Raw genomic sequence first — 57,671 nt, 5'->3', positions numbered from 1 at the left:
ACTGCTATAAAAGTAGAGCATTAGGGATAATACCGATAAAGGATAAAAAAAGTATTGCTGTCAGTATAAAATCCTATCATAAATTACTTATCCCTGTTAGAGCGGGAGCAAGATGCTCCCACTGGCTATACCATTACAATGCACTAATACCAAACATTGTAGGGTGGACAGATATGAAAGATATCCAGCCATAAATCCCTACAGCTACAAATTTTAGTTAACTTGCGGTTCCGAACCCTTCAATTCACAAACCATTCCAGAACAAGCGGGATCTTGAGGTCCTATCTCTGGTAACTCACTCGCTAACACATAACCATTCATCAACTCGGAAAAATTATCAGACTTACGCCGTTGCAACACATCCCCTTGCATTTTTTCATATTCCTCCTGAGAGATACGTTCAAATGGCAACCGAGGGAACGGTGCATCAAACCGCGCTAACAATGCTGACGAAATATAACCCTCGTCATCACGAATTGCTTCATAAATGCGTGTTCCCAAAGGTTCAATTTCTGCTTCCGTTAATAAAATGGTGCTACTGCTATTATGAGTCGTCCAATGTTTTTGTACTCCCATGTAAAAATCAAACATAGAAGTAGCGCTAAACTTCTCAATAGCAATCTCTTCAACCCCAGGTAAATCTATCCAAGATACCTGTACTGGAATTTCTACTAACCATTCTTTAGCCCGATCGTCAAAAGGATCGTTCAGTAAATTTCCATTTTCATCTTTGCTTGACTGCCCTGGAATTACAGAATAACCATAGTCAAGACAAGCTAATGCTACGGGGTCATTTTTGGCAAAAGTAATGCGTCGCACCCACCGCAACCCAAAAGGTGGATGCCAACCGGGAGCAGCGTTTGTTAACAGAGACTTAGTGCCACTAGGTTGAACTGTTGTACAACGGTTTGGACGTTTAAGGTTGTGGCGATCGCAATAATCCCACACTACCTGATGTACTATTTCGCGCCAACGGGTCAAATATTCTGCTTCCTTTTGTTTAAACTCTAGACCTTGAATAGTTGCGGGACGACCTGCTTGCCACCAATGCAACCATTCAATGCCAAAAGCTTTTACAAAAAAGTCAAATAAACCAGTAAAAGAAACACCTACAATAGGGTCTAATTCTCGACTAGAATTATAGCGAGGTTCGAGGAATTTATGGTTTAGTAAAGTTGCCACAGAAAGGGCGCCAGCAGTAAAAGCTTCCTCCTGTTCTTTATGGTTATTTGGGTCAATTTGATTCAGATGAATTTCTGACAAGTTGCAGTGGAAGTTAGAGCCAATTATTTCTCCACAATTGTGAGTTAAACAACCATTAGCAATGAAAGAATTAGTTAAAGGAACGTGCAAATCATAAACAACTTCTTCTCCAAATTCTTCAACTTTTTTCACCTTTGAAGTAAACTTAGAATTAATAGTTGACTCACAATAATTAGGCAATGGTTTTTTTAACCATTTTTCAGCTTTAATATTCTTACTTGGCGATTGTGGAAAGCCGATTAATTCTTGAAATAAATTGAAGTTAAAAGTAGAGATAAATAATCCATAACTGCCTCGATCTAAGCTAATTTTCTCAGTCCCATCAACAGTGGTATAAGGTACACCTCTGTAACCTTCTTTCCTAATTAATCGAACTGTACTAATAATTCCTAAATTAGATAGAATTAATTGAATTTGTTGGAGTAGTTTTTCCGAAACCATGGCTAATTTAATTCTTCTGGAATCTTTATCTACTGTGCCATCTGCACTAAAAATTCCTTGTAAAAAGCCAATTAAAACTTCCTGAGATTGACTCAGAAAATTATTAGGAAGTTCTTCTTTTCCGACTATATCTAAATCGGCAAAAAACTTTTCTAATTTAGGAGATTGAGTTCGGAATTCATAGACTCCTTTATGCAGTGTAGTTACATATTCTCTTCCTGTAATTGATGCAACCGCTTTGCCTACAATATTGTTGGCAGTTTCATACTCATCTTGGTTAAAAACAAACCCTTTAGCAAAGTGGTCTTGCTTCCTTCCATGACCATTACTACGAGCTTTTATCCTAACATTATATCCATCTCCATACCACCAACCAAGCATTTGAGCTTGAGCAACAGAAATAGTACCTTTGCCAAAATAACCTGCTCCTCTCTGAACATAAATATTGTCATCATTAGTTAAATCTTGAGTGCTAACCCAACCTCGACTCGTAAAATGTTGATGGTCTGCTGTACATCGCATTTGCATTCCATTAGTCAGCATAATTTTGTAGGTAGTTTTAACTCCCGTCGCAAAAGCGATCGCATCCGTTAACTTCACACCAGATAAACCGACAGAACGCAAATCCACCAATGCTTTAAATTGTTTACCTACCAAATCCTGAATCGGAATTAACCCTTGGTCTGTAGAAACTAAAGTATCCCCAGAATGGCAAGGATTTAACCCTAATCTTGCTAACCGATGTTCCAGTTCATCATTACTAATATTTGGATAGTGTTCTTGAAACCATTTTTTGGCATTATCTTCTCCATAAGCTTTCAAGAAATCTCTCTTTATTTCTGTGGTTGAAAGTAAATCCCGATTAGCACGAGCAACTGCTTCACCAGCCCACTGAATCGCACCTTCACCAGAATAAAACTGTTTTCTCACTGCCTCAACACATTCTTCTAATGTTGGTTTGTGATGGAAAACATGAGTATGATTTGCCATTCGCAAAGCATCTCTATTCGGATCGATACCCCAGTTACCATCTTCATCTTGTCGCCAGAGATTATCCTTCGCTACAGCAAAGAGGCGATCGCTACTATTGCCCTGCCTCATTCCGGCACTGTTCGCTACTAAAATTCCCTGACAAACAAATTCATGGATACTGGCAACTTCAATATCATAAGTTGATGCTTCTCTCACATCCATCTCAACTTTTTTCACTTTTACCGGAATCAAATCTGTAGCATCGGCGATCAAGTTCTTGACAATGCGAACCATCATCTGCTTGCGCTTATTCCAATCAAAAGTATTCACTAAAGGTTGAGCCATTTCCCTGGGAAACCCGTGATCGTGGAAAAATTTAGGTCGCTTACGTTTTTGCTCTGGAAACTGAGTAGAGTAAGTCATCATTACTTTTTCTACTGCTTCAAAAGCACTCTCACCTACAGTTACTAACTCACCTTCCCATTTTCCTGTTCGCTTGCGCACCGAACCACACAATCTCGTGGTGATTCCTAAAGATGCGTATAATGCTTGCACCTGTTGCAGAAAATCTTGGTAAACTGAAGCTACCAGTACACCCTGAGAATGACAACCATCTGCGTCTGCTAAACCAGCTAAATAAGCTTGACGAATTTCTGTTGTTCCCATCAGAATACAGTCAGGAATCGTAATAGAAGTAAATGACTGTTTAAACTGTGAAAGATATTTATTCAGAATGCTGCTATTTAACTGAAGTTCATAAGCTTTGGTTTTACATTGTTCTGGGGTTCTCAGTGTATGTGTTTCCAAACCAAATTCTTGAGCAACATTAATCAGTCGTTCCAGAATTTCCGGACTATCCTGGGGAACCCAAAACCTGACTTGCCATCCATCTGAAGCAACCGATCCATCTCCATGCAAATATCCCAGAAAATAAGCAACCTCATTGGTAAGAGCAGGTACTGTTATTGCTTTAGCACCATGGGAGGTTACACCTTTTAACTCAGGGAGTTCGGTGGGAGTACCAGGTATTGCTTGAGGCACAAAAATCAAGCGATCGCCCTCTTGCAAGTCTTTAGCTTTTATCATTTTATAGTTACCATACAAATCTTGCAGCACGGCAACTTTATGATCGGCAGTACATTCAAAATATCCGTCTTCTGTTTGAATGCGACATAAAGACTGAGTACCCTGAACGAAGAAATTTGTCACAGGGTAAAATCCTTTGCTGGTTAAGACGCGATCGCCTATCCGAATTTTTTCAATGGGTACTAACCCTGATGCTGTATGTACTAAAGCACCTTCAGGTAAACAGCGGCGAATATTTCCGGCGACAATTGTGACTGCTGCTTCGTCAATTAGCAGGCAACACTCCACAGAATTTAATTGCCGCCCAATTGCTTGATTTAAAATATTCCCACAACGTTGATACAAGTCTGGCAATTTCACCGGGTTGGCAACACCACCAAATCCTTTTAACTGTTCTCCCGCAGGTCTAACATCGCTCAAATCAATAATGACTTTGACTTCACCGGAAAATCGTTCATCGGTTGACAATTCTAACAAAGCTTGATATGAACCTACCCAACCTTGACGACTGTCTCCAACATAAATTTCTACCTGGTCTCCATCAAATTTTAGTTCTGTCAACTCCCGACGTAATTCAGCAGGAGTAGAACCAATTTCACCCCGCAATATCAGATTTAAGTGATTTCTAATTGGTGGCAGTTGATTTATATAATCTCCTTCTAATACTGCTCCAGTACCGCAACCCATCATTGCTAAGTCCATTAATAGACCAAAGGCACGCCAGTCCATTATATTTGTGGACGAACAATTGTAGGCCCCCGAAAAATTTTGTGGTTGTGTAATCCATTCTGTGCCACCGACCCACAACCAACGGCCAGAGGACATGGCTTTTAGTTGACTTTGCATCCGATACAGTAAGTCCGTTTCTTCCGGGGTAAGTTGACCTAATTTTCTCAGGCCATTAATTGTGCGATCGCATACTTCGACCCAAGTCTCACGGCCATTTTCTGTTTTACGGCTATAAGTTCGATAAAATACTGGATTAGCAGTGGGAGCTGTTTCTGGGAACTCCCTATGATCTACTTTTTCTAGTTCTCGTACCATAGTTAAATAGAAAATAGAATTTTTTGGAAATAAGCAACAAATTACGAGTGTAGCGATTTTTTATATATAGCGTCAAATTTTTGACAAATTTACCAAATTACTCTATATTTTGCGTTTTTTGTTTTTAGAGGTGGAATTAGAATTGAACTAGAGTTTAACTAGAGTTAAAAGTACGAGTAAAACACTATAAAAAAACTGTTTGCCTGGCATGACCCAGGAAATACTTACCTGTAATAACTGAATCCTTACCAAGATATTAAACAAGGTACTGTATATGTTTGAGAAAATCTTTTCTTTTAAGAATAAGTATAAAGTCAGTATGACAATTTTTATATTTATTCTTTCCCTGATTATTATTCTCACTTTTAATTCAGAAAAAACTGTCTCTCAAGACATAAATCTAACTGTCTCAGAGAAAGTGATGAAAATGGAAGAAAGGCTAAAAAAATAATTTGAGGCTTATTTTGATCGAGATTTTTCTAAAGTTTCAAAAACTGGTGATGATATTGCTAAAAAATTGTTAGAAATTAGCCAAACAAGTAATATAAAACCAGCCGTATTTTGGGCGATACCCGAACCAGAATATTTACATTTAGTCTTTATTTATCCTGGAAAAAAACCTCTAGTTAAAGACCTTGATTTTATCAAATACGAAACCCTGATTCAAGCAGTTAAATTATTTCAAAATGAAATCACTAATCCTCAGCTGCTTTTTGCAGACTTTTACTTAAATCAGGCTCAACAACTCTATGAATGGATTATTAAACCCTTTGCAGCAAATCTCCAAGCAGAAAAAATAGACACAATATTGTTTTGTTTAGGAAAAGGTTTGCGTACTCTACCAATAGCCGCATTACACGATGGAAAAAAATTTTTAGTAGAAAAATATAGTCTGGCAATTATTCCTGCATTTAATTTAATTGATTCTAATTATACTCCCATTCAAAAAGCTAGAATTTTAGCCATGGGGGCATCAGAATTTCAGACACAAAAGTCTTTACCAGCAGTTCCAGTTGAACTCTCAACAATTGTTGATGAAAACCTGACAGAAAGTATCTCACCTCAAAATATTTCTCAAGGTTGGCCTGGAAAATTATTTCTCAATCAGGAATTCACTTTAGAAAACTTAAAAAATCAACTTTCCTCTCAATTTTTTAATATTATTCACTTAGCAACTCATGCAAAATTTCAGCCTGGAAAACCTGAAAATTCTTACATTCAATTTTGGGATACTCAACTCCATTTAGACAAAGTAAAAGAGATTGCTTGGAACACTCCTCCGGCTGAATTATTAGTCTTAAGTGCTTGTAAAACTGCCGTTGGAGATCGAGATGTGGAGTTAGGTTTTGCTGGATTAGCTTTAGAAGCAGGAGTTCAGTCTGTATTAGCAAGTTTGTGGTACGTTAATGATATTGGAACTTTAGCCTTAATGAGTGAATTTTATGAACAGTTAAAAACAGCACCAAGTAAAGCTGAAGCAATTAGACAAACTCAAATTAAAATGATTCAAGGAGATGTGTTGCTCAGGAATGAAAGATTGAAGCTTTCTAGAGGTGAAATATCTTTACCTGAGAGTTTACAAGGATTGGGAGAAATTAACTTTTCTCATCCTTTCTATTGGTCAGGATTTACTCTTGTTAGCAGTCCTTGGTAATAATTAATAGGGAATAGGGAGGTAATAGGGAGAATATAAATAAAGATATGTGTACCTCATTAGTCTGAGAAGCGCTATATTGATTTTAGGTGTTGTGAATCAAGCTATTAAATCTAAATTTTTCAAATATAAAATGCTTTTAAATTAGGAGTTAGGCAAGGGTCATTTCCATAAAAATTCTAGGCAAAATCACCAACGCCTGATTTTAATACTAATACTAAATATCCCTCATTACAAAAATTGGTATGGTAAAAATTCTCTTAACTAACTATTAGAAACTCTATATTTGGCAACAATGGGTCTTGAATTATTCCTACTCCTTGGAAACCCCATCTTTTTAGTATTGTTTTTAACTGAGTAGCTGAAATAGATTCAATGGCAAAGCGATCGCTCACATCTGGAGCGTGGGTATTTAGGTAGCTGTGAGCATCAAAATCTTCTCGAAATAATAATAAAAATTTTACTGCCTCATCTGGATTTGGATTGGCACTAATATAACTACCATCAACTTGAGAACGAAGTAGATAATAAATTTGGGATAACATGAGAAAATTGTTATTTGAAATACTAAAGTTTTTTACTACTTATGTTGATGTTTTTCAAGGCAGGGTTGTTTGATTTTTCACCATTTGAATACGCAGTACGACCTATGTTCGTCATTTTGATATATCGATTAGGAACAATATCAAGAATAAGCTATGAAATTAAAAGATTTATAACTGCAACTGTTGGCATTAACTCCAGCACAAAAAGCTCAAGCTATTCAAGTATAATAAAAGTTATACATAAATATAGTCATATATAGTCAAACAATGTCAAATATCTTTGTTAATTTGTACTCACCAGCTACTAAATATTTGACAAAATTTAATAACTCAAAGGGCTTATGTTTAATGGTATAATCAAATTTGCTGAGAATTCCAGGCTACATCACCATAATAAAGATTAATAAATGCTCGAATCCTAATGTAATTTTAACCCCTTGATTTATGAGATTAGTTGAGAGAAATATTAGCTCAAAGTTTAACTAATCCTTGGTCTGGCATCGAAAAGATAGACGGTGTTTGTGGGGGAAATGCTTGTATTGCTGGTACTCACATTCCTGTGTGGGTTTTAGTTAATGCTCGTCGTTTAGGAGTAAGTGAATCAGAATTGCTGCAAGACTATCCTAGTCTCCAGGCATCCTCCTTAGTTAATGCTTGGGCCTATGCTGAAGTATATTCTCAGGAGATTGAGTTGGCGATTCGAGAAAATGAGGAGATTTAACCTGTGGCACGTCTAATGGTTGATGAACAATTTCCTAGCGGTGCGTTACATTTCATTAACGCACCCTACTGGACTGACTTGCCAATTAAACAAATTTTGCTCCTGACTCCTGAGGACTGACTCCTTAAATCACTTCAGATTTTCCAACTTAATCCTAGGATCTACAGCTTTCAACAATAAATCTGCCAATAAATTACCAATAATTAACATCAAAGCACCCATCATTAAACTTGCCATAACTAAATATAAATCCTGATTTCTTACTGCCTCTAAAATTAAAGTTCCTAAACCAGGCCAATTAAAGAAATATTCAGCAATAAACGAACCACCTAATAAACTGGCAAATTCAAATCCCAATAATGTGATTAAAGGGTTAATGGCATTTCTCAAGGCATGAACATAAATTACTCGATTCTCCGGAAGACCTTTAGCTCTTGCCGTTTGAATATAATTTTGTCGCAAAACATCTAATAATTGCCCCCGCATTAACCTCTGTAAACCAGCAAAACTGGTAATGCTTAAAGCAACAGTTGGCAAAATTATATGCCAACCCATATCTAAAATTTTACCCACAAAAGATAGCTCATCATAATCGATACTTTGCATTCCTCCCACTGGTAATAAAGGAGAAAGATTTTGAGCTAAAAATAATAATAATAGAGCAGTAATAAAACTAGGAAAACCTTGACCAGTGTAACTAATTAATTGGAGAAAACGGTCTAAAAAACGGTTTTGATTAACTCCAGCAATAATACCAAGAGGAATAGCGATCGCCCAGGTCATTATTAAGGAAGAAATTGACAAAACTAAAGTAGCTGGTATTCGCTCCCATAATAGATCGGCCACTGGTTGTTGAAAGACAAAACTCCTACCAAAATTGCCACTGGTAATAATTTGTGTTAGCCAACGTAAATATTGTTCTAAAGGCGACTTATCTAAACCAAACTGTTGCTCAAGTTGTTTAATAGTATCTTGAGAAATTTGAGGATTTTGACTTAAAGTATCTATATAACTACCTGGAGCTAACTGAATTATGGCAAAACACAGAGCAGATGCGAGAAATAAAGTCAAAATTGCTTGTAATAATCTCTTTAAAACATAAGCAAAAGTTTCACTGGCAATTAATTGTTTTAGTTTGCTATACTTCAATTTTTTATCCATTAACTTGCGGAAGAAAGAAGGAAGAAGGAAGAAGGAAGAAAGCTTTAGTTATCTGAGGAAAAAGGGGTTTATATTCGGATAATTACTGATAATAAAGTTTTTGTTTGTAGTTGGGCTTTAGCCCTTACAATAGTTATAGTAGACTCCCTCCACTAAGTGTGAGGTACACCCCGAAGCTGGCAAGATGCCTACTGTTAAAGGCAAAATCTAACGTTGCCTGAATTTTACAGCGCTTTTGCTAAATAACTAAAACCTCACTGCCAATGCTATATTGCTTGTATTTTATAGTCAATTAACGGAAATTATACTTAGCTTCTGACTTCTAATTTTCAATTAATATTCGATCAAACTAACAATTGGCACTTCAGGCAACTTCTGACGCCCACCCAAGTCTTTTAACTCAATCACAAAGCCAAACCCTACTAAATTACAACTTGCTTTTTCAATTAATTGAGCTGTAGCTGCTGCCGTACCACCTGTAGCTAATAAATCATCAATTACTAAAACCCTACTGCCTGCTGCCATGGCATCTTGGTGCATTTCCAACGTATCTTGGCCATACTCTAAATCGTAAGTAACTGAATATACTGCTGCTGGTAATTTTCCCGGTTTGCGGACTGGTACAAAACCTACATTCAACTTATAAGCTAAGGGGACACCAAAAATAAAACCCCGGGATTCTATACCCACTATATAGTTTGGTTGAAATTCTAAGCATTTTTCTGCCAAAATGTCAATAGTATAATGTAAACTTTCTGGGTCACTGAGAAGGGTCGTAATATCTCGGAATAAAATTCCTGATTTGGGAAAATTAGGAATTTCGCGAATTAAATTTTTTAGGTCCATAGATTTTAGTCAAAAATTATAAGATTTAGATAAATTCAAAAAAATTCCTCAGTGGGAAAAGTATATCTTTAAATGTAGACCGGAGTTTCTATTGACATTAATGATGCTGTTTAGACTGATTACAAAATCTATAATTGGGTGTTATTCTTGATAGTAATTAATATTATTTAGTTATATTGACATTTTTACCAAAATATTATAACGAAGTATTGAATATTGGCAATAAATAAAGTAATGGAATTGAAAACTGCCCCCAGTCCGTCCACACCATTAATATTGAAGAATTTACCAGATATACCTCTCCCCGATAATGGGTGTCCTCGTAGAACTAAAACCCAAATTGATTTAATTCTTTTGGCAGTTGAAGCTTTGCAACTTGGAGGAGCAGAAGTTATGCTGAAAGTTGTCAAAGACCTAGATCTACAAGGGATTATTCCAAATCGGGTTTCTTTGTGGCGACTGCGTAGTACAAATCCCCTACGTCTGAATAGTCAACGTCGTCCCTTGACATTGAATGAGGCCAAAGCTTTAGTGATTATTACTGGTCATTTGGCTAAACGTTTAACTGTTCCGATTCGGAAACTATTGTTTGACTACCAGCAGTTAAATCAAAAACAGTTACCAATAGAAAATCATTTACAATTATCTTTTTATTTAGAACAGTTTAGAGCACATTTTCGCAGTCGTATGAACCCCAGGCGGTCTGGTGTAATGGCCTACAATTCAGAGGAAAAGTTAAATCAACTAGGATTAGAGTTATTGGGTAAATTATTATTCTGTACTGGTACAACAGGTATGCAAAGGTTTTGGATTAGTCTGTTTGATGGAGAAGTAAGTTAAAAGGGAGAACAGGCAACAGGCAACAGGCAAAAGGGAGAAATATAAGAATTGATTTGATTTTTGATTTTTGGAGATGTCTATTAACTTGAGAAAGTGAGTTAGTAGTTCTGGAGAGACCTCAAAATGTCAGGCACAATTGATTAAATGTGGTAAGGTCTACCGTTAACACTTGTGGACAATATACTGCCGATGGCTTTGGATAAAGCAGTAGGGAAGTTAATTAAAATATCTGTATAGCAGATCAAAGAAGGAAGAAAGAAGAAGGAAAAGGCTTGCGTTGTCTGAGCTTTGAACTTTTTATATGTCCTAACCTTTCCTTCGACTGCCATACAACAAAAATGTCACTTTTTGTGAGCTATAGCTTTTTCAAATGAGATGTCGAACAAGAGTTGGTTATTAACTAACAGTAAAAAATCCGGTAAACCTTCTTAACCTGTTGCCAGATGAGCTGTTGCCTGTTACCTAAAAGCGACCAAGTTTTTTTTACGCAACTCAAATGAAATTACTATATTGTATTAGTTTTAATTTTATGGAGCAGAAGTGCAATGACGATTCAACGTCAGTACAGCTTGCCTAACTGTAAGTTGATTTTGCAAGGTTTGAGTGAAACTGGAAGTCCTAATTTAAGTCAAGGGCAGGTATTATCTATTTTGACCAATGCTGAATGTCATATTCAAGGCCAAGAGCCATCATTAACTGGGGGACGAGATTTTTTTGAAAGCTTGGTAAGACAGGTGAGTAGTTATGCCCAAGAATTTCTCAGTGGAATATCTTTGCCTAGACACCAAAGTGAAAGTCAAGAGTTGGTGCATTTACAGAAAATAGATACTAATCTACACAGATTGACAGTTTTTGAGGGCAATGTTCAAGATCAAAAACCTGGAATAATTGTTGATTTAAACACAGTCCAACTATTTGATTTGGTTGAGGCGGTGGACCAGTTTTTTGCTGATTCTTTGACTTTACCTGGTTTCTCTCTGGCAGTAAGACCCGTGTCTCGAAAAGATGCAAAATTAGGAGAACCTGTAGCTCAGAAAGTTATACCTGCTGCTGTGGGAATGTCTGGTTTGGCATTAGCTAGTCTGGCCTTATTCTTTGTCCCTATTCCAGAAGTACAACGTCCTAAAGATCCTCAACCACAGTCAAATGAAAGTATTAATAATTTAGAGGCATCTCCTAACAGTACTTCAGAACCTGGTTTTAATCCTACCCCCACACCGGAAGGTTTGGACTCATCACCGAATGCTACTATTAATTCATCAGATGAAGTGGATGGGGTAGATACTTCTGAAGAGACGCTGACTGAAGAAAATTCAGAGACATCTTTGACTACCAGTTCCAAAATTACTGACCAAGCAGAGATTGAACGATTAGAGAATTTACTCTCTGAAAAAATTAATAATGCTTGGACAATAGGAGTCAACGAAGCTTTGATTTATCGTGTCACAGTAGCTTCAGATGGTTCTATAATTGGCTATAAGCCCATAAATCCAGCAGCTGCTGATGAGGTAGATAAAATTCCTCTGCCAGATTTGCTAAATAAGCAAGCATTAGGTGAGGAGAATAATCAATCTATAGTTGAGTTTAAGGTATTGTTTCAAGAAAATGGTTTATTGGAAGTAGAGCCTTGGTAACTGAAGAAGGCAGAAGGCAGAAGGTAGAAGGCAGAAGGTATCTACTCTACCCCCTTTAATGAAGTCAGAATTCAGAAGTCAGAAGTCAGAAGTTATTTTTGTAACGGGGATTTGAGCAACCCTCCAAAAATATTTCGCCATTTCCCGGCGGGGTTGCGCGACCCATATTATTTTAATAAGAAACTTCTGAAAATTTTGTGGGGAGCAGGGGAGCAGGGAGCAGGGGAGAAGGGAGCAGGGGAGAAGGGAGCAGGGGAGAAGAGAGAAAGAAAAAATTTGGCTAAGTAAAACTACTTAAGTTTTCAAAAAAATTTACTTTTCAATACATGATTTTTGAGGAAAAAGCCTCTCAAACATGAACACATAACTTGTTTATTTTGTCAAGCAAGTTATGTGTGAAGAAAGATGTTTATAAAGCATAGGACTTTCCTACGGAATGCTGCGCAAACAGGCACAGGTACTGATAACTGATAACTGAAATGATAGTGAGGTATTCAACCCACAAAAGACAAAGATAAAGTTATACTCCGGTATTATGTCTTATGTCTCAAATTCAGTTTTTGAGGTAGTATCAAATCAGAATAATCAACGAATGGGAAAACCGTGAGTAAATCTTCTCCCGACCGGACTCCTAATACTAGGTCTCCGGGAATGGTTTTGTTAATACTATCCTTAATATTTCGATTTTTGCTGCTGATGGTAACTAGCGGTTTTTCCTGGGTTTTGGGAATGGCGATCGCTTTTCAATATCCTTCTACTTCCCAAGATATACCCATCTCAGAAAAATTACTCCGTGGTGTTAGAGGTATAGTATCTCAGAAAAAGTTACCTCCATCCTCAAGGTCTACTCCCGCATCTACCCCAGAAATTATTACGCCTCAAGTTGAACTGACTGAGGTACAAAAACAGGAACTACAAACAGAGCTTCAAAAGTTACAAACACAGTTAAATAGTTTAATTAGTCGTACCAGGAATTTAGAAAATAAACTGGGTGTGAGAAAATCGGATGGAAATTTAGAGGCAAGATTGGACCTAATAGCTCAACAGTTAGCTTTGCCTATATCTGCTCGTCAGAATAAAGAAGTAATAAGTAAGCCTTCTCTGCCAGTTTTTAGTGAAAATACAATGATGGTTACTCTTCCTAGTGATGTTTTGTTTGAGTCTGGTAGTAATACAATTCGTTCTGAGGGAAGGTCAATTTTAGATAATTTAATTGGTGAATTGAAAAATTATCCAGAAATGACAATTAGTGTTTCTGGTCATACTGATAATCGAGGTAAAGTCAAGGTCAATCAGGAAAAATCATTTTTGCAAGCAGAAAGAGTAGCAGAATATTTCTCAAAAAATATGGGCGATCGCTACCGTTTTTTGGTTATTGGTTATGGAGAATCTAGTCCTATAGTAGAAAATAATTCTAAAACTAATCGGCAACGTAATCGTCGGATTGAGGTTAAGATTCATAAAAAATAAGGAAGAAGGAAGAGGGAAGAAGGAAGAAGGCAGAAGGCAGAAGGCAGAGGGAGGAGGATTAACGAAGTCAGAAGTCAGAAGTCAGAAGTCAGAAGTCAGAAGTTATTTTTTTAACGGGGATTTAACAAAAATATTTCGTCTTAAAAGGCGAGTTTTTAGACCCAATTATTTTGATAAAGAATTGATAATTTGGCGTTGGTGATTTTGGCTATGATTGTGCTTTAATGGCAGTTGCCTAACTATTAACTTAAAAGCATTTTATATTTGCAAAATTTAGGTTTCATAGCTTGATTAACCAACGCCTAATGGATAAAAATTGCTTTTATTTTCAGAAGGAAGAGGGAAGAGGAAAAAATCTGGCTTGTCTTACTTTTAAGCTTTTTTCTTCCTTGTCTTCATTATCTAGTCACAACCAGAAAATAAAAAATCTACCAAAGTTAGTATTTTAGGTGCATACATAATTGGGCAGAAAAATCATTCTTAAAATTCTTACTCCTACCTCCTCTAAATTCCCCTAACTCCTGTCTCCTGTCTCCTGTCTCCTGTCTCCTGTCTCCTGTCCATGTTTTCCAGCTTTAGCAAGCAGCAGTATTGTCTGATTCAGTATTATCAACTTCAAAGCGATCAGCATTAGGTAACTCTCTCTCTACTCGCCGTAACTCTGGAGTACGATAGGCGACTAATACTGCCCCAATATTCAATAGACCCATTAATACAAATAATAAAGCCATTCCCCGGCCATCTCCAACTCCAATAATTCTTCCTACGCTACTTGCTAAAATTCCATTTTCACTCATCAATGGCTTAAATATAAACTCCACTAAAGGCGCTGCACTTAAATGAGTAATTACTAATAAAGACTTTTCCATCATATTCTGCAAAGCAAAAACTCGTCCTTGTAAATCTTGAGGTACTTTTTGTTGCCAAATAGTATGATTCAAACTAACAATAACTGCCCTGGAAAATAAATAGCCAAAACCACCAATTGCAGCTAATACTACAGCAGTTTTAAATCCTCCTAAACATAAACATAATCCCTGAATAAATGCAAAGATTAAAATTCCCTCTATTCGACGCTTAGTACCTCCCCATAAACTTACTGCGACACTACCTAGCAACATTCCAATGCCACTAACAGACATTACTATTCCTAATTCTTTTTCAGAGGCAAAACTTAATACCATCGGCAAGAATAAAACTTGCAATACTCCTGCACTTAGGTAAATAACACCAAAGAATATAGTTAACTTCCGTAAACCAGAACGTATAACTACATAATTCCAACCTGAAATAACTTCCTGCCATAACTCTTCAATACTTACTCTACGTCTGGTAATTTTCTTTTCTCTTCTAGGGAATTTTATACTCAACAGAGTCAGCAACCCAAACAGATAAGTACCAAAGTCTACTAATAATACTCCGTGAAGATGGATTTTAATAATTAACAATCCCGCTATACTAGGACCTAGTATTCTTGCTGTTGCTATTGCACCTTGTACCATGCCATTTGCGCGACTCAGGTGTTGCACTGGTACAAGTTGAGGGATGGCAGAGGTATAAGCTGGCCATTGAAAAGCGTTACAGACGGAACTAATACCTACTGCTATATAGATATGCCAAACTTGCAGTTGCCCGGAGAAGACCAATAACATTATTGCAAATGCTGTTACTCCAGTGATTGAGTCACTGATAATCATTACCCTACGACGACTCCAGCGGTCTACCATTGCACCAGCAAATGGTGAAATTAAGAGACTAGGTAGATGAATGAATAAGGATAACAGAGCATAATGGGTAATCGAACCTGTTGTTTGATAAACCCAAACTGCTAGAGCGAATTCACTCAGACTAGAACCGAACAGGGAAACAATTTGTCCCAACCATATAAATAAGAATGTTTGCATAACCTTGAGTTGCTAGAGGAATGAAAATAGAATGGAATAGCATTGATTTGGTAGACTTTTTAATACTTAATTATAACTTTAACAGACTAAAGCGATTGAATTAAGTATGTATTAATTTGTCGATTTTTTTTAATGATTGCTACAGCTATTAAAAATTTCATTTTTACCCGATAAATTAATTTTCTGCTAGCTATTCAAGTACACTTACCTAATTAAGTTAATAACTAAAATTCTTTGGTTTATGAGGTTTTTTAATTAATAGCATCTCTTAGTATCTCTATTTACTTTAACTGGATATTTTTTAACTAGCTTAAAGATTATATTGTCTTAATCTTTTTATCAGTAAGTTTTATCAAGAATTTTCTGTAATACTATTATTCAAAGGAATCCAAGAACTATTGTTGGAAAAGGCACAAAAAAATATAGAAAATTCTATAGAGCTTTCAGGATATAATTTTGAGAAAAACAATCAGAATGTTATTTAAGTTAATTCATACATACAAAGTTGACTTTTGGGAAAAAACTGGGGAAAATTTTCAAGTAAATTTAGATTATGGTGAGGTTGAAGACTATTATCTGTAGTTCATATCAAATTTTAAGTAGTTTATGCTTGAGATTTTCCTCGATTCCATATGTCTATAATTAGGGTAGTTATACCAATTTTGTAAATATTTACTACAAATACAGCGTCGATTTGGTTAGTGATATATACCTGTTTTTCTTATTTTTCAGTATGAGAATTGCTATAAATAGCAAAAGCAAATTAATTGTATATTTGATAGTTAACTTAAGAGCTGATTTGTAAACTGAGTTAAAACTCCTTTCTAGCATGGGTTTGCCGAAAATTATGTCCTGGGGGCTTAGGTAGTGTCAAACCCTTACACTGTAAAGCATTTATCCTCTTAATATTTACTTTATAAATCAGCTCTAAATAAGTAGGAAAAATAATTTTTAGATTGACATCTCTAGCACAAAAGTATATTTTATTCCCTATTCCCTATTCCCTATTCCATGTTTCCTGTTCCCGACTAACAAATGTTATAGTCATTTAACTTTAGATTGAGACAAAGCTTTCTTGCTATGAAGGAGTTTCAGGCGAAAAAACGTCTCATTTTTAAGTTAAACTACTATAAATTAATTTTGCACAGGTACTTATCTTGGTAGTCCTGCTCGTGTAATGGTATACAGCAAAAAGGAATACCAGGTACGGGAGCAAGATGCTCCCACTGCTTTTATCCTTGAGTAAAATAATTACAATAGACTACTAATACAATGCACCACCACCAAATTAAAGAAGCAAAAGTTGATAGCTGATATGCTTCGTTACTAATTTTTATCTTTTTCCTTTAGGGTTTAATACTCTGCACCTCATAAGTGATGTTTACAATTGGTCGGGGTTTTATTCCCCATCCACTTTTTCCTTTTTTCTTCTTCCTTCTTCCTCCTTACTTTTTCCTTCTTCAAGAGACCTGAGTAATTTGCTCTTGCCAAATTTTAACTAGGTTAGCTACTGCATTATCCCAACTATATTTAACAACAGATTCTTTGGCATTAATACCCATTTGAATCCGTAAATTACTATCTTCTATTAATAGCTTCAATTTCTCACAAAAATTTTCCTGATTTCTTGGTTTAAATAATAAACCATTCCATCCATCTTGAATATTTTCCATTACTCCTCCTGCTTGAGGAGCAACTACTGGAATACCTGCAGCAAAAGCTTCTAATACAGTTAAACCTCTAGTTTCTTTTTCTGAAGCAGTGACATGAAAATCGCTATTTTTCAAAATATTAGGTATATTCTCTGGAGGTACTCTACCTAATAAATATACATTTTTTGTCAGTTTAGTTAATCTATTTGATATTTCATCGCGCATCGGACCATCACCAACAATTATTATGGCAAGACTGTCTAAATTAATTAATTGCTGAAGTCTGACAAAAGCATCTAAGGTAAATTGCCAACCTTTATCTTCGGTTAATCTCCCTAAAAAAACTATTTTTACTTTATTAGTTAAATTAGGAATTTGATAATTTGATTCCCAAAAATTAGCTGTTATTTTTGCTGACTGAAATTTTTCTATGTCAAAACCATGAAAATTGGTATATTTAACATTCTCGATACCCATATTCACAATTTTTTGATATGTGACGCTACTAGAAACCAAGGTTAAATCATATTGGTTGTAAATAGAGACAAAACTTTTTTCAAAGACTAATTTCAACATCAAGTTAATCCCTTTTGGCAAAGGTAAGAAATCTTCAAAATAGTCTAAAAAATTAGTTCTGAAAGTACAAACACAGGGAATTTTATGTTGTCGAGCAAATTCTATACCTGCTAAACGAAAAAAAGCAAAAAATAATCTTTCTGGTTCATCTACATGAATAATTTCTGGCTGAAATTTTTCTAATTCTCGGCAAACTATTTTATAAGTATTCAATCCCACATTTCTCTCAAAATCTAGGAATGGTGTACTGGGTAAATTAATGATTTGAACTCCAGGAAAAATATTACCCGTATAATCCTTCCAATTAGGATACAAATGAGCAAGGGGACTATAGTCTGGGCAAAACAATAAAACTTGATGTCCGAATTGACTTAATTTTTGAACTCGGTAAAAACCACTGACAGTTACTCCATCTAATACAGGTAAAAATCCAGAGGCAATAATAGCAATTTTCATAAATAAAGGAAGAAGTAAGAAGGAAGAAGGAAGAAGGAAGAAGAAAGAAGGCAAGAAATCTAAGTCTTAAGCTAAGGAATTATTAATATACTATAGAAGGGCGATCACATTATTGTTTCTGATTCAATTTGGCTTGAAAAATTGCCTCAATTTCTTCTTTTTCCATTTCTGATGCTGGAGGATACTTAAAATTTTCCGTTTTCCGACTCATTAATAGTTCTAATGCTTGGCTAAATTTTTTTTCATCATTACGATTTTCTGAAAGATATTGACAAAGTTCTCTATTACTCATTTGTGAAAGTGATTTGTTCATATTTCAAAATCTTCTTGAGAGTAGGGAGTAGGGAGTAGGGAATAGGTTTTCAACCGAAAAATATATTCTCGCTGAATATAATCAATCGTTAAAAATATTACTGAACCTTACTTATTACTTAATAACTGAAGTCTTGAGGAAGTATCACATTATTTTTAGTAATTGATATTATTTTTAGTCTTTTATTGTAACGAAATAAATTGATGGGATTATAAAGATTAGATAGCAACTGACAAATAAAAATTGCAGTTTCTTTTTGTTTTTTTGTTGGCAAAAATTAACTCCTTATCAGAATTTGAAATTTGACTGACAGTTTGTTCAACTAAATTCTTACTTTTAACTTTTAAAATTTGACTTTTGAAATTTGACTTTTGACTTCCCTGAAAAGATTTATTACTGTTGAGTCATTGCTATTATCCGTTCAACTGTAAAATCTGAAATACTGTCTAGGGTAGGCAGTATGTCATTTCCGGCAAAGACCATTGGTAGTTCTTGGTTCTCCCAAACCCAGATTCGCTGTCGCTGAATGTCTATTAACCAAGCAAGTTGAGTCCTGTTGCTCAAACAGTGCAGAATTTTGTTCTGTAAGTCCAAAGTGCTTTGGTCTGGAGAACGTATTTCTATTAACCAGTCTGGCGCTCCTTGTAGTGGGCTATCTTCATCCGAAAGGCGATCGCTTTTAACAACCACAATATCCGGTACGGGGGATAAGGGGGGAATGATGCAGCGGAGTTCCTGAATAGCTTCATAAGCTTGGGTTTTATTGTTAATGGCATTTACAAGGTTGCGCTGGAGACGGGAATGAAACAGGGTTGGCATGGGTTTTTGTTGAGCTTTTCCATGGATAAATTCCCAAGCAGGAGAAGCTTCTATATTAGGTTGTTGGAGAAAAGCCTCAAAGGAGGTAGTAATACTTGTTGATAGTGGCATAATTAAGTTATCCGCAAAAGCATACATTGGATGTGCTATTTACTGATAGAATATGGGTTAGTTTGTTGGGTTTATTTGCCTCTACCCAACCTACAAATAGCACTTTTTGAATACAGAATTAATTACTCTTTTCTTCAAAAATATATTCTAAATTTTTTTTCTTTTATGTTATGTTTCTGATGATAATCCAATTTATTAAGAAGAGGTAATTATTAATTGTGGAAGTATTTCACATTTTCAATAATTCATAGCGATCGCTATGCCAGATAGGTGCTAATATACCTCGTCATGAGAACCAAAATTAAGCAACAAAATAGCTTCTTCTTAATCTTCAGAATTTTCAATAAATTCAAATACCTTGAATAACTTATAGTCCATGTTGTTGTTTTGCAGTAATTGAATGAGCGAATTGCCTGTGCGCCTGTACATGGCCTGTTCAGTTTGATTGTCCACGAGCTGTAGCCAAGTTACAAGCACTTGTTCAAGATTCTGGATGTTCAAAGCAGTATTATTCCAGGGAGGTGAGTTTTCAGCGGCCATCACGACTGTGGTCATACACTCAGGCATACTGTGTTCGCCGCTAACCACCATGTCTGCGACAACAAATGCCATAACATCCATGGCTTCAGACAGGGTAATACTACCCTCTTGGAACAGAACGGAGGCTGTTTTGAGGTAAAGGAAGGTACTGTTAGAACGCCCTCCCACAAAACGATTGGGGTTGTGCTCTTGGGAATCGTAGAACCAGTTGCCATTTTGGATATTGACGTTGGCGGCAGGATTTATGAGGTTACTGTATTGTACTGGGTTACGGTTGGGGTGATTGGCCTCTGTAAATATAATGTCGCCACCGAGTCGCCGATAACGAGCGACGGAAATACCCCAGTTGAGGTCTTCAATGTTCAGACGATTGCGGGACGGCCCTAAGGAATGCTGAAGGCTTAGGTGATTTTGCCCATTAATCCCATTGGGGTTGTTGGCATAACGATCGCGTAGCGTGTTGACGGTATTGTCATCAAGGGGTACGGCAGGTCCTCGGTTACGAGCATGAGCATTGTAGGCTCCATATCGTACTCCCAGTGAGTCTTCTGCTACAGTGACGGCATTATAGTAAATGCGGGTTTCAAGTCTTCCACTCCATGCGGCTACATCATAAGCGTTGCCAAGCTGTCCATTGCCAAGCATAGGCTGGAAGTCTAACTTATCAACAATTAGACACACAAGTACGAGCGATCGCTGCCCACCTCTAATTATTCATTAGTCCAGGAGACCAAATATTAGTTGAGTTGTTTATCCCTACACTACTAGGTCATTTCAGTTATCAGTTATCAGTACCTCTGGCTGTTTGCCCAGCATGACCTAGGAAAGTAAAGTGAATTGAAATATTGAACTTGATTTTTTTCATCCCGTTAAAAGGGGAGACTTGAGACCTTATTTTTTGGTCAAGAATGGTTTGATTTCTTCTTATCGGTGGGTGGTGCGTTACATTTCATTAACACACTCTACAAGATCGGCGATCGCACTCTAACTTAATTGTTGAATCAAAAATGATGTAATCGTTATTTTTTGAAGATAAAGTTTGAATTATCAATCTCAGCTTCTTTGATAGAAAATTTAAAAGATTGTCATCAACTCCTGACAAAAAGTCGCCAAAAATCCCTAAACTCCTCAACAGAGTTTCAATGGTTTCACCCTTGTTGCCCCATCCTGTGATAGGATAATTCAAGAAAAAATCCAAGGGAGTGTTATTGCCTAATCAAATTTTAACGCCCGAAACACTTATAATTCCATTGTTTAAATGAGCGATCGCCTCATATTCATTTAACCATGATGAACTAATTTTTCTCAGCTCCTCTAACAGGTATTTGACCTATTTACAACTATGTGGTAAGCAAGAAAAACTTACTAATACAATACTCTAATTATTAATCTGCTGAAAAAATCCTCAAATGGCTAAATACTCAACAATACTAGATATCCTAAACCATCGCTCACAAAATCTACCTAATCAAATTGCTTATACATTTTTGCCAGATGGAGAAACCAAATCTGGAAGCTTAACCTATCAACAACTAAACACACAAGTACGAGCGATCGCTGCTCACCTCCAATCAATCATCATCCCAGGAGACCGAATATTAGTTGTTTATCCCTATACCGCCGGACTAGAATTTATTGCCAGTTTCTTTGGTTGTATCTGTTCAGGAGCGATCGCCGTAACTAGCAACCCTCCCCTCAACAACGACGCTATAGTCAAACTCCAAGAAAGAGTCGAATCTTCCCAACCAAAAGCTATCCTCACCACAGAATCTTTTTTACGGGAAATTCAAGAAAAATTAGCCAAAAATCCAGACTTAGCTCCTAAACTCAACCACTTACCCTGGATAGCCACAGACAAAATTGATTTTTCTGAAGCACCCAATTGGATAGAACCAAAAATAGACCCAGATACCCTCGCCTTTTTCCAATACACCTCCGGTTCCACAGGCAAACCAAAAGGAGTAATGGTCACTCACCGCAACGTATTGCATAATTCAGAAATTATTTATCAGTCATTTGAACATTCCTCAGAAAGTCAAGGCGTAATTTGGCTACCCATGTTCCACGATATGGGATTAATAGGTGGAGTAATACAACCTTTATATGGTGGTTTTCCTGTCACCCTCATGTCACCCGTGGCTTTAATTCAAAAACCCATACGTTGGTTAAAAGCTATTTCTCAATACAAAGCAACAACCAGTGGCGGACCCAACTTTGCTTACGACCTAGTTTCTCGGCAAGTAACGCCAAAACAACTGAAAAATTTAGATTTAAGTAGTTGGGATGTCGCATTTTCTGGAGCTGAACCCGTGCGAGCTGCAACTTTAGAAAGATTTGCAGAGACTTTTGCCCCTTGTGGGTTTCGCCCAGAAGCTTTTTATCCTTGCTATGGAATGGCAGAGACTACCTTATTTATCAGTGGCGCAACAAAAACAAAACCTCCAGTTATTAAGTATGTAGATGCCGAAGCTTTAGCAGAAAACCGAGTTGTGGTTGGCGGTGAAAAAAGTAGAGCTGTGGTTAGTTGTGGTTTTGCTTGGTTGGGGGATGAAATTATGATTGTTGACCCAGAATCTTTAGTTCCACGTCCAGATGGTGAAGTTGGGGAAATTTGGGTATCTGGCGCTGGTGTAGGTAGGGGTTATTGGAATCAGTCAGAAGAGACGGAGGGAACTTTTAATACTTTTTTGGCAGATAAAGGACCTTTTTTACGGACGGGAGATTTAGGATTTTTACAAGATGGGGAATTATTTATTACTGGTCGGATTAAAGATGTGATGATTTTGTGGGGTAGGTATCGTTATCCTCAAGATATTGAGCTGACCGTGGAAAGATGTCATCCCGCTTTACGGTCTAGTTGTGGAGCAGCTTTTTCTATAGAAGCAGAAGATGATGAGCGGTTGATAATTGCTCAAGAAGTGGAGCGTAGTTATTTACGGAAGTTGAATGTTGAGGAAGTAGTTGGAGCTATTCGTCAGGCAGTTGCTGAGGAACATACAGTGGAAGTTTATGCTATTAATCTGTTGAAGACTGGTAGTATTCCTAAGACTACCAGTGGTAAAATTCAGCGTCGAGTTTGTCGTAGTCAATTTTTGGAAGGTTCCCTAAATTTAGTAGGTCAATGGCAACTTCAGACTGAAAAGGGTAGTGTATCGGAATTAGCTGGTAATTATATATAGCAGGGAGTGGGGGAGTGGGGGAGTAGGGGAGTAGGGGAGTAGGGAAGTGAGGGAGTGAGGGAGTGGGGGAGTGGGGGAGTGGGGGAGTGGGGGAGATTAAAGTATTTATAGAATTATAAACATATACTACATAACCTAACCTTATATAATATCATATCCGGATAAGAGGGTGATAAAAAACCTTTTCTCTTTAAACTAATATTCCCTTGAACCTACCCCACTATTTTTAACAAGCTTATTTGTTTAAGTAAAATTTATTTGAAAAGCTTAATTTTTCGTTTTTAATTCTCAAAATATTTAAGGTTTTCAGCCAAAATACTATTAGTGGGATAGGTTATTCTGCTTTCTGCGTTCCTTTTAAACACAATATCAACTTCAGCATTCAGCATTTCCTACGGAATGCTGCGCAAACAGTTTTTGAACATATTCAAGAAATTACTAATACCATTTTTATATGAGGTTGCATAGAATTTGAAATTCATTAAATCAATCTATATTTATCTACACTTACCTGTGGTCAATTATGCTTTAAATATTATTCTATACAGCTTCATTTCAATTTGATATAAGGTTAGTTGAAGACATTTTTTTTATAAGTTTTAATTTTCCTTGGAGACTAATTCCTCTAATGAGCTAATATAGCAATGTGCGCTGGCATATTTACAAATAACAAGAGATGTCCAATAGCTAAAAATCTTATATTATCAGCCTTTTATTCCCTCTGTTGCCTGTTGCCTGCGCACAGCGCTATAACTCATAGCTGATAGCTGATAGCTGATAGCTGAATGCTTACATATCAACTTTCTAAAATTCCCACCATAATCTGTAATAACTCTCTCAAGTCTGCTGGAACTCGATATACATTTGTATCTTGTATGACTCGTTTTTGTTGAGTATCCAAAACGGCAAATTGCCAAATATTACCCATTGAAACTGCACCATATAGCATAGAATAGTTGGCAAATTCTGCTTTTTCTACAGCTATTAATTCCACTGCTAATTGTGTGAAACCTCTTTGTAAGTCTGCATTTTTCGCTTCAATAACTAGAAACTGAGTTTTTGTCTGGAGAAAATAATCTAATTCTCCTTTCAACTGTTCGTTAATTTTTAAGGAATACCCCACTTTGATTTTGACTTGGGTATAGTGAATTAATTCCATCAAAACAGGAGCAATCAGAAATTCTCTTCTAGCCATTTCGCTAGTTAAACTGACACAAGGTAAAATTTCTTGTAAGCGTTGTTTTAAATTATCTAAGCGTTCTAGTTGACGATGGGTTTGGGGTAAACTTAGCGATCGCGATTCATACCCATGGCCAAAATACGATAGAATATCCTCTGGTTCAGAGTTTAATTTAAAATAGTCAGCAAAGGTATAAGATTGAGTCGGATTAATAATCGGAATGATAGACATATTTCAACCCCAAAAAAGCTAAAGCCTTTATATGTAGATGCTTTGAGACTTTATCAGCAAACCCTAATTAATAACTTATATCATGTCCGGATAATTAGTGATGAAAAAACTTATCCTCTTGCTTAAACAGTAAATCTTTCTATTTTCCCTACTCCCCTACTCCCCTACTCCCCACTCCCCCGCTCCCCTACTATTTTAATAATAAGTATTCAACCGGACATGATATTACAGCAGTTTCCAAAGCTATGAGGTACAGTTGTTTTTATTCGTAAGCATTCAGCTATTAGCCATCAGCGCTTCAGCAATAAGACCTTGTGTTTAAGGACAAGGTTTAAATGAATATAGACTTTGAAGCTGACTTTTAGCCAGATTTTTCGTTTCTTAATTAAATATTGCTTTGATCGCTCACTAAAAGCAATAGCTGATAGCTGACGGCTGAATGCTTACTTTTATTCTTTTCTGTCCCCTGTTCCCTAAAACCTAAAATTTTGTACCAACAACGGGAAACGCTGTATTTTATGGTAACCGGTCCATATCTAATAACTGTTCAAGACTATAAGGGCAGTTTTCTGGAAAAATTATCTCATATCCTGTCTTTTGCCTGACATATTTTAATGCTTTTTCATAAACTTTTGCTTGGTTTTCCTGTAGATAATTTCGTAAATTTTGAGTTAAATCTTCATTTATTTTGGTTCTAAAACTCATAATTTCAGCTAGCAAATGATTGACATTATACTCATATTCAACAGTCCAATATTCCAGAAGAAGCAAATGTCTGATTATCTGTTCGAGAAACCTTTCAACTATTTTTTTCTCTCGCCGACTCAACTCTTCTAACTCATCAATTAAATGTTCTTTATCTAATTCATTGAATCGGTTTTCTTTTAATAGATTAATCGTTTCTACTAACCATTGTTCATATTCATTTTCGTAAAGGGATATTAAATTACTTTTAACTGTCATTTTTACCTCATATTATTTTGGTGGTGGTTAGGAGTCAGAATTTGCTCATGTTTTCAGCTCAAATTCTGAAATAACGCTTGACAAATTCGCAAATTTTATTATTACTCAGCCACAACTTTTTTCATATAATTCCCCCATAACTGAGCCGCTTGCCCACTACTACTATAAGTAGGAGAATTATCATCATTTCCTAACCAAATACCTGTCACCATACTTTTGTTAGGAATATAACCAACAAACCATAAATCTACTCCTCGATTAGTTGTACCCGTTTTACCTGCTTCATCTAATCCTATATAAGCTCCACGGCCAGTACCATTTTGCACTACTCCTTGGAGCATTTGAGTCATGGTATCTGCTATTTGTGGTTTTAATATCTGGCGGTTAGCTTGAATATCCCCTTGAGGGTTTTCACAACTTGAGTCTGAATTATAGGAATAAATACAACGACAAGTGTAGATATTATTGCGATCGCTACAGTCGCTACTATCAATAATCTTTCTAATGGTATGAGGGCGGTTTCCTACTCCACGGTTAGCGATCGCTCCATAAGCACCAGTCATTTCTAATACATTAACTTCATTTTGACCCAATATTAATCCTGGTACAGCATCTAACTTAGATTTAACCCCTAAACGCTTTGCCATCCTGACGACATTACCTAAACCAACTTGTTGAGCAACCCGCAAAGCTACCACATTTTCAGAAAGTGCTATTCCAGTGTACATATTTGTATTACCGCCACTGCGTTGACAACCTCCGTAAGTTTGACCCATCCATCTCAGAGAATTACAAGAATATAATCTTGTTGGTGGTATCCCTCTTTCCAAAGCAGCAGCGTAGGCAAAAACTTTAAAAGTAGATCCTGGTTGACGTTGTGCTTGAGTTGCCCGGTTAAACTGACTCTGTTGATAATCTTCACCTCCAGTCAAGGCGATAACTTCTCCATTTTTAGAGTCTATAGTAACTACCGCACCTTGAGAAAAATTAGCATAAGACCCAGCATTGCTAATTGCATCTTTTAAACTTGTTTCTGCTAAGGTTTGAATTTCAGGATTTAAAGCTGTTTGAACAACAAAATTTCCTTCTCTAGCTAAGTCTTCTCCCAATAATTCTTCCAGTTCACTAAATACATAACTATAATAATAAGGTGCTATTGTACTTTGGAGAATTTCTATAGCTTTAGGATTAATTTCTACCCGTGATCGCCTCGCTCTATCTGCTTCTTGTTGGTCGATCATGCCCAAAGTGAGCATTCGATAAATTACTCCATCTCTTTTTTCTATAGCTAATTGATAATTTTCTACAGGATTAAAAGTATTAGGTGCTGGTAAAATCCCTACTAACGTTGCTGCTTCTGATAAGGTTAAATCTTGAGCGCTTTTACCAAAATAAAATCTAGAGGCATCTTCAAATCCGTATAAATCTAACCCCAAATAAACCTTATTCAGATAATTTAATAATACATCGTTTTTACTATAAAAAGCCTCTATTTTAAAAGATACTATTGCCTCTCGAAGTTTCCTACCCAAAGAATCTTCTGTACCTACATAGTCACGAAAGACACTTCTTGCTAATTGTTGAGTTACTGTACTTCCGCCTTGGCTTATACCATCTGCCCTCAAATTTGTCAATACTGCTCTAGTAATTCCGATGGGGTCTACGCCGAAATGCCAATAAAAGCGACTATCCTCAGAAGCAATAACTGCATCAGGTAAATATTTAGAGAATTTAGATATGCGCCCTAATTCATAATGAGCGTTTCTGTAAGCTGGACGTAGAGGAGTTTGTCGATCACGAGCATAAACAACTACTGGGCCAGTAATTGGATTAGGTAAAGGGTCTACCTGAAATTTTGTCCATTCCAATAAAATAATTAAACTGATTAAAGCGGTTAATCCAGAAATGCCAAATATACCGTAACGGAATCCTTGAATGTACCAAGCAGGAGGGTCTACATATCGAAGTTTAACAGTATCAGCTAATGCTGGTGGTCCTAAAGTTAGAACATCGCCGTGACGTAAGGGAAGACGAGAAATCTTTTTTTTCCCATTGTAGAGACCATTAGCAGAATTCTCATCTTTAACTACATAAGGAGCGTTAGATTTATTAGTATTTTTGGAGACAGACAGATGAATTTTACTAATCAGGGGATTACGAATTACAATATCACAAGCTTGGGAAGAACGACCTAGTAAATAGCGATCGCCCAAAAGAGGATATTTTTTAGCTGGAGTATTCTCTGTTTCCTGTATCCAGAGTTCGGGTAATTTAGCATTAGGTCTCAGTGCTAGTCGGGAAAAGTTGACATTGGCATGAATAGTTTTAACTACTTGGGTAATATTGCCCAAGAGAGTTTGAGAGTTACGAGGAGGTCGTGAATAATTCATAACTGGAGGGAACAGGGAACAGAGAGTTAACGAAGTCAAAAGTCAAAAGTTATTTTTGTAACAGGAGGCTTAAATCTCCCTCCAAAAATATTTCGCTTTAAAATGCAGGGAGGGTATTATACCAATTAAACATCTCCAGAAAAGAGGGAGTAGGGAGTAGGGAGTAGGGGGAAATAATTGATAATTTATATGGGATAATTGATTTGATTTTTTATTATTGGAGATGTCTATTTGAAAAAAGAATGCTACAAAAAGGTAGACTTCTATCGAATATACTTAAAAATAGCTATTATAGTTCATTTTAGATAGCTACTTATATTGTTTTTCCCTTTTTTTTTCAAAATTTCAACCTTCTTCCTTCTTTCCTCTTCCTTTTTTCGTAGGATGTTGCATGCAACGTCCCTACCATTTGTAACAAACATTTATCAAAATTGACATCCTAAGCTACAAAATAATAGAAACTGTAACTTAAGGATGTCTACAATATGCTTATTTAATTTTACTGGAGAATGTTGCAAGTTTACCTTGATTATACCACACTTCTAATCTAATCCAGCATCAGTTACTGCCCCTAAACTACTAGAAGATACTAACTTCGCATATTTTGCTAATACACCTCTGGTATACCGGGGTGCTGGAGGTTGCCATCCTTGACGACGTTGTTGTAGTTCCTCATCAGAAATATTTAACTGTAGCAAACGCTTGTGAGCATCAATAGTAATCATATCTCCTTCCTTTATCAGAGCGATCGCGCCACCTACTGCTGCTTCTGGAGCTACATGACCAACTACCATACCGTAAGTACCACCAGAAAACCTACCATCAGTAATCAACCCTACTTTATCTCCTAAACCAGCACCAATAATAGCCGAAGTTGGTGCCAACATTTCTCGCATTCCTGGCCCACCTTTCGGTCCTTCGTAACGGACTACAATAATATCTCCTGCTTGAATTTTGCCTGCTAATATTGCTTCTAAGCAAGCTTCTTCTGACTCAAATACTCTTGCTGGACCTGTTATTTCTGGGTTCTTGACTCCTGTAATTTTAGCAACTGCTCCCTCAGTTGCCAAATTTCCTTTTAAAATAGCTAAGTGTCCTTGAGCATACATCGGATTATTCCAAGGACGAATCACATCTTGATTTGAAGGTGGTTCCGAAGGTACGTCTGCTAACTGTTCTCCTATAGTCTTACCCGTAATAGTTAGGGCATCTGGGTGGAGTAGGTCATGTTCGAGGAGCATTTTCATGACTAAAGGAATACCACCCGCTTGATGTAAATTTGTTGTAACGTATCGACCGCTTGGTTTCAAGTCACACAATACAGGTACTCTTGCTCGAATAGTTTCAAAATCATCAATGGATAATTCTACATTGGCAGCATGAGCAATGGCTAAGAAATGTAAAACTGCATTAGTGGAACCTCCAACTGCAGTAATTACCGAAATTGCGTTTTCTATAGCCTTGCGGGTAATTATTTGACGAGGTAAAATTTGTTTGCGGATAGCCTCTACTAGAATTTTGGCTGACTCCTCAGTACTATCAGCTTTTTCTGCATCTTCGGCCGCCATAGTTGATGAATACATCAGACTCATACCCATTGCTTCAAAAGCTGAAGACATAGTATTTGCAGTGAACATTCCTCCACAAGACCCAGCACCAGGACAAGCTCTACGTTCAATTTCTTTGAGCTCTGTTTCATCAATTTTTCCAGCGCTGTATTTTCCTACTGCTTCAAAAGCACTAACTACGGTTAAGTCTTCGCCATTATAGTGACCTGGTTTGATAGTACCACCATAGACAAATATCGCCGGAATATTCATTCGAGCGATCGCTATCATTGCTCCAGGCATATTTTTATCACACCCACCGATGGCTAAAAGTCCGTCCATTGCCTGGCCATTACAAACTGTTTCGATGGAGTCGGCAATAACATCCCTAGAAACGAGAGAATATTTCATTCCCTCAGTTCCCATAGAAATACCATCGCTAATGGTAATTGTGCCAAATATTTGTGGCATTGCCCCTGCTTGTTTGGCTCCTGCCATGGCTCGCATGGCCAAATCATTGATGCCCATATTACAGGGGGTAATAGTGCTATAAGCGTTAGCTACTGCGACGATCGGTTTAGTAAAGTCTGAATCTTCAAAACCTACAGCTCTGAGCATAGCTCGGTTAGGAGAACGTTGTACTCCTTTTGTGATTAATTGGCTTCTGACATTCTCTGGCATAGTATTTTTTTTGTTGTACTTATGTTCTTAATTTTCTCAGAATATCAGCGTGGTTTTTGAGATATTTACAATAAGATTACTAAATTTAAGCCCTTAATTTGGTGTCTGTAATTTGATCTTTTCCCTTATGGGTTTAATACCCCACTGTCTACACAGTGCAAATGCGGTTGCTGAGGGACCAATCCCCATAGACCACATTCTTCTGACTCCCGACTCCTAGCTACTTCTTCAACGGAATATAGTAGGAAAGCGAAAAGTTTTACAGAAAAAGCTGCTTAATAAGTTAATTAGGTATATGTAGGGTTTCTCTTTTGCTTTTGTAAATTAGTAATGTCCTAGTTTAAATATAAAATGTAAAATAGAAAATAGTTTGAGGCGGTGCAAATGGAGGCGGAAGAAATTCTAAAACAGTATGCAGAAGGGGAAAGAAATTTTAAAGGTATTACCCTAGTAGGGGTAGATTTAAGGGGAGCTGATTTAAGTAATAGTAACTTTACTAGGGCAAACTTCCGTAATATAAAACTTATGGGTGCTAACCTATGTGGAGTTAATCTCAGAGAAGTGTATTTAGGGGATGCTGATCTTAATGGGGCTAATTTGAGTGAAGCTAATTTGATTGGAGCGAGTCTGGTGAAAACTGACTTAAATAACGCTGATTTGAGTGAGGCTAATTTACGGGGTTCTAATTCTAGGGAAGCTAATTTCAGTCAAGCTAATTTAAGAGGTGCTAACCTGACGGAAGCTAATTTCAGTCAGGCTAATTTAACGGCAGCTAATTTAACTGCAGCTACAATGATTCGCGTTAATTTGATCAGAGCTATTTTAAATGGCTCAAGTTTAGAGTCTGCGAATTTAACAAATGCCTTGATGAATGAGTCAATTTTAGAAGAGGCCAATCTAAGTAATGGCATTCTCAGTGGGGCAATGTTAAGTAGGGCTAATCTGAGTGAAGCTGAATTGAGCAAATCTACTACTATTGGAGCTACTCTGAGTGAAGCTAATTTAAGTGGAGCGAAATTACGAACTGCTAATGTTAGTTGGACTACTTTTCGAGGAGCTAATATGAGTGGAGCTAATTTATTTCGGGCTAATTTAAGTTGGTCAAATCTGACGGGAGCAATATTAATTAAAGCTGTATTGATTGATGCAAAGCTAAATAAAACTAATCTACGAGATGCAGATATGAGGGGAGCAATTATGCCTGATGGTACAACTTGTCCTTAAAAGAGATTATTGTTGCTGATACCGTTTCACGGAAGTTATAAGTCAAAAGTCAAAAGTCAAAAGTGATGAATTAAAATTTTATAGAAGCTCAAAACTTTGATGATACATCAACAATTAATAATTAATAATTAACAATTACCTCTCCTTGAAAAGAAGAGGATTGACTCAAAGGAAAAATTTTTCTTGTTTCTCCTTTAAAGGAGAGGCTTTAAGTCTTAATGATTTGGTAATTTACGGAAGTTATTTAACATTTAAAGGAGCGAAACTATTTGTGACATACCTAAAGTGAATTGGTATTAACACTATAATTTTAATATTTTTTTATTTTATATGTTTTATTTGACAGATAATAATGATCTTAAAAAATGTATTGAACAATTAGCTACTGCTAATATACTTTGGATTGATACAGAAGTTGCTGATTATAATACTCGTAGACCTAGATTGTCTTTGATTCAAATATTAGCTGACTCTCAAGATTTAGTGGGCGGTCTCGTTTATATTTTGGATGTTTTAGATAATCCCGATTTAACTAACTTTTTTATCGATAAAATAATGGTTGAACCTAATATTGAGAAGGTATTTCATAATGCTAGGTTTGATATTAAATTTTTGGGTAAAAATGAAGCTAAAAATATTACTTGCACTTGGGAAATAGCGAAAAAATTACCTTATTATATTTTGCCTATTCCTAATTTAAAACTGAAGACATTAGTTGAAAATTTAACTGGTTTTAAAAATATAGATAAAGAAATACAAAGTAGTGATTGGGGACAACGACCACTGACAGAAAAACAGTTAGAATATGCGAAAATGGACTGTGTTTATTTAGCTCAAGTACATTTAGCTTTGTTAGAATTAATGAAACAAAATAATTCTGAACCTACTGATGAAAATTTAGATGAACTAAGTCAAAGATATCAAGATATTTTACATGAATGGAAATTGTTAGATTCAGAAATTACCCATATACTTGAGCGGATAAAATTAGCTATGCAGGCACAGAATATTTCTGAAACTTCAACTTTTAAATTATCACCTACAGAACGAGTTACTCAAAAAGTTAATTTTGCTGAGTTGGCAGCGATCGTACAAGACCGGGAAATAGATTTAGATTTTCCGATTACTGTCACTCAAAAACTACAAAAAGATTTTGGAGATATTATGAATAAAATTTCGGTAAATAAAGAGAAAACTTCTAGCTGGAAATTGACTGTTAAAAATTTGTCCGATATTAACTAGCCTATCAGCTTAAGTTAAAATTCCCATTTAAATTGCATTTCTATGTTGCTGATTATGGGTATGATTTAATAATTTTGTATTTGGGATTTTTGATTTTGGATAGTTTGAACCACTTGTTAATATTAACTATTCCCTATTTCCTATTCCCTATAAATCTAAGCTGACTGCTGAGTGCTGATTGCTGATTGCTTTTTAATCAGCCATATTAGTCAGAAAAATTAAAATAATTAAAAATAATTTGATTTGATAAATCTGTAGACTAAATAACTCTTTTATCCTACTCTTAAATTAATAGCAAAGCTGCTAAATATTGATAGTTTAAATATCAATAACTAAATACATATTATTGAGGAAAAGTCAAGATGATGCAAGCTAAAGATATTATGACCACAGAGGTTGAAAAAATTCGTGGTTCGGCGACAGTAGCTGATGCTGTGAAGAAAATGAACGATCTCTGTCTGCGTGCTCTAATTGTAGAACGCCGTCACGAGCAAGATGCTTATGGTATTATCACAGAGGCAGATATTGTTTATAAGGTTGCTGCTTACGGCAAAGACCCTAAACAAGTGCGAGTTTATGAAATTATGACTAAACCTTGCATTGTTGTTAATCCCGATTTAGGTGTAGAATATGTAGCGAGATTATTTGCTAATACAGGTATACATCGAGCACCTGTAATTAAGGATACGTTACTTGGTATTATTTCAATTACAGATATTTTAAGCAAAAGCGATTTTGTGGAGAAACCAAAATCTGTACTGCTTGAAAGGAGAATAGAAGCAGCTATTGAAGAAGCAAGAAGTATTTGTGCGGAAAAAGGTGTGACTTCTAAAGAATGTGCAGCAGCTTGGGATATTGTAGAAGAGTTACAAGCTGAAGCTGCTCATCAAAAGGCAGAAAGACTGGAAAAAACTGCTTTCGATATCTATTGCGAGGATAACCCAGAAGCTGCTGAAGCACGAAATTACGATGTTTAGGGTTTGCGCTCAAAAGTCTTTTAGTAGGGGTAGGAGACAGGAGACAACCCACCCCTCGCCCCTCCCCCTCCCAGGAGGGGAAGACAGGAGAAATGGGAATGAGCAAGGAGCTAGGAGTAAGAATTGTCCTAAGATTGTTCTGCCCAAATCTTGACCAAAATCCGCTCATTTTTTAACCGTTACCACTTAAAACCTCGCACTTTTTGATACTTAAAAAAGCACTTACCTTTATCTATAAAGACTTTTAGATTTAATCAGCAAGTCCTATTTAGTTTCAACTTTTTCGCGATCGATGTTAACAGGGAACAAGCAACAGTGGGAAAACATTTCCCTGTCTAAGGTCGATCGTCATTTCAGTTATCAGTTATATCATGTCCGGATAATCAGCGATAAAAAAACCTTCTCCACTTGAACCTTTCTTTACCTTCTGCCTTCTGCCTTCTGCCTTCTTCAAGATGATAATTTCTCCACAAAATTTTGATGTTCTGCTGTAGCTAACCCCAGTTGTACAACTTCAATTACTTTGATTAAATTTCCTGTTAATAAAGCTGCTTTATCTAACCATAAACCAGGAAAAACTTCACTACAAATTATTCCCTCGGAATTAGGTTGAAGCTGAACATATTCCCCTTTTTGTAGGCTAAACCAATCAATTTCTCCATCTTCGACGCGCCAAACCAGATATTCTTGAACTTGATTACGACGATAGATTTTCTTTTTTTCATGCACATCAATAGAAACAGTACTAGCAGCAATTTCTACTATTAATTCCGGTGCTCCTTCCACATAACCATCTTCACTAATAATTGACTGTCCACCATTTTCAATTCGCATTAAAGCATCGGGTTGAGGTTCATTATCTCCATCCAAACGAACAGTCGAATTATCTCCAAGTTGCACTCCTGGTGTTGAAGCACGATAGAGTAATAGCCATCCCATAATTGAAGCATGGGGTTCACCATGTTGGGTCATTCGTAAAGGAGATGCCATATAAACTGTTCCCTCAATTAATTCTGCTTTTTTAACATTTGACTTACTGTAACGATGTTCAAATTCAATTCGAGTTAAGCGATCGCCATTTTCTAGGGTGGGAATTATTGATGTTAATACTGTATTTTTAAATCCAATTTTCATAACCATCTGGCCTCAATATGTTAGATTTTGTTAGTAAATATATAATATAAAATATTAATTTTTGAGGTGTTTTGAATTGTCAAGGATAGGCAAAGTTTAGTTATTAATACTATTGTTAAATGTGGTGTGATTTTACTATCTGAATTAGATGCGATCGCTAATTTCAATTTGATATTCCATGCTTCTGTTTGAGCTTAGTTAATGCTTGTTTGGCTGGAAAAGTTCGTCCCTCTTGAACTGAATTTAAACCTGCTTGAATGCCTTCTATTGCTTGTATGCGGTCTACTAATTCTAGTAATTTTTGATATGACTCTGCATCTTGAACTACTACTTCTGCTTTACCATTAACTGTGAGGATGAGTGGGTTTCCGCTTTCCTTAATTCGCTGCAAGTATTGAGTAGTATTACGCTTGAAGTTAGTGAGAGAGTCAATGTCTTTGGTTATGTCTAGCATCTTGTTACTTAGATAGCTGTTTAGCATCATATTAGCATTTTTTTAGATGCTTGCTAAGTGAGCTACTAGAAAAAAGTCAGGGGCCAATTTTACTACAGAAGCTCTATGAATCAAGATTGCCCATCCTACAAAATACTTTGACTGTGCTATTAACTGATAACTGAAATTAGTTATTAAAACTTTTTTCTATTGATAGCTGAAATGCTTATATGTTAAAATTTACAAGTCTCTGCACGAAGGAAGATATCATTAACATAAAACTTACCCTGCCAATACCTAGTCACAGGAAAACGTCCCTGCTCAGGTTGGCTGATATTGAACAACCTTGAGTCACTATATGACAACCATTTTCCTGCCTCGCGCCATCCTACTTTGTCTCCAAAGTTTTTCCATGACTCATCATCATACTCTTTCGTTCCAGCCAAACTCTGATAAATTCTACTTTGCGCGGAAAAGCCTAATTTATCATCACTGTATTTTTGCCAAAGCAGGTCTATAATACGGAGGTTTGAACATGAAAATTTTTTTATCGACTCTGTATTTAGTCCGCCTTCTTTTTCTAGGTTAGTAACTTTTAGCATAATATTGAAAGTTTCCCAATCGGCTTCTTTCCATTTCTTTTGTTTGAGTAGATTTTCTAAAGTTGAATACTCTATATTTTTGTTTTTTTCCAGTATTGAAACAGTAATTGTGGCCAAAAATGCGCCCAAAATTCCCGTGAAAATAAATAAGAATGAACGACTTACAAAATCCTGAATAGTAGGAAAAGTTTTAATTAATTTTTTAGCTACCTTTGGCAATGAAGATTTTTTCCCTGGATCATTGGATGAACTATTATTCTCTTTATTCTCTGATTTTGAATAATTTATTGAATTATTCAATCTGCTAATTGCATTAATAGCTTCCATATCTGAACCAGAAGCAGCTATATTAACTCGAATCCACAATTGTTTAGCTAATTCAATATTTTTCTCTACCTCGGCTTGATAAGCATCATTTTTTAGCGTGGCAATATCACTCAAGTTTGCCTGTTTTTCTAATAAAATTAAATTATATTTAGTAGCAGGTTCCACAATAGCATAAGGAGTTTGCCGAGGCTTTCTAAACTGACGATTAATATCAGGAATTCTATAAAGTAGACGATTATATAATCTTTCAACAGTTGCACAATTACTTTCACCTTGAATTCTTAAAGATTCTAATAAAGCATAAGTAAAAGCACCTTTTTTTATCCTTTCATCCTCAATTTCATAAGACTTTTCATTAGGACTACAAGAAGCAATTGTAATTACTCCTTTCTGCTTTTCTTCACCAATACCTAAACCTTTTGAACTTTCCTGACTGCGACAAGCATCCAAAAATAAAATCACATTATCTGCTCCACATCGCCTTAGTCTTTCTGTCACTAAATAAAGGGGAATAGCAGTATCTTCTACTCCATCTGGATGAGGGTCAGCATCAGTAGGCATTAAATAATCTCGGTCACTAAAACGCATTCCATGACCGCTATAAAAGAACCAGAAATTATCACCTGCGGATAAAAATTCTTTGTTAAATCTTACTCGTAAAAATCTTTTGAGCGTGCCATAAGTAGGTTGAGAATTAAAAGGTTTACCTGCATCATTAATTTCAGGAGAATTATCCGTAAATAAATAAACTTTCTCAAAACCTGCATCATTGAGAAAGTAATCCCGCATTAATTCAGCATCTCTCTGAGCATATTGAAGGGTTGGCATATTATCGTAATGATTAATTCCAACACAAATAGCCCAATTTTTTGCCATTCTCTAAGACTCCTTCCGTACTAATTTTAGTTTAATTGCCCCCTTATTTCCAGCTTTTCCACCAATACCAAATAAAGTAACTTGACCTTCCCCATTAATTTCAACTGATAATTCAATTTATTTTAATTTAACATTAGAAGTTTCTTGATTTGTTTGGTCAAATACATATTCAATAACTTCAAGAAATTCAGACATTTCTCGTTTCAAATCTTCAGCTTTAACTTGAAGTCTTTTTCTACTTGATTCGGTAGATTCTTTTTGCCTCTCATTATAATCAGGTCCCGTATCTATTGAATTTTTTCCTCCAGAAGTTTCATCGGCAATAATCCAAATCTTCTTGTCTTTCATAATAATAATTAGTTCTGATGACTTTTGATTTTTCCTAATTTTGACTTTTAACTTTTAACTTTTGGCTTTCCTCAACTTGACGTTCTGGCATTGGTTGAAGAGGTGCATTAATTGGATTGTACTTACAATAGCAGATTGCCACTACATCAAATTCACCTATTGGCAGATCGGGTGTGTAGGTTTCAACTCGCGAAACTTCCCAGTCTCCTTGACGATAATGGGTGCTATAACCATGTTCTTCTGGGTTGTGCAGTGCATCGACTCTAATAAACTCGGTTGGTCTATACCCTGGTTCTGGAATTGGTTTATTCGATGAGTCAAAATGTTCGGTTAGTATACGAGTCAGTTGTTGAGTATGTTCTAGTTTTCGAGACTCCCAACCTGGTTGGTCTTTTTCCGCTCGAAAAATAATGTACTTATTCATGAGTTATACTAAATCTGGTCTAGACAGAGCCTTTATTATAAAGGTAAGGTAAGGCAGAAGGATTAGAGAGAAACAACAAAAAACGTGCTTTATTATTCAGCATTATTAAGATTGTAGAGGCGATTCGCGAATCGCCCCTACACATTGAATATTGGACTCAAATATTCAGGAGTTTTGTCAATTTTTCCCTATTCAAATAACTCTATTCCACCACTTTTTTCTCCCCTTCACTCAAACTAATTTTTGTCTCTTCATCAGACTTTTCCGCAGCTTTTGTCAATTCAAAAATTGGTGGTTCTAAATCAGGAATAGGTACTTCAAAACCTGGTGGTAAAGGTGGCAGTTGTGGTACACCAGAATCTAATTCCTTAGTCTGTTTCACCAATTCATTAATACTTATTTCCGGTACAGGTGGTATTTCAGTAATTTTCAATGCTGTCATCAAATTCACCAAAGCAAACTGAATATGAGTATCTGGGTTTTTCGCAACCCACCCATCCTTTGTTAACTGTCGCATTTCAAAATGTAAGTGGGGACCTGTAGACATTCCCGTACTACCAACTCTCCCAATAACTTCACCTTGTTTAACAACTTCTCCTGGTTTCACAAAAATTTCTGATAAGTGACCGTAGAGAGTTTCCAATGATTTTTTCTGGTGGTCTAATACAACAGTTACACCATAACCTCCTAACCAGTCAGCGATCGCTACTTGACCTGCATAAGTTGCAACTACTGGGGTTCCTATTGGCGCTCCTAAGTCTGTACCTGTGTGAAATTTCTTATAACCTAATATTGGATGTTGTCTCCAACCAAATAATGAAGTGATGGGTGCAGGGATAGATAGAGGAAATATTAATCTAGTGTTACCATTTCCTGGTACTGCTGGCGGTCGCATGGTGCGGTTGTAATATGCTAAACCTGACTGAGTAATGGGGTTATCAAATAAACCTTGCACCTGAGCGGGTAAAACTGCAGCGACTTCTACTCCTTGTGACGACCCTGAGTAGTAACTTGGTGTATAGGAAGTGCTGGAGTAATAACTGTTTTGACTGGAGGATGAACCAGAGTAGTAACTACTTTGACTATAACTAGAAGTGTCTGAATAATAACTGTTGTTGGAGGAGTAATAGTTGCTTTTGGAGGATGAGTAATAGTTGTGATCGTAGGATGAGTCTTGATAGTTATTTTGAGAATAGTAACTTTGTTGAGTTTCTCCACTCCATGAATTGTTGGATGCTGTTTGAGCAGGAGCGCTCCAGTTATTAGTTTGAGCAGGGGCGCTCCAATTATTTGTTGCAGTTGTAGAACTCCAGTTATTAGTCTGAGTAGGGGCGCTCCAATTGTTATTTTCGGCGACAGCACTCCAATTTTTGTTAGTTGTTGGATATTCGGCGATGTTATCTGTGGAACGTTCGGAGAAAACTACTGTGTTTGGTGCTTCATAACTTTCTGTTGCCCCAGTTTTGTATTCTGTATTATCTATATAAGCGTTAGTCGAACCGTCATAATAATAAAGTTTTTCAGGTTTTGGTAATGTTAGAGGTGGCAACTCCTGATATTTTGGTTGTTTTGATAGGTTGAGTCCTGTATTTGTCGGAGGTGCGACATACAAATTTTTCGGCAGATAAATACCACTGTCTGGTTCTGGTTCTGGTTCTGGTTCTGGTTGGGAATAATAATAAGGTTCTGGTTCGTAATAACTTGGTGCTGGTTGAGAATAATAAGGTTCTGGTTCGTAATAACTTGGTGCTGGTTGAGAATAATAATATGGTTCTGGTTCGTAATAGCTTGGTGCTGGTTGAGAATAATATGGTTCTGGTTCTGGTTCGTAATAGTATGGTTCCGAATAGTATGGTTCCGAATAACTTGGTGAAGCAGAATAATAAGGTTCGGGTTCGTAATATGGTTCTGAATAATAAGGTTCGGGTTCGTAATATGGTTCCGGTGTATATGAAGGTGTTGGTTCGTAGTAGGGTTCCGAATAATATGGTTCTGGTGAATAGGATGGCTCCGAATAGGATGTTTGGGGATAATAGTTATCTACTGGAGCAGGTTGATATGATGGTTCATAGTCATAGACTTCTATTTCTAAAACTGCTTCGGCTAAAACTATACCTCTACTCAGCATTCCTAGACTAGCTAGACAACAACCAAGCTGCATAAGAGATTTATGAGTTAGAAGTTTGGTCTGAATAATATTTTGGTTTTGCTTTTTGGTTGTTTCCTGTAGTTCAGTTTTAGACTCTACTGACAGGTTTTGGTTCTCTGATACCATCATTTCCTCACACTATACTTATTACTTTGAATTGACAATTAAACAGTTTAACGGGGGAAGGCAGAAGGCAGAAGGGAAAATTGCTTATGGATAGTCAACGATTTGAAAAACCGCTATATGATTTTTCTCTGGTAATTAAATTGTTTTGTTGCCCAAAAAAAATATTGCAGTTTCTTACTTTTTACCTTCTTATACTAAGCGTGAAAAAAGAATGCTTAACTTAGGTGACACTTAAATAATTAAGTCAGGATTTACGCACGGACACTAAATCCAGTGAGGGCAAATGCCATTCGCCTCTACTCCCCCACTCCCCCACTCCCTCACTCCTGACTTCCAGACAGCGGTTGGCCATAACCAAGACTAATTGTACCGGGTTTGAGGAAAATTTCTGAGGAAGATATTTGAGGCTGAGTTAGCAGACTAGCTGAGTCTTGATTAAACTTGACCCGTAATTCCCCATTAGTCGTTACTCCCACAATTGTGCCAATACGATTTTCTACTACTACTTGCTGCCCAATATTTATTAGTAGTTGCTGATAGGAAGGTAAGATACTTTCTATTCCTGACTCTAAAAGTTGTTTAATGCCAGAATCTAGTCCATGAAAGACTATAGCAGCTAACATTTCTAAAGAGAATATTTCTGGTTTTGACTGTTTCCTATAATAGCTTTGCAAATTAATTCCTGTGTCTGGTACAGAATTAGCCCAATTAATCCCTACGCCAATGACTGCCTGAGAAATTTTTTTCTTGTGTATCCTGGTCTCTGTTAAGATGCCGCCTAATTTTTTGTGTTCTAAAATTAAGTCATTGGGCCACTTGACTTTAACTGGTACACCATAATCCCTCAAACTAGAGGCTATACCCCAAGCACTGGATAAAGTTAGCTGAGGAGTTTGAGATATAGAGATATTAGGAGCGATGGTATTGCTCTTGGCGATCGCTATTGACATATATAGGCCACCGACAGTTGACTGCCAATTTCTTCCCCATTGACCACGTCCTGCTGTTTGTTGACTGGCAATGACAATGCTTGATGGGTTTCCGGAGTCGATTAACTGCCAAAGAGTTTGATTGGTTGAGGGGAGACTCAGAAAAATATGGAGATTGGCGAATGTTGAAGCGGTGAATTTATCTGAAACTCCTTGAATATTTGACAAGCTGTCTATAAATTTTTTTTTGTTAAATTCTGCTACTGACAATTTTCTACTATTGGGTCAAAGTTTAAAAGTTTATAGATATCAACACTTTATCGCAGAAGGAAGAAGAAAGAAGAAAGAAGGAAGAAGGAAAAGTCTTACTTTATCTGAGTTTTAAACTTTTGAATTGTCCTAACCTTTCCTTGAGTTGATGACTCAATAATTTGTTCTGCTTCTGTTGCGGATGTCGCAATAGTCATTTCATTCTCTGAAGCACTCGAAGTTGGAGGTGTGACTTCTACTTCTGTTGCGGATATCGCAATAGTCATTTCATTCTCTGAAGCACTCGAAGTTGGAGGTGTGACTTCTACTTCTGTTGCGGATATCGCAACAGTCATTTCATTCTCTGAAGCACTCGAAGTTGGAGGTGTGACTTCTACTTCTGTTGCGGATATCGCAATAGTCATTTCATTCTCTGAAGCATCCAGGATAGATGATTTAATCCTTCTCTCTACTACTGTTGCGGATCTAGCAATAGTCGTTTCATTGTCTGAAGCACTCTGGATTTGGGTAAACTTCCAATCATCTGCAGTAGAGCGAACAAAAATGTCAAAATAAACGAAGGCACTTATGCTGAGGTCAGGAGTCAGAATTGCTTTCTGCCTTCTGCCTTTCCTGATAATAATCTCAATCCTGAACAATAACTTTGATTCTGATGACTGTAGCTGACTCTGACTCACAAAAATCAAATAGATACTACCAAATTTTGGGCGAGAATAATACCACTTGGCACTGGCAAAAATGGCAAGGATTATCTTACCTAACTTGTAGCCTCTTGGAACATTGGCCTCATGGCTTTTTTACTCACCATTTCTGGCCTCGTACACCAGGAGAATTAGTAGAAGTATTCCCTTCTTCTGCTGAGGTATATCGTGTGAAACAAGTACATGGCAATACTGTACTAACAACAGGGAAAGCTACTCAGGTAGAGATGCCTAATTCTAGTCCCGAAAAAACTTATGCTGAAGCTGATGGTTTAATAACTGAAACGACAAAACAAGCAGTTTGGGTTTGTAGTGCTGACTGTGTACCTGTTTTGATTGCTGACAAAAAAACAGGACAAGTGGCAGCAGTTCATGCCGGATGGCGTGGCACGGCCGCTAAAATTGTTCCGGTAGCATTGGCAAGTTTTCAAGCTCAGGGTAGTCAATTATCCGATCTATTAATTGTTCTTGGCCCTGCTATTGCTGGAGAGGTTTATCAAGTTTCTGAAGATGTGGCGGCTGAGGTTGGGGCGACTGTTGTGCCACAAATAGAGAAAGCAACTACTGAGGAGATTTTGCATTTTCTGGAGCTGTTGCCTAATTCACCAGTTTTATCCGATCCTGAACCGGGAAAGGTGCGCTTGGATGTGCGTATGGTTAATGTTTTACAGTTGGAGCAATTGGGTATTGGTCATTCACAGATGGCGATCGCTCCTTATTGTACTTATCAACAACCGGATTACTTTTTTTCTTATCGACGTGAAAAACAGAAGAAAGTGCAGTGGTCAGGGATAGTGAGTGGGTTGAATTAGGGTTTGCTGAATACAGTATGAGTGGTAGGGGTAGGAGACAGGAGACAGGAGACAGGAGAAATGGAAATTATAGAGGAGGTAGTCGGGTATATTTGTCCCAAGATTTTTCTGCCATAATCATCCCAAAATACTATCTTTTTGACCTTTTTAGACCAAAAAAGGCAGCAAACCAATATCTGTCAGTGCTTTGATATTTAATCAGCAAGCCCGATCGAGTCAAGAGTCTAAATTTACAAGCCAAAAGATAGGTAAAATACATTAATCAAGTGGTAATTTCAGTGTTTGGCAGAAAATGCTCTAGAGCTAGAATTCCTTTTTTCTCTAACCAATGTTAAATACTTCCTTAAGTGAAGTCTTATTTTTTGCCTCTCGACATCTTTTTTTGATTTTCCTTCTATTAATTTCAGGGGGTTAAAAGCTATTTTTGATAGTCAGCGCTTATGTTGATTTATGAGATGATTCGGTAATTTGTGTAGAAATTTCTGTATAGTTAACTGAGCATATTTTTGGGAAACTAGATAAGATTAAAATACTAGAACCCAATACTTTGTCATAGTTTAAAAGATTATTAATAAATTACAATGAGCGATCTAAGTCATTATCAACAACTTGGTCTCACTGAAGATGCTTCTTTTGATGAAATTCAAGCAGCAAAGGAACGTTTGAAGCAGCAGCATAGTGGCGATCAAAAAGTTATAGAAAATATTGAAGCTGCTTATGATTCGATTTTGATGGACCGTTTACGGTTGCGTCAGGAAGGAAAGATTAAGGTTCCTGAGCGTATTCGGTTTCCTGAGAAGCAAACAAAGAAAGTCCCTGATAGTTTTACTCCTGGGTTGACGGGAAAAGGGCCTGTTTGGCTACAAAAGTTAATTGATACTCCTAGTCAAGCTGATATTTTGTGGCCTACTGGTATATATGTGGTTTTAGGTGCTATTAGTATTTATTCTGGGGTTAGTCAACCGTCTATTTTGCAACTTACTTTGGCTTTGGGAGTTGGTGGTTGTCTTTATTTTCTTAATCGTAAAGAGAATAAGTTTGGTCGTGCTGTATTGTTGACTGTTGGGGGTTTAATTCTTGGGTTGATTTTAGGTGGAATATTGAGTGCTTTAGCAACTGGTTTAAGCACAGAAATATTTATTACTTTGGTAACGTTTTTGGTGTTATGGATGGTTAGTTGTTTTTTACGTTAATTAAGGTGAGGAGTCAGGAGTCAGGAGTCAGGAGTTAGAATTAATTACTAAGAACAGAGGTTTTAAATCTACTTAATTTATGAATCACTCAATAATTTATCCTGAATTGTAGCTCCTGTACCTTGCCAATATGTCTTCTGAACTCCCTTGAAAGTTATAACTCTAACTATCTACATAGATCCCTTGCTCAAATTCTTTTTCGATCAAAAATCTAAATCACTAAATCATAGTATCTAATTCTCAATCTTTACTTCCTTCTCAATTCCAGTCAGAATCTCTATGATTTATTAATTGTCCAGAAAGGAAACTGCTGAGTCGGTTCTAAATTTACTCCATTAATATTTTTCTGAGCAAATACATAATCTTTATCTAACCACAGTGGAATAAAAGGAACATCTTCTCCTAATAAGTCTTGAATTTCTCTGAAAATAGCTTGGCGCTTTTCTGGGTTTTGTTCTTGACGTTGTTGCTCTATTAATTGATTGATACGATCGCTATAATAAAATGAACCTTGAAATTGGCTAGCTCCTGCTTCGCAACCTGTTTCTTCTGAGCCTTTTGTACATTCTAAAAATGGTTGGATATAGTTATCAGCGTCAACAAAATCTCCGTACCAATCTAACATAAAAGTTTGATATAGTCCTTTATCTAAATTTTTAAAGGCGGTCGCTGCTTCTACACTATTTAATTCTAATTCCATTAAGCCTTCTATTTTTTCTTCTACGGATGCTTTGAGTGTACTAGCGACTAATTGTCTTTTTGTCGAATTAGAAGCATACCAAATTTCTATTTTTGCTGGATTATCTTGAGAATATCCTGCCTCTTTTAATAATTCTCTAGCTTTGTCAAAGTTTCCATCTCCATAATTTTCTTGAAATACTGGTTTATAACCTTCAAATTTATTGGGAATTAGACTATAAATAGGTTCTGCTTGCCCTCGCAAAACTCGTTTATTTAACAAATTTCTGTCAACAATAGCTGCTAATGCTTGTCTCACTGCTTTGTTGTCTAATGGTGCTGAATTAATATTTAAAACTATATAATTAACTGTCTTGCCATCTGTAGAAATTACTTGCCAACCTTGACGGTCTGATTCTTGTTCTAAGTTAGAAATTTGGTCAGTATCAAGAGATAGATAAGCTACATCAATAGCACCTGTTTTAAAGGCATTAAATAAGTTGGCTGAACTAGAAAATATTTGAATGTCAATTCCTTGATTTTGTGGTTTTTCTCCCCAATAATTTTCAAATATATCTAATCGTAAAACATCAGTACCGTACTCAACTAATTTATATGGTCCAGTACCAATAAATGTATCGGGTTTAAATTTATTTTCATCTATTGTATATGCTTGAGGCGAAACAGCACAAAGACCAGAAAATGCTAGTAAAGGAGTAAAAGCAGCAAAGGGTTTTTTTAATTTTATTGTTAACTGATATTCTCCGGTAGCTTCTATTGACTCTACTGTATTTGCTAATAAAGAAGAAGGTGGACCTTCATTTTCAATAAAACGTTTTAAAGAAAAGGCCATTGCTTCACTATTCAAGGGACTACCGTCATGGAATGTTACCCCCTGACGAATAGGAATTGTATATGTTGTGCCATCTTCGCTAATTTTTGGCATTTCTGTGGCTAGTTGAGGGACAAGTTCTGTTGTTCCTAATTTGTAACCGTAGAGGCGATCGCCTAAGTTATAGAGTAAGTTACCAGATATTACTTCGTAGGCATCTGCCGGGTCTACGGTACGAGGTTTAAGAGTTGTACCAATTGTAATACGATTTGTTTTGATTTCTGTGGTGGAGGTGTCATTAGGATTATTCTGTGGTTGACTACAACTAATAACCAGGAAACAGCAAAGACAAAATAAACCAATAAATTGAATAATTAGCTGTCGGGAACGGTTGACAGAATTAAATAATTGATGTTTGACCAATTTAATTATTTACCTCACTAATATCTGAAGTATGTGATTTTTTCTGAGATAAATTCTACCAAGATTTTTGTTGCTAAGAAAATTATTTAAAATCTTGCTGATAAATTATGAGTTGTTAGTGCAAGCTTCAACAAAATATGATAGCTAATGTAGAACTACTACTATTACTATATATGATTATTCCGGCGATAATTTATGGGAAGTATTTTTGACAATTTATAATAATATCAATTTTATGTAATATCAAATCCGCTTGGGTTCGGTCTAAAAAAAATGTTCTATCACAGCGCCATTGCCAAATCTTTCTCGATATTCCCCTCCCAGGAGGGGTTAGGGGTGGGTTCCCACACTATGAATCTAATTACACCAATGCTACCGGATTTGATATTTTGATATAAGGTTACACATAGTTATACATTTATATTTTTCTTGGATTACCAGTAACTTCTTTTAGTAACGCCATTCACTTTTTCCTTTTTTGTTCTTTTGGTTGTTCCTTCTGCAATAATTTATCATTTTTTATCTACAGTCTACTGTAAGTAATTTTTTATTCTATGCAACTTCATATTAATTTTGCATAAGAATGAATCTATATATATATAGCAATTCTAAATCATACCAATTCCTCAAAATAATACTATCTTTATTGAAGATTTCAGTTATTAAGTAATAAGTAATGTTCAGTAATCTTTTTAGCAATTATTTGTATGAAGTAAATATCTCTTATTTGTTATTTGTCTACTAGACATCTCCATAAAAGAGGCAACAGCCAACAGGCAACAGGGAGAAATAATTAATAATTTATGGATAAGAATTGATTTTATTTTTGATTTTTACCAGATGTCTACTCCCTACTCCCAAGAAGATATAGCAAATATCAAAAGTTTTGCTATTATACCAATTCCCATGCATTAATGCTATACTTAGGTAACACTTCAGTTATTAAGTAATTAACACAGGCAGATTTTTTTTTGCTAATTTGAGTCCAGTTAATGTTAATTATTCTTATGTTTACTTCTCTGTACGAATGTTGCATACAAAGTCAGTACCTACCACCCTATTCCCCTACTCAAGAAAATGTAGAAAAGTTTTTGATAAATGGTATTATTTGTGATGATTTTGTTGTTTCCCTATTCCCTAAAAGTCTAAAATATTTCACAATTCAAATCAGGCTGCTATATTGAGGGATTTCAATCATAGTTTTGTTAATGTTAATTAATTTTATAATTAAAAAAAATTAAGGGAATTGGTGATTTAAGGTATGAAATAAGTAATTTAGGTAAATTAAGAGTCATTCCAAAGATGGCAAAATTAAATATTGTTTTTACTTAATTGACCGAAAAGCACTTTCTTTATCCTGACTTCTGACTCAATCCTCCTGAATCCTAAGTCATTAAAATTAATATAATACATGGGCTTCAGCAACGCCAAATTAAGAATTATCACAAACTATAGATAAGTTTAGAGGTTCATGTTTAAAATTGCGATACCATATAGTTTTTACTGGTAAATTCTATGTCTGGTTCTCAAAATATCAATAAAAATTTGAGTTTAGAAGAAGTTTATACTTGTCCTGTATGTTATCATGGCCAGATATCAGCAATGATTTTAATGGATGCTTTTGCTTGTAACTTCTGTAACCATATTTTTACTGTAGATCTGGTAAGGCAATCATTGAAAATAGCAGATAGTTCTTCTCATTTAAGTTGGCGGTGGAATGGTAGAAATTGGAAAGTCGATCATCCTAATGTAGAATTGAACTGGGTAATTAAGTTATTAGCAGTTGCATTTGTAATATTACCAACAACATTAATAGGATTAACGGCTTACTTTTATCCTCCAATACCTGGTACTCCTTTGTGTTGGTTACCAAGAGTTTGGACTGGTTTAACTTTTTTATTTCATTTGCTAATTATCGTTAATATTTTCATTGATTATTATCAGTTTCCAGTCAGGTTATATTTAAAAGCAGTAGGACGATATTTATGGCTTAGGATTTCACCACAAAATTCTTCTACTTGAAGAAGGAAGAACCTAAGTTGGAAAAAGTGGACGGGGATTCAAACCCAAACCAATTGTAAACACTGTGTAGACGGCAGGGTATTAAACCCAAAAGAAAAAGATAAATTTCAAGATGCTAAATTGCTAAATCAGATACAATTAATGAGCAAGATATGAAGATATAGAAATTCCAGATGAGTTATGAAACTGGATTATCATTTTTTACCATACTAAAAAATCTGTAAAAATTTTCACTTTTCCCTGTTCCCTGAAGTCTTGAATTGTATTTTTACATTTCACGAGATGTAAATAAATAGTATATCAGGCTTCATGTTAAATTTAAAGATACAGCAGATTGCAAGTAAATGAGGTACACTTCTTAAATTTGATCAACCCCCAGAATTTTAAAATTGGTTGACAAATTGTTGTTACTGTACCTCATCAACCTGAAATGACCTGCATTATATTAACCAGCTTTTAAATCTTCAGAGGGAAAATTCAAAAAGCCGTTCTCTAAATTTTAATTGCTACAAAATTATCTTAGCTAAAGATAGCATTAATTAAAACATCAGTTAAATTCATCTTTTTCAAATCGTCAATAGTCACAGTATTACAAATATCAAACCTGGCACCTATTGTTTGTAATTCATTATCTAATAATTGAAAAAACTTTGTTACTTCAGGCTTATTTCCTACCTGAATAAGTGAAATACCCAATTCTTCATCTTGTTGCAAATTATTAGCCGCAAAAATTATAATATCCTTGACTCGCTCAGGGTCTTCTATCTCACCTACCGTAACAACTAAGATAGTTTCCCCATTTGGCTTTGCTGTATTTAAAGCACGTCGCTCAAAATAATTATCAATAGCATCCTTAAGAGCATCTGCTAAATTAGTTTTGCCCGAAGGTTGATTTTCCAGGAAGATATGAGCTAAGTCCGTGGATGTCACCTGGTCATATCGTTTAAAATAGTCTGAAAATAGGTAAACTGTTAGTCCATCTAAATCTAGCTTCTCACATTCACTTGCTAATTTGATTACCGACTCTTGCATTAGTTCCCAAGGACTTTTGTCTATGGCAGAGTCAGATAGATACATATCTTTGCTTTTATCGATGATTAAGGTGTAATCACGCTGTTGTATAGCAGCACCACCTTCAAGTAACGGGTCCATAATATTGGTCTCCATTATCTTCTCTTACTAAATTGTTAATAGCACCAAAATTTGTTTGTGCTGACTTAATTTTCTACTGCCTGCGGAAAATATTTTTATCCATCTGTAGAAACTTCTAAGTTGTGATGAGATTATAATTATAATTTTGATTTGTCAGTAAAAATTTAGAAATTCACTAGCTAAATATTGTATCGTCTTGTTGATAGCTGCAGATCTTTTCAATTAAGCAGAAATTTTAGATAGAAGCAAACTTTCATTTACATAAGCTTTGGGAAAAAGTCTCTTCTCCGGAAAAACACCCAATTAAGTTGAAATCAAGTAATAGTTGTTTGTTTTTAGAGCTTTTATGACAAATTATTATGGAACTAACTGACTTTTTTGTAAGTCTATTGATTTTAGTTAAATACTGTAAATTTGTATTATATGTGACTAATCAGACAAAATGGTACAAATCAAGTCCATTTTAGTGATGATAGATTAATTAGAGATAGACAGATTAAGTTGAACTAATACTAAATTTTGCAATTCTATTGTTATATGTAGCCAAGTAGCAGAATAAAATTAAAACTTACACTTTTATTTGCTCCTGTAGTTCTAGTCATAGTTCTCAAGTGACTGGTTTCCCAACTAATAATCACAAGTAAATCTAGCAATAATAAATGCGTATTAACCATGAAATTAAACTCTAAAAATCATAAACAAAATCCAAATGAACGAGTTGATCATAAATCACCTCATCCTTTTTTACTAGCATTAATTTTGACTGGAATATTAGCTGCTGAAGCATATCCCAATCTTACTGAAACAGCAATTGCTGCTGTAAAAGAGCTTCAATCTCAACAATTAGAAACAAATACCAAAACTAATTCTACAGCTAATAAATTTGCTAACCTTATCAAGTCTGCAACAGAGATTAAAATCGACAACCAGACAGAAATATCTCAAGCATTTTCTCTAAAAAATAAATCTATCAATCAGATACTTGCTGTTAGCGAACCTTCCATTAATCAAAATTTTGATGATCTAAAAAAAATCAGTAAACCCACCCTAGATAAAGTGGAAAAAATTGCCGATCGTGACGAAATAATACCTAATAATATAGTTGATGCTGTTCGCGAAGATTTAAGTAATCAAACGGGTATTTTGCCTAAAAATATCAAAGTTACTCAAGTCAGTCAAGAAATTTGGCCTAATACTTGCTTGGGACTTGCAAATAGTGATGAACTTTGTGGGCAAAGATTAGTAGAAGGTTGGTATATTATCTTGTCTGATGGTAATGAGACCTGGTCTTATCGTACAGATAATAAGGGTAAATCAATCAGAGTAGAAGCAAAAAATTAAATATAGTTATCATAAATCCCCTATATAATTACCAAATACTTTAAAAAGGATAAATGAAGATTCCATAAATGTATTGTGTTACACTACGTTTTGATACATCAAATGAAATATTTGACAATTGTGGAGCAATAGCTAAGTTTGGTATTATGAAAATCTATCGACAACTATAGCTAGCTTTAGTAGGTGAAGGAAAACCTTCAAACAGACTTTAGTCTATCTTAAAAATGATATGGTTTTAAGAACTGAAGTTTTAATTTGAACAAAAAGGAAATATTTGGAGTATTTAGATATTCTTGTTTCAACAGACTTACTCTATCAGGAGTAGTTTATGATTAATTTATCTAGTTTCAGCCCATACAAATAAGAATTGTTAAAAGCATTGATAACGGTAAAAAAGTAAACTCAAAACTGCTATTATTTAAAGTTGAATTTCACAGCTAAGTAGAACATGGTAAATTTTGGGCGCTATGTATCAAATTGTAAATTAGCTCAAAAGTTTATATTCATTTTCTTTAGGGTTTTTTTGATTAAAAGTGCAACGTCTTTTTTTTAGCCTGCTCTACTTAAGCTAAGTAGTTATTGAATATTAACATGGAGTTAAGCGGACTCGAACCGCTGGCCCCCTCAATGCCATTGAGGTGCTCTACCAACTGAGCTATAACCCCTAATCACAAATATTTTAGCCTTTTCTAGACTAACTACTTTTTCCAATTTAGTAATCTGATTATACCATGACTTCTAGATTTTACAGACACTTTATCAAAAATACTTCTTTTAAATTAATTTGTATATAATAATCTTTTATATTGTCGTATAAAAATTAGCAGTTGGCCAATAAATAATGTCTAGTGGTATTTGTATGGCATTTAGACATCTCCAGAAAAGAGGCAGTAGGCAGTAGGCAGTAGGGAGAAAGAATTGATAATTTATGTGTGATAATTGATTTGATTTTGGATTTTTACCAGATGTCTATTTACATATCTTGGTTGTACCTATAGATGGCCACCTCTAATAGTTTCGCTATATTTAACAAGAAAAGGAATTAATTTTTACACTTCAATAGAATTGTGACTAAAGAGGTAAAATATTCTCTCTGTATGTGTTAAGCATGAGTTATCTTGATCATTTTTACTTCTTTAGTATCGAATAGATTAACGAAACAATGGGTATATTATTAACATGACTTACCCAAAGACACTATATATAGCCCATACCAATTTAGGCGATTGCTGACACAAAGCTCCGCTAACACTATAATCTTTTCAGGATAAACTTCTACTCAACAAGGTTCGCAGAAAAATGGACGTAACAGGACTCGAACCTGTGACCCCTACCATGTCAAGGTAGTGCTCTAACCAACTGAGCTATACGTCCAAACTATGCTTTAGTATACCAATTCTAGAGCAAAAGTCTAAATTTTATGAGAAATATATAAATAATAACTATTTTTTATATATAAAAAATAAGTATATCTTATAAAGATACCTTTTACCCCAGCAGGGGTATTGTCATAGATACTGAACTACCCCACTGTAACCTACGCTGTGGGGAAATTTTCTGACTTCAGAGGGGACTGCGTAAGTTTGTTCTTACCTCCACTTTTTTCGCTATACTAGCCTTACCTAAAATATCAATTTTTTTTGAAATATACAGATATAAAAAATATGAACAAAACTGTAAAAATACTGCTGAGAGATTTCAAGAAGGCCGTACCACTATTTCTCCAGACTAATTTTATTTTCTTGATTACTTATGTAGCAGCTTTGAAAATGAAATTACATTATGAAGATGCTACTCCCGCTGCTTTAATTGGAGCTAGTAATCATTTTGAAGTAGCGATCGCCACTTCAGTTACTCTATTTGGTTTGAATTCTGGGGCAGCTTTAGCAACAGTAGTGGGAGTATTAATAGAAGTACCAGTAATGTTGATGTTGGTATAGTTTTGCAAACGCACAGCTTTTTGGTTTCCTCACGAACCAGAGAAGGCAACTTTATTAGATTCTCCTTGTTGTGCGACTCCATTTGTTGGAGATTAGGGGAAGGGGAGTGGGGGAGTAGGGTAGAAAATTTCACTGAAGTTAGAAGTCACAAGTCACAAGTCAGAAGTTAGATTTGATCTACTAAAAACTTTGATCAGACCATAGTTTGGGGCAATTATTTGACATTTAAAGGAGCGAAACTATTTATAACATCCCTATCAGTCTTCTGTAGCGAAAGCTTATCAGGAATTTAATGAAGATGGGACAATGAAAGATTCAGCTTATCGCGATCGCGTTGTTGATGTTATGGAGGAATTATACAAGTTTACATTATTGTTGCGAGATAAGGTTGATTATTTGACAGACCGCTATAGTGAGCGTAAAGAAAAGGAAAGAAATTAACTATGGAAGAAAAAACAACTCAACCGATAGCAGAAAATTTGTGGTGGGTGATTCCACAGAAACTGGCAGGAGTTCGCAAACCATTGCCAGAAGAGTTGCCAGAATTACAGAAACTAGGTATCGGTGCAATAGTCTCTTTGATGGATGATCCCTCTAACTTAGAGCTTTACAAACAAGCAAACTTACCTTACTTGTGGTTGCCTACCAAAGGAGGAACTGCACCAAGTCGGGAACAAATTAAACAACTACAGGATTTTATTGATAGTCAAAACAATGGTGTTGTAATTCATTGCAGCAATGGCAAAAGACGAACAGCTACTGCTCTTGCGGGGTATTTGATTATTTCTGGTTCATCTTATGATGAGGCAATGGAAATTATTTCAACTGCAAACCCAGAAATTGATTTACGGGAATCTCAAAGTAGCTTTTTACAGACTTTGGCAAAAAATTAACTTGTTTAAGAGATTAAAAAACTGGATACTATCATGCCATTTGCTTCTACAGATAGTGTATTATCTAATAATTTGCCTAAGTCCTGAGCTAGTTAAGAAAAAAGAAAATTTGGTGTTGGTGCATTGTAATGGTAGTGCTTTGTAGTTATTTTTATTATGAGACACTACAGTGGGAGCATCTTCCTCCCGTACTATGCTATTCACCATTGCTATGTAAAACTATCGAAAATTTAAAGGAGGAAAAATATGGCAATACGCATAGGAATAAATGGATTTGGTCGCATGGGAAGGTTGGCACTGCGTGCAGCTTGGGAATGGCCAGAACTAGAGTTTGTTCACATTAATGAAATCAAAGGAGGTACGGCAGCAGCAGCGCATTTACTTAAGTTTGATTCTGTACATGGCAGGTGGTCGCCGGAAGTAGAAGCAGCAGACGAACAGGTAATAATTGATGGTAAACCTCTCAGTTTCAGTGAATATTCCCAACCAGGTGAAGTACCTTGGGACAAATTTGGTGTTGATATTGTGTTGGAATGTTCTGGCAAGTTTAGGACTCCAAGCACTCTCGAACCTTACTTTCAGAATGGTGTCAAAAAGGTAATTGTGGCAGCACCAGTTAAAGAAGAAGCTTTAAATGTAGTCATGGGTGTTAACGATAATCTGTATGAACCTGAAAAACATCACTTACTCACGGCAGCTTCTTGTACTACCAACTGTTTAGCTCCAGTGGTAAAGGTGATTCACGAAGGATTGGGAATTAAACATGGAGTTATTACTACTATCCATGATAATACTAATACTCAAGTTATTGTTGATGCACCTCATAAAGATTTGCGTCGTGCCAGATCTACAAGTCTTTCACTGATTCCGACTACAACTGGTTCGGCAACAGCGATCGCATTAATTTACCCAGAACTTAAGGGTAAGTTGAATGGTTTAGCGGTGCGGGTTCCTTTGTTAAATGCTTCTTTGACAGATTGTGTGTTTGAAGTAGTTCGTCCTACCACAGTAGCAGAAATTAACAGTTTATTGAAAGCTGCATCTGAGCAACCACCGCTCAAAGGAATTTTGGGTTATGAAGAACGTCCTTTAGTTTCCATTGACTATAAAGATGATCCCCGCTCTTCTATTATTGATGCTCTTTCAACAATGGTAGTAGATGAGACTCAAGTGAAAATTTTGGCTTGGTATGACAATGAATGGGGTTATGCTAACCGTATGGCAGAGTTAGCTCGAAAAGTTGCTTTGAGTTTGCAATAGGCATTTCAGTTATCAGTTATCAGTTATCAGTAATTCTCCTTGGAGGCTAATATAGAATCTAGTGAACAGTTGTCATTGCGACGATAGGAAGCAATCTCAGAAGTTAAGGAGATTGCTTCCTTCCACTCCGTTCCAGTCGCAATGACTTGGATATAGTAGTTACCCGGATTTTATATAATTACTGCTTTGGTGTAATAATGATCTAATGACTCATAACTTATGACTGATAACTGACAATAAGTTAAATAAATAGGATAAAAAGGAGAAAAATATGACTGATTTTTCTATTACAATGAAAGATATTTTTAAGCAGAGAGAAATTCCAATTATAGATAATTTATTTGCTACTGATAATTTGTTTGAAAATTTAGAAATAGATGAAATGGTTGAAGTTATATTCGATACTTTTATGAGAAATTGTTCTCTAGAAGAATTACAATAAATGACTGAGGAAATAATTAGTTCTAAAATCAGACGTATATTGGGGGGCAAGTATTATATGGATTAATAAGTGATTTAACTCCTGAATAATAAATAGAAGAGTTTGATGCAGCAATGCGAGATATAAGGAAAATGTGAATTGAATATTTATTAGATACAAATATTTTAACTGCTATTCTTAAAAAAGATTCTAGACTTGATATTCGGCTGAATAATTTTAATTATAGAAAAGAAAAACTTTTTATCAGTTGTATTACCTATTTTGAAAGTAAGGGAGTTTTATTAGCAGTTAATCCCCAAAAAAGTTAGCTATTTTGGAGGATTTGTGTAATAGTGATATCAATATTTTGTTTTTAGACAAGATAGAGATAATTAATATCACCTCTGGCATTTATGCAAATTTAAGGAAAAAATGAACACCCATACAATTTCCCGATATTTTGATTGCTACTACAGCAATTTATCATAATCTAGTGTTAGTTTCTAATGATTCTGATATGTTAAGAATTGAAGGTTTAATTTTAGCAAATTGGTTACAATAGTTTAAATTAATTAAAATCATGGCTTCTACCACAAGTTCTAGTATAAAAAATTATGCCCTAGTCACTCTTGCTTACTGGGGTTTCACCATTACTGATGGTGCTTTACGAATGTTAGTGCTACTCTACTTCTACAAAATTGGTTATTCTCCCCTAGAAATAGCCTTTTTGTTCTTATTTTATGAAGTTTTTGGCATCTTTACTAATTTTTTCGGCGGTTGGATCGGTTCACAGTTTGGATTAAGAGTAACTCTTTACAGCGGTCTTGCTCTGCAGGTTTTCGCCCTAATTATGCTTTCATGGGTAAACCCAAGTTGGGCACAATGGTTAGCTGTATCTTATGTGATGGTAGCACAAGCATTTTCGGGAATAGCTAAAGACTTAACGAAAATGAGTTCTAAAAGTGCGATTAAGTTAGTTGTGCCTGAAGATGCTGAATCATCTCTATTTAAGTGGGTGGCAGTATTAACTGGTTCCAAGAATGCTCTGAAAGGAGTTGGTTTTTTTGTCGGTAGTGCGCTACTGACATTATTTGGATTTGTCAATGCTCTGTGGATAATGGCAGGCGGATTATTTTTAATTCTGTTCACCAGCATAATGTTGCCAGAAGACATGGGCAAAATTAAGCAGAAAGTGAACTTTAAAGAACTTTTTTCTAAAAGTGAGGAAATTAATATTCTTTCTGCTGCTCGCTTCTTTTTATTTGGTTCGCGAGATGTCTGGTTTGTGGTAGGATTACCTGTTTTCCTGGAAGGTACTTTGGGTTGGTCGTTTTATCAAGTTGGTGGATTTATGGCTTGTTGGGTGATTGGTTATGGTATTATTCAATCTTTAGCACCGACTCTGATCCAGAAATTTGGTTCTGGCGAGCCACCACAATCAAAAACAATTCAATTTTGGACGTTTACATTAACTGGTATTCCCGGCGCGATCGCTCTAGCATTACAATTTGGCTTACCTGCTAATTGGATTATTGTTGGTGGACTGATGATTTTTGGTGTAGTGTTTGCTTTTAACTCTGCAGTTCATTCCTATCTAGTGTTGGCATTTACTAATGATGATAAAGTGGCATTAAATGTTGGTTTCTATTATATGGCTAATTCTGGTGGTCGTCTTGCAGGTACGGTTTTATCTGGGTTGGTTTATCAGATATTTGGTTTAGTTGGTTGTCTGTGGGTATCAATGTCGTTTGTATTAGCAGCAGGTTTAATTTCCCTGAAGTTACCCGAACCTCAACCGAGTCAAGCTATTGCTTGGAAAGCTGGTGGAGGAGATTAAGAAGTGAGTAGTGGCGTGTCAAGCTGAAAATGGTGTATTAAATTTTTTAGTATAATTATTGCTATGACTAAGGTTTAGAGAATTTTCCTAAAACACGATTTCAAGCTTGACGTGCCAGTAGGTTGGGTTAAGCGACAGCGCAACCCAACAAAAACCAAGATAATCAAGCAAGAAGTAGGTTAGGTATAACGAAGTGACACACAGGGATAATAATGATTTTGGGTTTCGTTGCTGGATAATTTTGGGTTTCGTTGCCTCAACCCAACCTACAATTTTTTTTGACTTCTGACTGGCTTTGTTGCATGAAAGTAGCGATCGCCAAAAACTCCCTTAGTTGGAAGTTAACTAGATTTCTACTTTGTAGCTCTGGGGTTTACCATTTTGAATCATCACGTTGAGTATGGAACATTGTATGAATNCGGTATTCATTGCTTTTACTTAAAAAGTCAGAGGCTGCATATATGCTTTGTGTAGGTGCTTGAGAGATACCCGCAGCAATATTCTCAAAATGGTTCAGGAGAGAGGTTACACGAGGCCCTTTAAGCATAGTAGCCCTGATTTTATCATAGTCAAATACTTTCATATTTAAAAAATACCAGTCGAATTCTATCTATGATCCCTGCCACTATACCACAAAGGGGGTTGGGGGGTTAGATTTTTTTCATCCATAGTTCTAGACTAGACGTGCTAGTAGTTTGGGTTATAAATATATAGGGTTTGCGCTCAAAAGTCTTATGGGTAAGGGTAGGAGACAGGAGACAGGAGACAACCCACCCCTAACCCCTCCCAGGAGGGGAGGGGAAGACAGGAGGAACGGGGAATGAGCGAGGAGGTAGGATTCATTAATTGATAATGGATAATGGATAATTACCTCGGATTTTAACCG

42 protein-coding genes, 2 tRNA genes and 2 pseudogenes are annotated in these 57,671 nt (G+C 35.9%); 20 read left to right on the top strand and 26 right to left on the bottom strand.

What is annotated here, in order from left to right; genetic code table 11:
- Positions 1 to 213 precede the first annotated feature (213 nt).
- A complete protein-coding gene (gene nrdJ / locus F6K27_RS06855) occupies positions 214 to 4,806 on the bottom strand; it encodes a ribonucleoside-triphosphate reductase, adenosylcobalamin-dependent (protein ID WP_287272961.1) in 4,593 nt (1,530 codons plus the stop codon).
- Between the two features lie 517 nt (positions 4,807 to 5,323).
- On the opposite strand from nrdJ, the gene F6K27_RS06850 reads away from it, so the two are divergent.
- On the top strand, positions 5,324 to 6,460 hold the full coding sequence (locus F6K27_RS06850; protein ID WP_287272960.1) for a CHAT domain-containing protein: 1,137 nt from the start codon (positions 5,324 to 5,326) through the stop codon (positions 6,458 to 6,460).
- A gap of 260 nt (positions 6,461 to 6,720) precedes the next feature.
- On the opposite strand, the gene F6K27_RS06845 is transcribed toward F6K27_RS06850, so the two are convergent.
- Positions 6,721 to 7,005 carry a hypothetical protein gene (locus F6K27_RS06845; RefSeq protein WP_287272958.1) on the bottom strand — a complete coding sequence of 95 codons (285 nt, stop codon included), beginning with the start codon at positions 7,003 to 7,005 and terminating at the stop codon, positions 6,721 to 6,723.
- Positions 7,006 to 7,459: 454 nt separating this feature from the next.
- Between F6K27_RS06845 and F6K27_RS06840 the strand changes: the two genes are divergently transcribed.
- Complete coding sequence (locus tag F6K27_RS06840; protein WP_287272956.1) at positions 7,460 to 7,726, top strand: DUF433 domain-containing protein; 267 nt, start codon at positions 7,460 to 7,462, stop codon at positions 7,724 to 7,726.
- A 129-nt stretch (positions 7,727 to 7,855) separates the two neighbouring features.
- Here F6K27_RS06840 and F6K27_RS06835 read toward each other — a convergent pair whose 3' ends face one another.
- Both F6K27_RS06835 and F6K27_RS06830 read right to left on the bottom strand, forming a co-directional pair.
- The gene (locus tag F6K27_RS06835) at positions 7,856 to 8,875 is read right to left on the bottom strand and encodes an ABC transporter permease (RefSeq protein WP_353735946.1); all 1,020 of its coding nucleotides are present in this window, start codon (positions 8,873 to 8,875) and stop codon (positions 7,856 to 7,858) included.
- Positions 8,876 to 9,220: 345 nt separating this feature from the next.
- Positions 9,221 to 9,733 (bottom strand): adenine phosphoribosyltransferase, encoded by a 513-nt coding sequence (locus F6K27_RS06830; RefSeq protein ID WP_124145198.1) that lies wholly within the window; start codon positions 9,731 to 9,733, stop codon positions 9,221 to 9,223.
- A gap of 234 nt (positions 9,734 to 9,967) precedes the next feature.
- Between F6K27_RS06830 and F6K27_RS06825 the strand changes: the two genes are divergently transcribed.
- The 3 genes from F6K27_RS06825 (at position 9,968) to F6K27_RS06815 (ending at position 13,677) form a co-directional block, all read left to right on the top strand.
- Positions 9,968 to 10,573 carry a DUF3038 domain-containing protein gene (locus tag F6K27_RS06825; protein ID WP_287273064.1) on the top strand — a complete coding sequence of 202 codons (606 nt, stop codon included), beginning with the start codon at positions 9,968 to 9,970 and terminating at the stop codon, positions 10,571 to 10,573.
- Positions 10,574 to 11,118: 545 nt separating this feature from the next.
- Complete coding sequence (locus F6K27_RS06820) at positions 11,119 to 12,207, top strand: DUF4335 domain-containing protein (RefSeq protein WP_287272952.1); 1,089 nt, start codon at positions 11,119 to 11,121, stop codon at positions 12,205 to 12,207.
- A 603-nt stretch (positions 12,208 to 12,810) separates the two neighbouring features.
- Positions 12,811 to 13,677, top strand: coding sequence for an OmpA family protein (locus F6K27_RS06815; protein ID WP_287272951.1), 867 nt, complete (start codon positions 12,811 to 12,813; stop codon positions 13,675 to 13,677).
- A gap of 575 nt (positions 13,678 to 14,252) precedes the next feature.
- Here F6K27_RS06815 and F6K27_RS06810 read toward each other — a convergent pair.
- Positions 14,253 to 15,581, bottom strand: coding sequence for an MFS transporter (locus F6K27_RS06810; protein WP_287272949.1), 1,329 nt, complete (start codon positions 15,579 to 15,581; stop codon positions 14,253 to 14,255).
- Positions 15,582 to 16,037: 456 nt separating this feature from the next.
- Between F6K27_RS06810 and F6K27_RS06805 the strand changes: the two genes are divergently transcribed.
- Positions 16,038 to 16,163 (top strand): hypothetical protein, encoded by a 126-nt coding sequence (locus F6K27_RS06805; RefSeq protein ID WP_287272947.1) that lies wholly within the window; start codon positions 16,038 to 16,040, stop codon positions 16,161 to 16,163.
- Positions 16,164 to 17,041: 878 nt separating this feature from the next.
- Here F6K27_RS06805 and F6K27_RS06800 read toward each other — a convergent pair.
- The 5 genes from F6K27_RS06800 to F6K27_RS06785 form a co-directional block, all read right to left on the bottom strand.
- Positions 17,042 to 18,265: a glycosyltransferase gene (locus F6K27_RS06800; RefSeq protein WP_287272945.1), complete on the bottom strand. Its 1,224-nt coding sequence runs from the start codon at positions 18,263 to 18,265 to the stop codon at positions 17,042 to 17,044.
- A gap of 109 nt (positions 18,266 to 18,374) precedes the next feature.
- Positions 18,375 to 18,578: a DUF6887 family protein gene (locus F6K27_RS06795; protein WP_287239769.1), complete on the bottom strand. Its 204-nt coding sequence runs from the start codon at positions 18,576 to 18,578 to the stop codon at positions 18,375 to 18,377.
- Positions 18,579 to 18,696: 118 nt separating this feature from the next.
- Positions 18,697 to 18,852, bottom strand: a complete 156-nt coding sequence (locus F6K27_RS34305) for a hypothetical protein (protein WP_375339656.1) — start codon at positions 18,850 to 18,852, stop codon at positions 18,697 to 18,699.
- Between the two features lie 119 nt (positions 18,853 to 18,971).
- A complete protein-coding gene (locus F6K27_RS06790) occupies positions 18,972 to 19,508 on the bottom strand; it encodes a Uma2 family endonuclease (RefSeq protein WP_287239772.1) in 537 nt (178 codons plus the stop codon).
- Positions 19,509 to 19,832: 324 nt separating this feature from the next.
- Positions 19,833 to 20,693 carry a hypothetical protein gene (locus F6K27_RS06785; protein WP_287272943.1) on the bottom strand — a complete coding sequence of 287 codons (861 nt, stop codon included), beginning with the start codon at positions 20,691 to 20,693 and terminating at the stop codon, positions 19,833 to 19,835.
- Between the two features lie 764 nt (positions 20,694 to 21,457).
- Here F6K27_RS06785 and F6K27_RS06780 point away from each other — a divergent pair.
- On the top strand, positions 21,458 to 23,227 hold the full coding sequence (locus tag F6K27_RS06780; RefSeq protein WP_287272942.1) for a fatty acyl-AMP ligase: 1,770 nt from the start codon (positions 21,458 to 21,460) through the stop codon (positions 23,225 to 23,227).
- Positions 23,228 to 24,023: 796 nt separating this feature from the next.
- Here the strand turns inward: F6K27_RS06780 and F6K27_RS06775 are convergent.
- The 4 genes from F6K27_RS06775 to ilvD all read right to left on the bottom strand — a co-directional run bounded on the left by F6K27_RS06775 (position 24,024) and on the right by ilvD (position 30,219).
- Positions 24,024 to 24,638 (bottom strand): hypothetical protein, encoded by a 615-nt coding sequence (locus F6K27_RS06775; protein ID WP_287272940.1) that lies wholly within the window; start codon positions 24,636 to 24,638, stop codon positions 24,024 to 24,026.
- 516 nt (positions 24,639 to 25,154) lie between these two features.
- Entirely contained in the window at positions 25,155 to 25,601 is a 447-nt protein-coding gene (locus F6K27_RS06770) for a DUF29 domain-containing protein (RefSeq protein ID WP_287272938.1), read from the bottom strand.
- Positions 25,602 to 25,702: 101 nt separating this feature from the next.
- Positions 25,703 to 27,991, bottom strand: coding sequence for a transglycosylase domain-containing protein (locus F6K27_RS06765; protein WP_287272937.1), 2,289 nt, complete (start codon positions 27,989 to 27,991; stop codon positions 25,703 to 25,705).
- A 542-nt stretch (positions 27,992 to 28,533) separates the two neighbouring features.
- Entirely contained in the window at positions 28,534 to 30,219 is a 1,686-nt protein-coding gene (gene ilvD, locus F6K27_RS06760; protein WP_287272936.1) for a dihydroxy-acid dehydratase, read from the bottom strand.
- A gap of 384 nt (positions 30,220 to 30,603) precedes the next feature.
- Between ilvD and F6K27_RS06755 the strand changes: the two genes are divergently transcribed.
- The 3 genes from F6K27_RS06755 to F6K27_RS06745 all read left to right on the top strand — a co-directional run bounded on the left by F6K27_RS06755 (position 30,604) and on the right by F6K27_RS06745 (position 33,662).
- Positions 30,604 to 31,443 (top strand): pentapeptide repeat-containing protein, encoded by an 840-nt coding sequence (locus F6K27_RS06755; protein ID WP_124145209.1) that lies wholly within the window; start codon positions 30,604 to 30,606, stop codon positions 31,441 to 31,443.
- A 330-nt stretch (positions 31,444 to 31,773) separates the two neighbouring features.
- A complete protein-coding gene (locus tag F6K27_RS06750) occupies positions 31,774 to 32,685 on the top strand; it encodes a ribonuclease D (protein WP_287272934.1) in 912 nt (303 codons plus the stop codon).
- A 362-nt stretch (positions 32,686 to 33,047) separates the two neighbouring features.
- Positions 33,048 to 33,662: a CP12 domain-containing protein gene (locus F6K27_RS06745; protein WP_124145211.1), complete on the top strand. Its 615-nt coding sequence runs from the start codon at positions 33,048 to 33,050 to the stop codon at positions 33,660 to 33,662.
- Positions 33,663 to 34,112: 450 nt separating this feature from the next.
- On the opposite strand, the gene F6K27_RS06740 is transcribed toward F6K27_RS06745, so the two are convergent.
- The 8 genes from F6K27_RS06740 to F6K27_RS06705 all read right to left on the bottom strand — a co-directional run bounded on the left by F6K27_RS06740 (position 34,113) and on the right by F6K27_RS06705 (position 41,918).
- Entirely contained in the window at positions 34,113 to 34,796 is a 684-nt protein-coding gene (locus tag F6K27_RS06740) for a Uma2 family endonuclease (protein WP_287272933.1), read from the bottom strand.
- Positions 34,797 to 34,959: 163 nt separating this feature from the next.
- A complete protein-coding gene (locus F6K27_RS06735; RefSeq protein ID WP_287272931.1) occupies positions 34,960 to 35,250 on the bottom strand; it encodes a type II toxin-antitoxin system Phd/YefM family antitoxin in 291 nt (96 codons plus the stop codon).
- A gap of 212 nt (positions 35,251 to 35,462) precedes the next feature.
- Positions 35,463 to 37,034 carry a GUN4 domain-containing protein gene (locus F6K27_RS06730; protein WP_287272929.1) on the bottom strand — a complete coding sequence of 524 codons (1,572 nt, stop codon included), beginning with the start codon at positions 37,032 to 37,034 and terminating at the stop codon, positions 35,463 to 35,465.
- A 117-nt stretch (positions 37,035 to 37,151) separates the two neighbouring features.
- Complete coding sequence (locus F6K27_RS06725; RefSeq protein WP_287272927.1) at positions 37,152 to 37,382, bottom strand: hypothetical protein; 231 nt, start codon at positions 37,380 to 37,382, stop codon at positions 37,152 to 37,154.
- Between the two features lie 34 nt (positions 37,383 to 37,416).
- On the bottom strand, positions 37,417 to 37,806 hold the full coding sequence (locus tag F6K27_RS06720; protein WP_287272925.1) for a hypothetical protein: 390 nt from the start codon (positions 37,804 to 37,806) through the stop codon (positions 37,417 to 37,419).
- Positions 37,807 to 38,008: 202 nt separating this feature from the next.
- Positions 38,009 to 40,084 carry a peptidoglycan DD-metalloendopeptidase family protein gene (locus tag F6K27_RS06715; protein WP_287272924.1) on the bottom strand — a complete coding sequence of 692 codons (2,076 nt, stop codon included), beginning with the start codon at positions 40,082 to 40,084 and terminating at the stop codon, positions 38,009 to 38,011.
- A gap of 317 nt (positions 40,085 to 40,401) precedes the next feature.
- On the bottom strand, positions 40,402 to 41,280 hold the full coding sequence (locus F6K27_RS06710) for a biotin--[acetyl-CoA-carboxylase] ligase (RefSeq protein ID WP_287284129.1): 879 nt from the start codon (positions 41,278 to 41,280) through the stop codon (positions 40,402 to 40,404).
- 95 nt (positions 41,281 to 41,375) lie between these two features.
- Positions 41,376 to 41,918: a hypothetical protein gene (locus F6K27_RS06705; protein ID WP_287300852.1), complete on the bottom strand. Its 543-nt coding sequence runs from the start codon at positions 41,916 to 41,918 to the stop codon at positions 41,376 to 41,378.
- Positions 41,919 to 41,932: 14 nt separating this feature from the next.
- Between F6K27_RS06705 and pgeF the strand changes: the two genes are divergently transcribed.
- Together pgeF and F6K27_RS06695 are read left to right on the top strand one after the other, a co-directional pair.
- Positions 41,933 to 42,793: a peptidoglycan editing factor PgeF gene (gene pgeF / locus F6K27_RS06700; RefSeq protein WP_287272918.1), complete on the top strand. Its 861-nt coding sequence runs from the start codon at positions 41,933 to 41,935 to the stop codon at positions 42,791 to 42,793.
- A 581-nt stretch (positions 42,794 to 43,374) separates the two neighbouring features.
- Positions 43,375 to 43,986: a CPP1-like family protein gene (locus F6K27_RS06695; RefSeq protein WP_287272916.1), complete on the top strand. Its 612-nt coding sequence runs from the start codon at positions 43,375 to 43,377 to the stop codon at positions 43,984 to 43,986.
- Positions 43,987 to 44,263: 277 nt separating this feature from the next.
- Here F6K27_RS06695 and F6K27_RS06690 read toward each other — a convergent pair whose 3' ends face one another.
- Positions 44,264 to 45,919 (bottom strand): ABC transporter substrate-binding protein, encoded by a 1,656-nt coding sequence (locus F6K27_RS06690; RefSeq protein ID WP_287272914.1) that lies wholly within the window; start codon positions 45,917 to 45,919, stop codon positions 44,264 to 44,266.
- 1,515 nt (positions 45,920 to 47,434) lie between these two features.
- Here F6K27_RS06690 and F6K27_RS06685 point away from each other — a divergent pair.
- On the top strand, positions 47,435 to 47,941 hold the full coding sequence (locus F6K27_RS06685; protein WP_287272913.1) for a hypothetical protein: 507 nt from the start codon (positions 47,435 to 47,437) through the stop codon (positions 47,939 to 47,941).
- A 519-nt stretch (positions 47,942 to 48,460) separates the two neighbouring features.
- On the opposite strand, the gene F6K27_RS06680 is transcribed toward F6K27_RS06685, so the two are convergent.
- Complete coding sequence (locus tag F6K27_RS06680) at positions 48,461 to 49,108, bottom strand: hypothetical protein (protein WP_240038941.1); 648 nt, start codon at positions 49,106 to 49,108, stop codon at positions 48,461 to 48,463.
- Between the two features lie 657 nt (positions 49,109 to 49,765).
- Here F6K27_RS06680 and F6K27_RS06675 point away from each other — a divergent pair.
- The gene (locus F6K27_RS06675) at positions 49,766 to 50,434 is read left to right on the top strand and encodes a hypothetical protein (protein WP_287272910.1); all 669 of its coding nucleotides are present in this window, start codon (positions 49,766 to 49,768) and stop codon (positions 50,432 to 50,434) included.
- Positions 50,435 to 51,026: 592 nt separating this feature from the next.
- Here the strand turns inward: F6K27_RS06675 and F6K27_RS06670 are convergent.
- Together F6K27_RS06670 and F6K27_RS06665 are read right to left on the bottom strand one after the other, a co-directional pair.
- Positions 51,027 to 51,099 (bottom strand) — tRNA-Ala (locus F6K27_RS06670).
- 635 nt (positions 51,100 to 51,734) lie between these two features.
- Positions 51,735 to 51,808: transfer RNA gene (locus F6K27_RS06665), tRNA-Val, on the bottom strand.
- Between the two features lie 332 nt (positions 51,809 to 52,140).
- On the opposite strand from F6K27_RS06665, the pseudogene F6K27_RS06660 reads away from it, so the two are divergent.
- The 6 genes and pseudogenes from F6K27_RS06660 to arsJ form a co-directional block, all read left to right on the top strand.
- A pseudogene (locus F6K27_RS06660) lies at positions 52,141 to 52,470 on the top strand (arsenic resistance protein); the annotation flags it as partial.
- Positions 52,471 to 52,626: 156 nt separating this feature from the next.
- Positions 52,627 to 52,815, top strand: a pseudogene (locus F6K27_RS06655) (arsenical resistance protein ArsH); the annotation flags it as partial.
- 2 nt (positions 52,816 to 52,817) lie between these two features.
- Positions 52,818 to 53,267, top strand: a complete 450-nt coding sequence (locus F6K27_RS06650; protein ID WP_124144837.1) for a dual specificity protein phosphatase family protein — start codon at positions 52,818 to 52,820, stop codon at positions 53,265 to 53,267.
- A gap of 246 nt (positions 53,268 to 53,513) precedes the next feature.
- Positions 53,514 to 54,527, top strand: coding sequence for an ArsJ-associated glyceraldehyde-3-phosphate dehydrogenase (locus F6K27_RS06645; protein ID WP_287272908.1), 1,014 nt, complete (start codon positions 53,514 to 53,516; stop codon positions 54,525 to 54,527).
- Between the two features lie 271 nt (positions 54,528 to 54,798).
- Entirely contained in the window at positions 54,799 to 54,969 is a 171-nt protein-coding gene (locus F6K27_RS06640; RefSeq protein ID WP_287272906.1) for a hypothetical protein, read from the top strand.
- A gap of 559 nt (positions 54,970 to 55,528) precedes the next feature.
- A complete protein-coding gene (arsJ, locus tag F6K27_RS06635; RefSeq protein ID WP_287272905.1) occupies positions 55,529 to 56,785 on the top strand; it encodes an organoarsenical effux MFS transporter ArsJ in 1,257 nt (418 codons plus the stop codon).
- The last annotated feature ends 886 nt before the right edge of the window (positions 56,786 to 57,671 follow it).

The sequence above is a fragment of the Okeania sp. SIO2F5 genome, assembly GCF_010692685.1.
Classification (GTDB): Bacteria; Cyanobacteriota; Cyanobacteriia; order Cyanobacteriales; family Microcoleaceae; genus Okeania; species Okeania hirsuta.
The sequence above is the reverse complement of the archived record's forward strand: the minus strand, read 5'-3'. Positions and strand labels throughout refer to the sequence as shown.

Excerpts from the sequence above, each read along its gene's own strand:
- F6K27_RS06790 (WP_287239772.1), bottom strand. The coding sequence starts at position 19,508 with ATGCCACTATCAACAAGTATTACTACCTCCTTTGAGGCTTTTCTCCAA.
- F6K27_RS06800 (WP_287272945.1), bottom strand. The coding sequence starts at position 18,265 with ATGAAAATTGCTATTATTGCCTCTGGATTTTTACCTGTATTAGATGGA.
- F6K27_RS06640 (WP_287272906.1), top strand. The coding sequence starts at position 54,799 with ATGACTGATTTTTCTATTACAATGAAAGATATTTTTAAGCAGAGAGAA.
- pgeF (WP_287272918.1), top strand. The coding sequence starts at position 41,933 with ATGACTGTAGCTGACTCTGACTCACAAAAATCAAATAGATACTACCAA.
- nrdJ (WP_287272961.1), bottom strand. The coding sequence starts at position 4,806 with ATGGTACGAGAACTAGAAAAAGTAGATCATAGGGAGTTCCCAGAAACA.
- F6K27_RS06720 (WP_287272925.1), bottom strand. The coding sequence starts at position 37,806 with ATGAATAAGTACATTATTTTTCGAGCGGAAAAAGACCAACCAGGTTGG.
- F6K27_RS06830 (WP_124145198.1), bottom strand. The coding sequence starts at position 9,733 with ATGGACCTAAAAAATTTAATTCGCGAAATTCCTAATTTTCCCAAATCA.
- F6K27_RS06715 (WP_287272924.1), bottom strand. The coding sequence starts at position 40,084 with ATGATGGTATCAGAGAACCAAAACCTGTCAGTAGAGTCTAAAACTGAA.
- F6K27_RS06745 (WP_124145211.1), top strand. The coding sequence starts at position 33,048 with ATGATGCAAGCTAAAGATATTATGACCACAGAGGTTGAAAAAATTCGT.
- F6K27_RS06755 (WP_124145209.1), top strand. The coding sequence starts at position 30,604 with ATGGAGGCGGAAGAAATTCTAAAACAGTATGCAGAAGGGGAAAGAAAT.
- F6K27_RS06645 (WP_287272908.1), top strand. The coding sequence starts at position 53,514 with ATGGCAATACGCATAGGAATAAATGGATTTGGTCGCATGGGAAGGTTG.
- ilvD (WP_287272936.1), bottom strand. The coding sequence starts at position 30,219 with ATGCCAGAGAATGTCAGAAGCCAATTAATCACAAAAGGAGTACAACGT.
- F6K27_RS06735 (WP_287272931.1), bottom strand. The coding sequence starts at position 35,250 with ATGCTAGACATAACCAAAGACATTGACTCTCTCACTAACTTCAAGCGT.
- F6K27_RS06685 (WP_287272913.1), top strand. The coding sequence starts at position 47,435 with ATGTCTGGTTCTCAAAATATCAATAAAAATTTGAGTTTAGAAGAAGTT.
- F6K27_RS06770 (WP_287272938.1), bottom strand. The coding sequence starts at position 25,601 with ATGACAGTTAAAAGTAATTTAATATCCCTTTACGAAAATGAATATGAA.
- F6K27_RS06695 (WP_287272916.1), top strand. The coding sequence starts at position 43,375 with ATGAGCGATCTAAGTCATTATCAACAACTTGGTCTCACTGAAGATGCT.
- F6K27_RS06650 (WP_124144837.1), top strand. The coding sequence starts at position 52,818 with ATGGAAGAAAAAACAACTCAACCGATAGCAGAAAATTTGTGGTGGGTG.
- F6K27_RS06780 (WP_287272942.1), top strand. The coding sequence starts at position 21,458 with ATGGCTAAATACTCAACAATACTAGATATCCTAAACCATCGCTCACAA.
- F6K27_RS06725 (WP_287272927.1), bottom strand. The coding sequence starts at position 37,382 with ATGAAAGACAAGAAGATTTGGATTATTGCCGATGAAACTTCTGGAGGA.
- F6K27_RS06680 (WP_240038941.1), bottom strand. The coding sequence starts at position 49,108 with ATGGAGACCAATATTATGGACCCGTTACTTGAAGGTGGTGCTGCTATA.
- F6K27_RS06795 (WP_287239769.1), bottom strand. The coding sequence starts at position 18,578 with ATGAACAAATCACTTTCACAAATGAGTAATAGAGAACTTTGTCAATAT.
- arsJ (WP_287272905.1), top strand. The coding sequence starts at position 55,529 with ATGGCTTCTACCACAAGTTCTAGTATAAAAAATTATGCCCTAGTCACT.
- F6K27_RS06825 (WP_287273064.1), top strand. The coding sequence starts at position 9,968 with ATGGAATTGAAAACTGCCCCCAGTCCGTCCACACCATTAATATTGAAG.
- F6K27_RS06750 (WP_287272934.1), top strand. The coding sequence starts at position 31,774 with ATGTTTTATTTGACAGATAATAATGATCTTAAAAAATGTATTGAACAA.
- F6K27_RS06775 (WP_287272940.1), bottom strand. The coding sequence starts at position 24,638 with ATGTCTATCATTCCGATTATTAATCCGACTCAATCTTATACCTTTGCT.
- F6K27_RS06765 (WP_287272937.1), bottom strand. The coding sequence starts at position 27,991 with ATGAATTATTCACGACCTCCTCGTAACTCTCAAACTCTCTTGGGCAAT.
- F6K27_RS06730 (WP_287272929.1), bottom strand. The coding sequence starts at position 37,034 with ATGGCAAAAAATTGGGCTATTTGTGTTGGAATTAATCATTACGATAAT.
- F6K27_RS06845 (WP_287272958.1), bottom strand. The coding sequence starts at position 7,005 with ATGTTATCCCAAATTTATTATCTACTTCGTTCTCAAGTTGATGGTAGT.
- F6K27_RS06785 (WP_287272943.1), bottom strand. The coding sequence starts at position 20,693 with ATGCTTGGCAATGGACAGCTTGGCAACGCTTATGATGTAGCCGCATGG.
- F6K27_RS06675 (WP_287272910.1), top strand. The coding sequence starts at position 49,766 with ATGAAATTAAACTCTAAAAATCATAAACAAAATCCAAATGAACGAGTT.
- F6K27_RS06820 (WP_287272952.1), top strand. The coding sequence starts at position 11,119 with ATGACGATTCAACGTCAGTACAGCTTGCCTAACTGTAAGTTGATTTTG.
- F6K27_RS06810 (WP_287272949.1), bottom strand. The coding sequence starts at position 15,581 with ATGCAAACATTCTTATTTATATGGTTGGGACAAATTGTTTCCCTGTTC.
- F6K27_RS06740 (WP_287272933.1), bottom strand. The coding sequence starts at position 34,796 with ATGAAAATTGGATTTAAAAATACAGTATTAACATCAATAATTCCCACC.